This is a genomic window from Flavobacterium panacis (assembly GCF_024649945.1).
GTDB classification, from domain to species: domain Bacteria; phylum Bacteroidota; class Bacteroidia; order Flavobacteriales; family Flavobacteriaceae; genus Flavobacterium; species Flavobacterium panacis.
Genome location: NZ_JANKMS010000003.1, coordinates 1 through 57,671, shown reverse-complemented (window position 1 = coordinate 57,671; position 57,671 = coordinate 1). Strand labels below are relative to the sequence as shown.

The following is a 57,671-nucleotide window of genomic DNA, read 5'->3' as shown; positions in this document are numbered from 1 at the left end:
TTGTTTTGATTGAGGATTCAAAAGAATTCCGCAAAGTTGAACTAGTCGGTTATGGAACTTTAAAATCAAAAAAAGTAGTCTCTGAAAGGGAAATTGTACAAGAGGACAATACTGTCTATAATACAGCAGGAATTGACTCTGAGCTTTTATACAAAAACTCAAAAGAATTCAATATTAAAGCTTACATATCAAATAAAGGTGCAGAACCATTAATTGTTTTAGATGGAGAAATAATTAGCGAAGATACTTTTAAAAATTTGAATCCAGATGACATTCTCGAGATTTCTGTATTAAAAGACAAACAAGTAAAAAACACTTATGGAAGCAAAGGAGCAAATGGAGTTATTTTTGTTACTTCAAAAAAAGCTTTAGAACAATTAAATCAAGTAAAAGCTAGAAAAAATCTTTCTGAAACCGCTTTCTTTTTACCAGATTTAAAAACTGATAGCAAAGGAAAAGTAAGTTTCAATTTTACTTCTCCTGAAGCTTTGACCGCATGGAAACTTCGTCTATTAGCACATAATAAAGATGCGATTTCTGGTTATTTAGAAAAAAGCATCATTACTCAAAAGGAATTGATGATTTTACCGAATTTCCCAAGATTTTTTAGAGAAAAAGATACGATTGTAATTAGTGCTAAAATCTCAAATGTTACCACTGAAGCGAAAACAGGAATCGCAAGTTTACAGTTTTTTGATGCCGTAACTATGCAGCCCATTGATGCTAAAATGCGCAACACAAAAAACATTAAAAACTTTACAATTGCAGCGCACGGAAATACAACTGCAAATTGGACCATTACAATTCCAGAAGGATTACAAGGTGTTCAATATCGAATCGTAGCCAAATCAGGCAATTTTTCGGATGGAGAAGAAAACATTCTTCCTGTTTTGACCAATAACATGCTGGTTACAGAAAGTATTCCGATTTGGGTTCGTGAGAATTCGACAAAAGAATATACGTTTGAGAATTTAAAAAACAATAATTCGACTACATTAAAAAACCATCAATTTACGCTAGAATATACTTCTAATCCAAGTTGGCTTGCCATTCAATCTTTGCCTTATTTGATGGAGTACGAACATGAATGTGCTGAACAAACTTTTGCACGTTATTATGCCAATGCTTTGGCTTCAGAAATTATTTCAAGTAATCCGAAGATTGCAACTGTTTTTGAAAATTGGAGAAAAAGCGGAAAACCGAATTCTAAATTAGAAGAAAATGAAGAATTAAAATCTTTAATTCTAGCTGAAACTCCTTGGTTAAATGATGCTCAAACTGAAAATGAAAAGAAAAAAAATCTCGCTCTTTTGTTCGATTTAGAAAAAATGAAAACTTCGCAGGAAACAGTTTTCGAAAAACTAAAACAAAAACAAAAGCCATCTGGAGGTTTTGCTTGGTTTGATGGAGGTTATGAAAGCGAATATATTACAAGACATATCTTAGTGGGCTTAGGTCATTTAGAAAAATTGAGTAAAAACAATACTTCTAAAATTGATGAAATTGCTAAAACTGGAATTCCATTCTTAGACAATACGTTTTTAGAATATTATAAAACAAGAACAAAAAATTTAAAAGCAGGAGACAAACTTATCTGGATCAATCCATATTCTGATTTGCATTATTTGTATTCCAGAAGTTTCTATTTGGAGAAATATCCATTATCTGATACTTTGAAAAAAGCGAGTAAATTGTATTTGGAAACCACTAAAAAAGAATGGCTGAACTATTCTATTTATGAAAAAGGTTTAGCAGCTTTGACTTTAAATCGTTTTGGAGAAAAAGAAAGCGCTAAAAAAATTATTGAAAGCTTAAAAGAAACAGCATCTAACAATGAAGATTGGGGAATGTACTGGATTGCCAATAAATCGGGTTGGTATTGGTACCAAGCTCCGATAGAAACACAAGCCTTGTTGATCGAGGCTTTCGCCGAAGTGACAAACGACACCAAATCGGTAGATGCGATGAAAGTTTGGTTATTAAAAAACAAACAAACCAAAAACTGGCCCACAACAAAATCTACAACCGAAGCTATTTATGCTTTATTAATGCAAGGAACGGATTGGCTATCGGTAAAAGACAATACTGTAATAAAATTGGGAGATGAAAAAATCATCACTAAAAAATTAGCCGAAAACGAAAAAGAAGCCGAAACAGGTTACATCAAATTAAACTGGAAAGCCGAAGAAGTGAAAAAAGAAATGGCTTCAATAAAAATCCAAAACAAGTCTAAAGTTCCTGGTTTTGGTGGCGTGTATTGGCAATATTTTGAAGATTTAGATAAAATCAAAAACAACTCAGGATCATCATTATCTGTTGAAAAAGAATTGTATTTGAAGAAAAGTACTCTACAAGGGGAAACACTAGAAAAAATTACAGCCAAAAATCCTTTAAAAAAGGGTGATTTAGTTTCAGTTCGATTAATCATCAAAGCCAAAGAAGACAGCGAATATGTTCATTTAAAAGATATGCGAGCTTCTTGTTTTGAACCTGTAAATGTTCTTTCACAATATCAATATAAAGATCAATTAGGCTATTATATGAGTACAAAAGATGCAGCAACTCATTTTTTCTTTGATAAAATCAACAAAGGAACTTATGTTATTGAATATGATATTAGAGTTAATAATAGCGGTGAATTTTCAAACGGAATTACAACAATTCAAAGTATGTACGCACCAGAATTTGCAAGTCACACCAAAGGAATAAGAGTGAAAGTGAATTAATTTAAATTCGAAAAAAGAAAATTCGGAATTCCAAAAGGGAATAAAAAAACGCGACAGGTTTAAAACCTGTCGCGTTTGATGTTTATGATCAAAATTGAGGATTATTTAGCAATCGTCAATTCGTTAATAATGTTTTTCGCTCCAGCGTATTTGTCGATGATCCAAAGTACATAACGAATATCAACGTTAATTGTTCTTTGTAAGTTAGAATCAAAGATAACATCACCTGCCATTGCTTCGATGTTACCATCAAAAGCAATTCCGATTAATTCTCCTTTTCCGTTAAGAACTGGTGAACCAGAGTTTCCTCCTGTAATATCATTATCCGTTAAGAAGTTTACTGGCATATATCCTGCTTTGTCAGCATATTGTCCGTAATCTTTTTTCTTGTTCAACTCTAATAAACGAGCTGGCAAGTCAAATTCTTGGTCTCCTGCTTTGTATTTTTTAACCATACTTTCCATTGTAGTATAATTATTGATTTTAGCATCGTTACGAGGATCAGCAGGTAAAGCACGAACTTTCCCGTAAGTTAACCTCAACGTTGAGTTTGCATCTGGATATTTAATTGCGTTCAATTTAGACTCTCTCAAACCTTCTACCAATTTACGGTAAGCAGTTGCAAAACCATCATCAGCTTTTGCCTGATCGTCTGTCTTAGAACGGTATTTTGTCAATAAATCATTAGAAATAATATACAACGGATCATGTGTAATTGCTACTGGTTTCGGATCTGCTAAGAAACCTAAAACTTTTTCTTTAGAGGTAAAGTAACTTTGTTCTGTTGCTTTTGCTACATCAGCAGTGAAATCGCCATTGTTAGCTGTCTTCATTTTTGCAATTTCTGTTGCAAGTCCGTATTCTGCAGCTTTAGAAGCGTATAAATTCAATTGAGCTGTTAAGATATCTTTTTCTAAAGGAGCATAGAACTCACCGTAGATTGACTCAATCAACGCATTAATTTTAGGAAGCATTTCTGCTTTCTTAGCATCATTTTCTTTGTAATAAGCGATTAATGCATTTCCTAAATTAGCTGGTCCTGTTGCATAACTAGAAGTACGTAAAAGTTGCATCAAATAATTATCATGACGCGCTTTTTCGTTAGTTTCTCTGTAGTAGTCGTTGATTGTTGGAATTACATTCTCGTATTTTTCTTTGTTAGCAGGTTTACTTGCCCACTCGTAGAATTTATCTTCTTGTTCTGCTTTTGTATCTACTGTTCCAGCTTTTGTCAAAGCATCGATCATACCTTGACGGTTTTTCCAGTAGTTTGCTGTTGAAGCATATTTTGAAGCATATTGCAAACGAACAGTATCATCTTTATCCATATACTTTTTCATTACGTCCATTCCGGTTTTTGCACCTTCAACCCACGCAGGATAAGCATATTTAATGTTTTGTTCGATTCCGCCAGCTGGCATCCAACGATTTGTTCTTCCAGGATATCCTAAAATCATTGCAAAATCATTTTCTTTTACCCCTTTGATACTTACAGGTAAATAATGTTTTGGCTGTAATGGCACATTGTCTTTAGAATAAGCAGCTGGGTTTCCGTTTTTATCTGCGTAAACTCTAAACATAGAGAAATCTCCAGTTTGACGAGGCCACTCCCAATTGTCTGTATCTCCACCAAATTTACCAACACTTTCTGGAGGAGTTCCAACTAAACGAACGTCTGTGTAATCTTGGTAAACAAAATAGTAATATTCATTTCCTTGAAAGAAAGGACGAACAGAAACAGTATATTTTCCGTTTTCGCTGTTTTCTTTTTCAATCAAAGCGATTTCTTGCTGAATGATTTTGTTTCTTTCAGTTTCTGTCATCGTATCATTTACTTTAGACAAAATTCTTTTAGAAACATCATCCATACGCACGAAGAAACGAACGTATAAAGATTTTGGTTTTAATTCTTCTGAACGATTTTTTGCCCAAAAACCATTTTTCAAATGATTTTGTTCAGCAGTTGAAAGTTCTGCAATCGCGCTGTAACCACAGTGGTGATTCGTAAGAACCAAACCGCTGTTTGAAACGATTTCTGCAGTACATCCTCCATTGAATTGTACAATCGCATCTTTTAAGCTATGATTGTTGATACTGTAAATTTCTTCGGCTGTCAATTGCAAGCCCATTTTTTGCATATCCCTGTGATTTAATCTTTCGATAAACATCAGGAACCACATTCCTTCATCGGCTCTCATTGGGAAAGCCACTAGGCACATGGTAAAGAATAAAATTACTTTTTTCATGTTATTTTGTTTAAGTGATGCGAATATAAGCCATTTTAACAATTATTTCATCTTAAACAGTCCTAAAATTAAATTTGATAATAGCTTTTTAGCCGTTTATTACGAATTTAACATTATCATAACAAAAAAGGCGTTCTAAAATTAGAACACCTTTTTTTTAAGTTACTAAGCTGATAAGTTTCTAAGAGTCTAAGTTTTTTCTTTGAACTTAGTAGCTTAGTAACTTAGAGGCTTAGCATTTATTCATTAAGCATTTTCCAAAGCTTATCTTTTAAATCTGTCAAACCTTGTTGTGCAACAGATGAAATAAACATATAAGGAACATCTTTGAACGAAACATCCAATTCTGCTTTCAATTCTGCTTTCAATTCATCATCCAGCATATCGCATTTTGAAATAACAACAAGACGTTCTTTGTCTAACATCTCAGGATTGTATTTCGTTAATTCATTAACCAAAATATCATATTCAGCTTTAATATCTGGTGTATCAACAGGAACCAAAAACAACAAAGTTGAGTTACGTTCAATATGACGTAAGAAATAATGACCAAGACCTTTTCCTTCTGCAGCACCTTCAATAATTCCAGGAATATCGGCAATTACAAAAGATTGAAAATCTCTATATGCTACGATTCCTAAATTTGGTTTTAAAGTCGTAAAAGGGTAATCAGCGATTTTTGGTTTTGCTGAAGTCAATACAGACAATAAAGTAGATTTTCCAGCATTTGGAAAACCAACCAATCCAACATCTGCCAAAACTTTAAGTTCTAGAATCACATCCATTTCTATACCAAGCAAACCTGGCTGTGCATAACGAGGAGTTTGGTTTGTTGAACTTCTAAAATGCCAGTTTCCTAAACCTCCCTTTCCTCCTTTTGCAAGGATTCTTTTTTCTCCGTCTTCTGTAATTTCAAAAAGTGTTTCACCAGTTTCTTTGTCTTTTACAACAGTTCCTAGTGGCACTTCAATAATTTTATCTTCTCCGTCTGCTCCTGTACTTCTATCAGAACCTCCGTCTCCACCGTGCCCCGCTTTTACATGTCTTGCAAATTTTAAATGAAATAATGTCCAGAGTCCTTTATTCCCAACTAAATATACATGTCCTCCACGGCCACCGTCTCCACCGTCTGGACCTCCTTTTTCAATAAATTTCTCTCTATGTAAATGCGTAGATCCTTTTCCTCCTTTTCCGGAAGAAACATATATCTTAACGTAATCTACAAAATTTCCTTCTGTCATTTTTCTGAATTTCAGATTTTAGATTTTAGATTTTAGATTTCTCTAGCTTCCATTTCTAAATTCTATTTTATTTTATTTTTGATTCAATCTCAATCTATGTCGAGTGTAAACTGCGACTGAAAACTTTTACTCTTTAAGCGCTTTCACTAGCACTTTATCAATCTTAACGCCGTCCATGTCGATAACTTCTAGAACGAATTTTTGCCAAACTAACTTTTCACCTTCTTTTGGGATATGAGAAAGTTCGGTCATAATCATTCCGCTTACGGTGTTTACTTCGTAATCGTTGGTTAATTCGTCTAATTCGAAATACGTTAAGAAATCGTGTAACGAATAATGTCCGTCAACTAACCACGAACCGTCTTCTCTTTCTATAAGTTGGAATTCGTCTTTGTAAAATTCTGATGCATCACCCACTAAAGCTTCTAGAATGTCATTCAAAGTAATTAGTCCTTGAAAAACACCATATTCGTCTGAAACTAAAGCGTAATGAACTCCTGTTTTCTTGAAATTTTCTAAAGCTTTGTAAGCTGTAGTTTGTTCCATTAAATAAGGTGCATCTGAAACTATTGCTGACAAATCAAATTGTTCATTTTCAATGTTGGCAAAGATATTTTTAAGTGTTACGACACCCACAATATCATCGTAATTTTCATTATAAACAGGATAAACCGCATGAAGATCTTGAACTACTAATTCTTTGATTTTTGCTTTATCTTCTTTTAACGGCAACATGTCAACAGATTTTCTGTGCGTCATTAACGAACTTACTTTTCTATCTCCAATATGAAAAACACGCTCCACGATATCTTGTTCAATTTCCTGAACTTCTCCTACTTCTGTTCCCTCTTTAATGATGGCTTTGATTTCTTCCTCAGTAACTTTTCCGTCAGCAGTTGGTTTTATTTGAAGAACATTTAATAAAAAATCTGTCGAAGAAGTTAACAACCAAATAAATGGTGCCGTAATAATCGAAATCACTTTCATTGGCATCGCAACCATTTTTGCAATTGCTTCTGGATAATTTAATCCAATTCGTTTTGGAAGCAATTCTCCCAAAACCAATGAGAAAAAAGTTAGAACCACAACTACAATTCCAACCGCAATTGAATGTGCGTAAGGTTTTAATGCGGCAAAACCTGAAACGAAAAGTTCGACATCTGCCGTAATTTTGTCTCCAGAATAAATACCTGTCAAAATTCCGATTAAGGTAATTCCGATTTGTACTGTTGATAGAAACTTGTTTGGAGAGTTGGCTAAATCCAGTGCTGTTTTAGCACTTTTGTTGCCTTTTTTCGCTGCTGTTTCCAACCTGTTTTTACGGGCCGAAATCAAAGCGATTTCAGACATGGAGAAAACTCCGTTTAATAGAATTAGAAAAAATATAATTAGTATTTCCAATTGATAGGGGGATTCGTTATAAAATGGTCTTGTTAAAAAATAATTCGCAATCTTGATTTTTAGCCCAGATGGAAGTGAAAAGCCCGGAGCTAAAAAAACTAATTTTTCCTGCCAGAAAACAGCGACCAACGGAAGCTCGTTTTATGGTTTGGAAAAATAGTTTTTTTAGCGAGGACTTGTAACGTACAGCTGGAAAAAGCTTCTACAAATTATCTATAACTGACGTTAATCGTTCTGTAATTTGTTCGATAGTTCCGATACCGTCTACGGCGTGAAACTTACCTTGTTCTTTATAATATCCAATTAGAGGAGCTGTTTTCTCATTGTATTCTTGATATCTTACACGAATTTTTTCTTCGTCTTGATCGTCAGCTCTTCCGCTTGTTTTTCCTCTTTCTAATAAACGCGCTACCAAAATCTCATCATCTGCTTCTAAAGCGATTGTCGCTGTTACGCTAGATCCGATTGTTGGCAAAAATTTATCTAATGCTTCAGCTTGATTGATTGTTCTTGGGTAACCATCGAACAAAAACCCTGCTGTATCTGGGTGTTTTTTTACCTCATCAATTAACATTGCAGTTGTTACTTCGCAAGGAACCAATTCTCCGTTGTCCATAAAAACTCTTGCTTTTTTTCCTAGTTCAGTATCATTTTTTAAATTAAAACGAAAAATATCTCCAGTTGAAAGGTGTGTTAAATTGTATTTTTCTTTTAAAAATTCTGCCTGAGTTCCTTTTCCTGCACCAGGCTTTCCAAATAAAACGATGTTAATCATAATTGAAATGAGTGTTGTTACTTCTGTCTTTCAGAAGTCTTTAAATGAATATTTAGTTGTGTTTTGTTATTCTGCTAATTTGTAAACTTCCGTAAGGTTTCGACCTAAACCATCGTAGTCTAAACCGTAACCTACAATAAATTTGTTCGGGATTCTGATTCCGATGTAATCTATTTTAATGTCTTTTTTATACGCTTCTGGCTTAAAGAATAATGTCGCAATTTTAAAATGACTTACATTTTGTGCTTTAAACAAGTGCTTTAATTCTTCGATCGTATTTCCTGTATCGATAATATCTTCAATAATTACAACCGTTCTTCCCGAAAGATCTTGATTGATTCCGATTAATTCTTTTACCGTATTTGTCGATTCAGTTCCTTCGTACGAAGCCATTTTGATAAATGAAACCTCGCATGGTTTTTTATATTTTTTCAAAAAATCTGACACCACCATAAAAGAACCATTTAAAACTCCAATAAAAATTGGGGTATCATCTCCAAAATCGTCTTCGACCTGAGCCACCATTTTAGTTAAAGCAAAATCGATTTCTTTAGCCGAAATAAACGGAACAAATTGTTTATCGTGAATTTGTATCATTATTTTTCTTTTTAAAATAATGGACAAAGATAAAGAATTAGAACTTAACTGCTTCTATCAAAATGGACTGTATCGCGATATTTTTTCTGAATGTTAAATATCAGTTAATAATTACAAATTTGATTTTGATGCTGTTTTTAATTTGAGTAAATTGTTGTGATATAATTATTTAACTCCAAAAAACCAATGAAAAAATCCTTACCATTATTTGCCATACCGTTATTAGCGCTAATGACAGCCTGCAACGGACAAGTCAAGAAAGAAGAAAAGGAAGCTCTTGCCAAACAGCCAGGAAACGTAGTAAAAACTGCTGTTGGAGATGTAACGCTTCCTCCTCCGTATGCAACAGAATCTAAAACAGTTAATAGCAAAGTAATTGGCTGGCCAAAAGGAAAAACGCCAAAAGCACCAGAAGGATTTACCGTTACTAAATTCGCTGACGGATTTGAGAATCCACGTTGGACTTATATTGCACCGAATCAAGATATTTTTGTAGTTGAAAGTGGCACACGATCCAGTAAAAATCAAATTACCGTTTTAAGAGATAAAGACAAAGATGGAAAATATGAAAGTCGTCAAGTTTTTATAACTGCGCTCAACAAACCTTTTGGAATGCTGGTTTTAAAAGACTATTTCTATATTGCCAATACCGACGGATTATACCGTTATCCTTATAAAAACAATCCGTTAAAATTAGAAACTAAAGGAGAAAAAATTCTTGAACTTCCTGCAGGAGGTTACAACAATCACTGGACAAGAAATTTATTAGCAAGTCCAGACGGAAGCAAAATTTATGTTTCTGTAGGTTCTGGAAGCAATAATGCCGAACATGGCGTTGACAAAGAAGTGCGTCGCGCTGGAATTCTAGAAATTAATCCTGACGGAACTGGAGAAAAAATCTACGCTTCGGGATTGAGAAATCCTGTTGGAATGGATTGGAATCCTGTTAACAAAGAACTTTGGACAGCTGTAAATGAACGTGATGAATTAGGAGACGATTTAGTTCCAGATTATATTACAAGTGTAAAAAGAGATGGTTTCTACGGATGGCCATATTCTTATTTTGGAAGTATTCCTGATCCGAGAATGAAAGGTGAAAGAAAAGATTTGGTCGAAAAAGCAATTGTTCCAGATGTACCAGTTGGTGCGCACACAGCTTCTTTGGGATTGGCTTTTTATACAAAAGATGCTTTTCCAGCAAAATATAAAAACGGTGCTTTCGTTGGTCAGCATGGTTCTTGGAATCGTTCTAAAATTTCAGGTTATAAAGTGCTTTTCGTTCCTTTTAAAGACGGAAAACCTTCAGGAAAACCAGAAGATTTTTTAACTGGTTTTATTTCTGATGAAAATAAAGCAGAAGTTTACGGACGTCCAGTTGCCGTAACTGTTATGAATGACGGATCGCTTTTAGTAAACGACGACAGCAGTAATACCATTTGGAAAGTTACTGCGAATAAATAGGATAAGATTCCTTTTAACCACAAATTACGCAGATTCGCACAAATTAATTTTGCGAAAATTTGTGTAATTTGTGGTTATAAAGAATATTCAATTTTTCGAATCCATTGGATTTCGGAACAAACTAAAGATTTTAAACACATAGAGACATAGATTTTTTAGTATTAAAGTTGATTTTAAGAAAACTCGTTTTCACACATAGTTACTATGTGAATTTAAATTAGTGAAACGCCTTTTTTGCCTCAATCAATGCTATGTTTCTATGTGTTAAAATAAAATTCCAATATTTTTTCTTCCGAAATAAAATTCCAAACTCCAAAACCTCTAACTACATTTATGCTTTTCAAAAAATATTTTCTTCTTCTTTTTGCATTCATTGTTTTCCAAAATCTAATTGCACAAGAAAAAGAAGTCAAAAATATTGACTCGGTTAAAACGCAAAAACTAAATGAAGTTTTAATAAGTCCGCTTCACATTAATCGTGATTTGCAAAACAGTCCCGCTTCTATTGGCATTTTATCCGAAAAAGAATTACTTCAAAATAACACTACAGACATTAGCAATGTCATTAATACAATTCCTGGCGTTTTTATGCAATCGTCTAATATTACAACAACCCGAATTTCGATTCGAGGCATTGGCGCAAGAACTCCTTACGGGACTAATAAAATTCGCGCTTTTTATGGGAGTATTCCGCTGACTTCTGGAAATAGCGAAACTGTAATTGATGATATTGACCTTCAAAACATCAATCAAATTGAAATTATTAAAGGGCCACTTTCTAGTGTTTACGGCGCGGGATTGGGCGGTGCGATTTTGATTTCGCCTCAATCTTTAAAAAAAGGGAATTATCAAGCTGAAGTCAGTTCTGTTTTTGGCTCTTTCGGATTATTGAAAAATAGAATCAGTTTTGATTTGAATGAAAAAAGCTCCTCTTTAAACCTGAGTTATCATAATTTAAAAACAGATGGATGGCGAGAAAACAGCGCATATAATCGTGAAGGAATTACACTTGGAGGAGAATTATTCAGAAAGAAAAATAGCAAACTGACTTATTTTTCGAATTATACGTATCTGAAAGCCTACATTCCGAGTTCGATCAACAAAACGACTTTCGAAAATAATCCGCAAGCGGGCGCGCCTACTTGGGTTGCATCAAAAGGGTTTAAAGAATACAAATCGACTTTGGGCGGATTGGCTTATGATTTTAAAATCAACGATCATTTGAATAATTCGACTTCGGTTTTCATTAATTATAAAGACAGCAACGAACCGCGTCCTTTTGATATTTTGCGCCAATATACTTTTGCTTCTGGAGCAAGAACGCAGTTTTCGGGAGATTTTAAAATCGGAAAAATCAACAATCAATTTATTGGCGGAATTGAATATTTCGCAGACAATTATAGCGGAAATACTTTTGAAAATCTCTATCAGCAAAATAATGGAAACGGAAGTTTACAAGGAGATCAACTTTCGGCAACCAATCAAAAAAGGCATTTTTACAATATTTTTTCTCAAATCAGAACCTTGCTTTCTGAGCGATTTGAAATTCAAGCAGGTTTAAATTACAATAAAACCAAATTTGAACTTCAGAATGATTTTCCCGCTTCCGCGAATAACCCAACGGAACATTATAGTTATGATGGCATTTTTTCGCCACAACTTTCATTTTTGTTCAAGCCAAATGAAATCCAGACTTTCTACTTTTCTGCCAGCCGAGGATTTTCTCTTCCCGCAACCGAAGAAACTTTAACGAGCACAGGAAATATCAATCAAAATATAAAACCTGAAACGGGTTATAATTTTGAGCTGGGAAGTAAACTTCATCTTTTCAGCAAAAAATCATACGCTGAAATTGCGGTTTATAGAATGGAAATTAAAGATTTATTGGTTGCCAAAAGAATTGGCGACGATCAATATGAAGGCGTAAATGCTGGAAAAACATTTCATGAAGGAATTGAAATTGCCTTAAAACACAATTGGACAATCAATCGAACTTTCAATTTGAATTCTTATGCAGGCGCTTCTATCGGAAATTATGAATTCAAAGAATTTGTCGACAACGGAAATGATTATTCAGGAAACAAATTAACTGGAGTTCCAGCGAATACCGCAAACGCAGGTTTTAATTTCAATACCAATTCGGGATTTTATTTTGCAGCCGATTTTCAGTTCACAGATAAAATTCCGATGAACGATTCAAACGCGAATTTTTCAGATTCTTATTCGTTATTAAATCTAAAAACAGGTTATCAATTTGAAATTTTATCAGATTTAACAACCCATTTGGATGCTGGGATAAACAATGTCACCAACGAAAAATATGCTTCGATGATTTTGACCAATGCAACAGGAGTTGGAAATGCACAGCCTAGATTTTATTATCCAGGATTACCAATAAATTACTACGGAATTATCTCATTAAATTATGTATTTTAGCTAAGTATTTAAATACCGCTAGAACGATGCCGTCTGAATTACAAAAAAAACTAGATTACGTAAATGCTTATAGAGAAAACCGTCTAAAAGCTGCACAAGATGTTTTGGAAAATCCCTCGCTTTTTAGCGAATTAGTTTCAATTTGTTTTTCACCCGAAGACAAAAACAACCATAAAGCCTGCTGGATTTTAGAATTTGTTTCTTACGAAGAATTGCTTTGGCTACAACCGCATCTTGATTTTTTCTGTTCGAATTTAAAGGTTTTGAAAGACGAAAGTTCGCTTCGTCCCATTGCAAAAGTGACACAACTTTTAGTAAAATCGCATTATAAAAAAAGTGAAAACTGCATTAAACTCTCTGAAGAAAATCTTCAAGATTGTATAGAAGTGTCTTTTGATTGGTTAATAAATGATACTAAAGTTGCAACAAAAGCTTATTCGATAAGAACATTATACGTCTTAGGAAATCATTACGATTGGATTCATCCTGAATTAAAAGTAATTATTGATAAAGATTTCGGAGATCATTCGGCCGCATACAAAGCCGTCGCAAAAGAAGTTTTGAAGAAAATAAAATAGACTTTGTTAGCCACAGATTAAAAGGATTAGAATGATTTTTTAAGGTTGCCACTAATTACAACTAATTTTCACTAATTAGTTTGGCTTTAAAAATTTGTGCTAATTCGTGTAATTCGTGGCAAAAAAACAGAATCCTTTTAATCCTCTTAATCTGTGGCGAAAAAAACTAAATTTTGGCTAAAAAAAGATTAAAAAGTATCTTTGCAAAAACACAACTAAAAATGAATTATTTTTCTTCTGATTTTAAATTAGGAATATTAGGTGGTGGACAATTAGGCAAGATGCTTTTGTTTGACACCAGAAAATTTGATATACAAACTTACGTTCTAGATCCGAGCGACGAAGCGCCTAGCAAAATTGCCTGCAACAAATTCTTTCAAGGCGATTTAATGGATTACGATACCGTTTATAACTTCGGAAAACAAGTCGATGTTTTGACTTTCGAAATCGAATTGGTAAATCTTGAAGCTTTGACGCAATTAGAAAACGAAGGCGTAAAAGTATATCCATCTCCAAAAACCTTAAAAGGAATTCAGAATAAAGGAACTCAAAAAGACTTTTATACAGACAGTAATATTCCAACTGCATCATATTTACGTTTTGAAAATCCAGCGCAATTGCAAAAATCAGTTGGAAATAACGAAATCACGATTCCGTTTGTATGGAAATGTACCGAATTTGGTTACGACGGAAACGGCGTAAAAGTAATTCGTCAGATTTCAGATTTAGATAATCTTCCAAATGTAGAATGTATTGCCGAAACTATGGTTCCATTCAAAAACGAATTGGCGGTAATTGTAGTAAGAAATCCATCGGGAGAAATTAAAACCTATCCAGTTGTAGAAATGGAATTTCATCCAGAAGCCAACCAAGTAGAATACGTAATCTGCCCAGCAAGAATTGATGAAAAAGTTGCAGAAAAAGCAAGAGCAATTGCTTTAAACGTTTCAGAAAAATTCAATCACGTTGGACTTTTAGCTGTTGAAATGTTTCAAACCAACGAAGATGAAATTTTGGTTAATGAAGTTGCTCCTCGTCCGCACAATTCTGGTCATTATTCTATCGAAGCAAGTTATACTTCACAATTCGAAAATCATTTACGTGCAATTTTAGATCTTCCGTTAGGAAACACAGACAGCAAAGTTGCCGGAATTATGGTAAATTTAGTGGGTGCCGAAGGTTATTCTGGAAATGTAGTTTATGAAAACATCGAAACCATTTTAGGATGGGATGGTGTAACGCCACATATTTACGGAAAAAAACAAACGCGTCCTTTTAGAAAAATGGGGCACGTTACTATCGTAAATGAAAATATGCAAGAAGCGAGAAGAATTGCACAGGAAGTTAAAAATACTATTCGAGTAATTAGTCAATAGTAATTAGTGATTAGCATACAAAAAATATTGTTAGCCACAAATTACACAAATTCACACAAATTTTTCCTCAAATGAATTTTAAATATAATTCGTGTGAATTTGTGTAATTCGTGGCAAAAAACAAATAACTTTAGATTTCAGCTTATCAACTTGAAACCTGAAACTTGAAACTTGAAACAAATAAAAAAACATGAGCAAAGTAGCTATTATAATGGGAAGCATCTCAGACATGCCAGTTATGCAGGATGCAATCGACATATTAAAACAATTCAATGTTGAAGTTGAAGTAGATATCGTTTCGGCGCACAGAACGCCGGAGAAATTATTCGATTTTAGCAAAAACGCACACAATCGTGGGATTTCGGTAATTATTGCCGGCGCGGGCGGTGCGGCACATTTACCAGGAATGGTGGCTTCTATGTCTCCCCTTCCCGTAATTGGAGTTCCAGTAAAATCTAGTAATTCGATTGACGGCTGGGATTCTGTTTTATCTATTTTACAAATGCCAGGCGGAGTTCCTGTTGCGACCGTAGCTTTAAACGGAGCAAAAAATGCTGGAATTTTAGCTGCACAAATCATCGGAAGCCATGACAAAAAAGTTTTGGACACGATTATTACTTATAAAGAAGAATTGAAAGCTGCGGTTAATAAGGCGGCTGAAGGTCTTAATAAATAAAATTAATTCCACAAAGATTCGCAAAAGCAATCACAGAGCTTCGCAAAGAATAATTTAAAAAACTTTGCGAAGCTTTGTGTCTTCTTGGTGAAACTTTGCGTAACACAACAACACTATGAGCGTATTAACACAATATTTCAATACCAAACATAACACCGCACCTTTTTCGAAGATTAAAATCGAAGATTACGTTCCTGCTTTTCAGGAAGGAATTGCTTTGGCTAAAGCCGAAATTGATGCGATTACAAATAATCCAGATGCGCCAACTTTTGAAAACACAATTGTAGCGATGGATTTTTCAGGCGATGTTTTAGATCGTCTTTCAAGTGTTTTCTTCAATTTAAATTCGGCTGAAACGAATGACGAAATGCAGAAAATTGCTCAGGAAGTTTCGCCTTGGCTTTCAGAATTCGGAAATGACATTCGATTAAATGCTGAATTATTTGCACGCGTAAAAGCCGTTTACGATCAAAAAGAAAGTTTGAACCTCAACCCAGAGCAAACGACTTTATTGGATAAAAAATACAAAAGCTTCTCCAGAAACGGAGCAAATTTGCCAGAAGACAAGAAAAATCAATTAAGAGAAATCGACAAAGAATTATCGAAATTGAGTTTGCAATTTGGCGAAAATGTTTTGGCAGAAACCAACAACTTCGAATTGCATTTAACAGATGAAAAAGATCTTTCAGGTTTACCCGAAGGAACAATCGAAGCCGCTAGATTATTAGCAAAAAACCAAGAAAAAGAAGGTTGGATTTTTACTTTAGATCATCCAAGTTATGTTCCGTTTTTGACTTATGCTGACAATCGCGAATTGCGTAAAAAAATGGCCATTGCTTTTGGCGCAAAAGGTTTTCAAAACAACGAATTCGATAATCAGGAAAATGTTTTAAAGATTGCAAAATTGCGTCACGAAAGAGCCAATTTATTAGGTTATAAAACGCATGCCCATTTTGTTTTGGAAGAAAGAATGGCAGAAAGTCCAGAAAAAGTTTTTTCTTTCTTAAATGATTTATTGGCAAAAGCAAAACCTGCAGCTCAAAAAGAATTTGCTGAATTAACCGCTTTCGCAAAAGAATTGGACGGAATTGAGCAATTGGAAAAATGGGACGGCGCTTATTATTCTGAAAAATTAAAACAACAGCTTTTTAATTTAGATGATGAAAAACTAAAACCATATTTTCAATTAGAAAAAGTTTTGGACGGTGCTTTTACCGTTGCTAAAAAACTATACGGTTTAACATTTACTGAGGTTTTTGATATTGATAAATACCACGAAGAAGTAACAACTTATGAAGTTCGAGATGCTAAAAATGATTTAGTTTCGATTTTCTATGCTGATTTCTTCCCAAGAAAAGGAAAAAGAAATGGCGCTTGGATGACTTCATTCAAATCACAATATGTAAAAGAAGGCGTAAACGAAAGACCACATATTTCGAACGTTTGCAACTTTACAAAACCAACCGAAACAAAACCTTCATTATTGACTTTTAATGAAGTGACGACGTTATTCCACGAATTCGGTCACGGATTACACGGAATGTTAGCTGATACGGTTTATCCAAGTTTGTCCGGAACTTCTGTTTATTGGGATTTTGTAGAATTACCAAGTCAGATTATGGAGAATTGGTGTTACGAGCCAGAAGCTTTGGCTTTGTTTGCCAATCATTACGAAACAGGAGAAATTATTCCGATTGAGTATGTGCAGAAAATTAAAGAAAGTGCAAGTTTTCAAGAAGGTTTGGCAACGTTGCGTCAGTTAAGTTTCGGATTGTTGGATATGGCTTGGCACGGACAAGATCCAACGAATATTACTGATCTTAAAACTTTCGAAACAGAACAATTTGCCAACACACAATTGTATCCAGATGTAAAAGAAAATGCGATGAGCACAGCTTTTTCCCATATTTTCCAAGGCGGATATTCTTCTGGATATTACAGCTACAAATGGGCGGAAGTTTTAGATGCTGATGCTTTTGAGTTTTTCCAAGAAAAAGGAATCTTCAACGAAGAAGTAGCGAAGAAATTTAAAGACAATGTACTTTCTAAAGGAGGAACTGAACACCCAATGACTTTATACAAACGTTTCAGAGGTCAAGAGCCAAAACCTGAAGCTTTGTTGAAGAGAGCGGGATTGCTTTAATATTTAATATCTTTGTTATTATTTTAAATGTGTTGAAAGAAAAAAATCTATACATAATTGCAGGTTGTAATGGAGCTGGAAAAACAACAGCTTCATATACAATTTTGCCAGAAATTTTAGATTGTAAAGAATTTGTAAATGCAGATGAAATTGCCAAAGGTTTATCTCCTTTCCAGCCAGAAACAGTAAGTTTTGAAGCTGGAAGAATTATGCTCAATCGAATTGATGAATTATTACAAAAAGAAGTTGATTTTGCTTTCGAAACTACTCTGTCTGCCAAAAGTTATCTTTCAATTGTAAAAAAAGCTCAAGACAAAGGATATTTTGTAACATTAATTTTCTTTTGGCTTAATTCAATTGAATTAGCGAAGCAACGTGTCAAAATTAGAGTTAATGAAGGTGGACATAATATCCCGGAAGATGTTATTGAACGAAGATATATCAGAGGAATTAAAAATTTCTTTGAGATTTATCTTGATAAATGTGATAACGTAATGTTATTCAACAATTCAAATAAATCACCTGTCCTTATTCTTGAAAAAGAAATTAATGAAGATATTCAAATTATAAACAGAGGTTTGTTTAATGAAATAAATACTTTTTTAAAATGACAAAAGATAAAATTAAAGAACTCCAACATAAAATCATTGAAGGCTTAAAAGTTTCTTCAAAAAAAATGATTGAGAACAAAAAGAAATCTAATGGAAAAATCGTTGTTTATGCAGATGGAAAAATCCAAACGATAAACGCTGTTGATATTAAAGACTAAACTTTTATCAAAATTGAAAAAATATTTTAAAATAGTCCTTTATCTTGCCATTATTGGATTGGTCACAATTGTTTCTATCAATTATCATGTAACCTCTTCAACTAAAAAGTATATTCATTATTCTATTAAAAAGTTTCCAAAGAATGATGTAGGAATTATTTTTGGCGCCGGAATCAACGGAAATCAACCTAGCAAATATTTAAAGGACCGCCTTGATGCAGGAATTATGCTTTGGAAGGCCAAACGAATCAATAAAATTCTGCTTTCTGGAGATAACGGTCGTGATGAATATGACGAATTGACTGTAATGAAAAATTATTGCTATTCGCATGGAGTTGACACCACAAAGATTTTTATTGATTACGCCGGCTTCGATACGTATTCGACAATGTATCGTGCGAAACATATTTTCAAGATAAAGAAAGCAACTTTGATTTCGCAAGAATATCATTTGAACCGTGCGATTTACATCGGAAATAAATTGGGCGTAAAATCTGCTGGATATTCTGCAAATAAAGGCGAATATTTAGGTTATAATTATGTTCGTTTTAGAGAACTTCTTTCGAGATGTAAATCCTTTTTTGATGTTTTAAGAAATCGTGAACCTAAGTTTTTAGGTGGAGAAATTAATATTAACGGAGAATCTAATTATTCTAAGGACGATAAAAGATAAAAAACAAAACCCTGCAAAAGAACTTGCAGGGTTTTCAATTTAATAATCTAAGACAAAGAATAGAAATCTTTCTTCTTTGCTCTTTTCTCTATATTCTCTACTCCTTCTCTAAAACTCGTTTCGCCAATTTCCCAACAGTTAATCCTTGAACAACAATTGAGAATAAAACAACAATATAAGTTACCTCCAAAAGCAAGTTTTTATATTCTCCTTCAGGCATCGAAAGAACTAACGCAATAGAAACTCCACCGCGAATTCCTCCCCAAACCAAAACCATCAAAGAACCTTTGTTATAAGCCGATTTGATTCCGAAGAACTTAAAGATGTCGAAGAATTTCCACGGTAAAACGATAGAAGTCAATCTTGAAAACAGTACAATAAAAATAGCTACAAAACCTGTCAATAATTGCTTGTTCAAATCTGGAAGTAAAAGCAATTCAAATCCGATAAAAAGGAACAAAACAGCATTTAAGATTTCATCGATAAGTTCCCAAAACTTTCCTAAATAATCTTTAGTAACTTCGCTCATGGCCACTTTTTTACCATAATTTCCAATAATTAATCCAGCCACAACCATCGCTAGCGGGCTAGAAACGTGTAGCGCTTGTGCAACCAAAAATCCTCCTGTTACAATAGAAAGCGTGATTAAAACCGAAACTTTATAATCGTCGACTTTTTTCATGACTTTCGAAGCTGTAAATCCGAAAACGGCTCCTAATAAAAGTCCGCCAATACCTTCTTTTATAAATAACCAAGAGATAGAACTGAAAGTAACATCAAAAGTTGGATCAGTTGCCATTTTTAGAACGACAGCAAACATTACTACCGCTACTCCATCATTAAACAGCGATTCGCCAACAATTTTTGTTTCGATTCTTTTTGGAACTTTCGCTTCTTTTAAAACTCCCAATACCACGATTGGATCGGTTGGAGAAATTAAAGTTCCGAAAACAAGACAAAAGACATAAGGAATATGAATCCCTAAAAGCGGTGCGATATAATATAAAAGCATCGAAATAATCAAAGCAGATAAAACGACACTTACTGTAGAATAAATCATAATGGGCACTTTTTGCTCTTTCAAATCGGCCATATTTACGTGAAGTGCTCCAGCGAATAAAAGAAAATTCAACATCGCTCCCATTAAGATTTCGTTGAAATCAAATTGTTTGATTAAATCAAAAAAATGTTTGGTGGTTGAAGGAAAGTAAGAATCTCCCAAAAGACGAATTCCGACAGAAACCAACATGGCAATAATCATGATTCCGATGGTTCCTGGAAGTTTTAAAAATCTTAAATTTAAATAGGCGAAGAAAGATGCTAATACAATAAGCACCGAAAATGTGTAGTATAATTCCATAAAATGTGATTTTTACAAAAATAGCTGTATCATTATTTAATCAAAATTTCAAGGGTCGAATTAACATAACTTTATTATTCGTTAAATATGTTTCAATTATTTTTGAAAGTTTAAAAACTTTTACATACATTTGTGTCATGGAATTCAAAGAAGCAAAAAATAAATTCGTTCAAACTTGGGGAGCATTAGGTTCTCAATGGGGCATTAATAAAACGATGGCACAGATCCACGCTTTATTAATGGTTTCAAACGAACCTGTTTCTATGGAAGACATTATGGAAGAATTGCAAATCTCAAGAGGAAACGCCAGTATGAACTTGCGTGGTTTGATGGATTGGGGAATTGTTTATAAAGAATACAAAGCTGGAGAAAGAAAAGAATTCTTTACGGCTGAAAAAGACTTAGACGAATTGGCAGTTAAAATTTCAAGAGAAAGAAGCAAAAGAGAGATCAAACCTACTCTTAAAATTCTAAAAGAAGTTTCGACTATTGAAGCAAAAGATTCTGCTGAAGAAAAACACTTTGTTGATCAAACAACTAAATTGTACGATTTCGTTTTAAAAGCAGATAATATGTTAGATAAAATCACTGAATTTAATGATAATTGGCTTGGGAAATTAGTCATGAAAATGATGAAATAAAAAAATCTAACCAAAACTTTCATTTTTTTCTGAAAGTTTAAAACAATCAAAAATTATGAAAAACATTAATTATCTCAATTACTTTTTTGTTGGTGTACCGGCAATAATTTATCTCTTAGCACTTTTACAAATCATTGATTTTATTGTGTTTGCGTTACTATTCAGCATACTGACGGGGCTTTTCCAAGTGACTATTGGCGGATGTATGTTATTTGATGATCCTAAAAACAAATATCTTCAAACTTACATCATCGGAGTAATTTTTTATTTTGTCATGATTTGCATAAATCCGATTTCATCTCATGATCTTAAAAGCTATTTTCTAATGGGAACACCTGCAATACTAGCTTTTTATCTTTCAATAATAATCTACAAAAAAGCACACAAATGAATTTCTTAAAAGCAGAATGGAAAAATTTAGCCTTATTCAATTATGAAGTTGACCGTGAGGTTTTAGAAAAATATGTTCCCGTTGGAACTGAGATTGATATTTGGAATGACAAATGTTATGTCAGCTTGGTTGGCTTTATGTTTAAAAACACTAAAGTTTTAGGATTGAAAATTCCATTTCACATCAATTTTGAAGAAGTCAATTTGAGATTTTATGTGAAACGTTTTGAAAATGGTGAATGGAAACGTGGTGTCGTTTTTATTAAAGAAATTGTTCCCAAAAAAGCCATTACTTTCATTGCAAATACTTTGTATCAGGAACATTATGAGACTCAAAAAATGAAACATGAGATTGTAGAAAATGAAGAAACAAACACTTTCATCTATCAATGGAAAAACAATAAAGAATGGAATACAATTGAAATTGAAACCAAAAAAGATGTGAGCCAAATCAAAATTGATTCTGAAGCAGAATTCATAACCGAGCACTATTTCGGATATACAAAAATCGACGAAGAAACTACTTTTGAATATGAAGTGACACATCCTAGATGGGAACAATTTGAAGTTTTAAATCATCGAATTGATATTGATTTTAAAGAAACTTATGGAAGCGATTTTGAATTTCTTCAAACTAAAAAACCAACCTCTGTATTCTTAGCAAAAGGATCTGAAATTACAGTTAAGAATAAAAGAAAGATTCAGTTGTTTTCAGCTGAAAAAGAATTATACGCTTAACGCATAAAAAACTCAACACATAGAAAAATAGATTGTTATCTCAAAAAAGAGAATAAAAGAAACTAGTTTCTACACATAGATAAACTATGTGAATTAAAATTAGTGAAACGCCTTTTTTAATCTTCTAAAAGCTATGTTTCTATGTGTTAAAAACATCAATCTTAAAACCTAAAATTATGAAAACGCTCGAAAACCAAACTTTGCTTTATGATGAAGATTGTCCGCTTTGCAGTTTATATACTACCGGATTTGTAAAAAGTGGTATGTTAGATCAAAACGGAAGAAAATCTTATTGCCAGTTATCTGAAGAAGAGCAAAATTTTGTGGATTTAAAACGTGCTCCAAACGAAATTGCTTTGGTCGACAATAAAACCAAAACGGTAACGTACGGAATTGATAGTTTGATAAAAGTGATTGGTTTTTCTTTTCCGTTAATTGAAAAAGTCGCAACCATAAAACCAATTCACTTCATTCTGAAAAAGCTTTATTCTTTTGTTTCTTACAATAGAAAAGTAATTATTCCTGGAAGTGTAAAAGAAGAAAACAAATTGCAATGCATTCCCGATTTCAATTACAAATACCGATTTCTATTCATTGGATTTGCTTTGACTATAACAACTTTCGTTCTATTTAGATATTCTAATTTGATTTTGAATTTCCCAAAAAGTACGATTACGAGAGAATTAATTTTAGCTTTTGGACAAATTGTTTTTCAAAGTTTATTTCTTTTCAAATTGGACAAACAAAAGATACTCACTTATGCTGGAAATTTAATGACCGTTTCTTTAATGGGAAGTTTAATTCTAACACCAGTTTTAATTTTAAGTCAGTTTGTTCTGCTTCCGCAAATGATCATTTTGGGTTGGTTTGGAATAACCGTTTTGATTATGTTTTTGGAACATTTTAGAAGAGTGAAACTTTTAAAACTTCCTTTTTATTTATCTTTCACTTGGATTTTGTATAGAATTATTGCTCTGTTTTTAATTTTAAATTAATTAAATTTTGCCACAAATTGCACTAATTTTCACGAATTGATTTTTCACTTTTAGAAAATAAAAATTAGTGCAATTTGTGGCAAAAAAATCGCACAACATGACTAAACTTATTATAGCAGCAGGAACTGGATTTTTAGGACAAGTTTTAGTAAATCATTTCAAAAATAAATTTGATGAAATTGTAATTCTAACCCGTGGAAATTCAAAAACGGAAGACGGAATTAAATACGTGAACTGGAATGCCAAGACATTTTCTGGCTGGGAAAAAGAATTAGAAAACGCAACAATTCTAATTAATCTTGCCGGGAAATCGGTTGATTGTCGTTATACCAAAGAGAACAAAAAGAGGATTCTGTGGTCTAGAATTGACAGCACAAAAGTTCTCAACAAAGCAATTTTAAATTGCCAGAATCCACCAAAACACTGGCTGAATTCATCAACGGCAACTATTTATCGTTTTTCTTTGGACAAACAGATGGATGAAGTTGATGGTGAAATTGGAAACGACTTTTCTATAAATGTGGCTTTGTCTTGGGAAAAAGCATTTTTTAAAACCGAAACTCCACGAACTTTAAAAACGGCTTTACGAACTTCTATTGTTTTAGGAAAAAATGGAGGGGCTTTGATTCCGTTAAAGGCTTTGGCAAAAATTGGTTTTGGAGGAAAACAAGGAAAAGGAAATCAATTTGTAAGCTGGATCCATGAAGAAGATTTTGCAAATGCAGTTGATTTTATCATTGATAAAGAAATGACTGGCGTTATTAATGTCGTTTCACCTGAACCCATTCGGAATGTTGATTTCATGCAAAAACTTAGAAAAGCGGTTGGTTTTCCTTTCGGAATTCCGTTGAATAAATTCTTTCTGGAAATTGGATCTTTTTTGATTCGAACTGAAACGGAATTGGTTTTGAAAAGTAGAAATGTGATTCCGAAACGACTTTTGGAAAATGGGTTTCAGTTTAAGTTTGGGAATATCGATGAGGCTTTTGAAGATTTACTTCATTAAAAAACTTTTGCAAAAATTAGAAACCTTTTTTGTGCTCCAGCGGAGCCAAATATTTATAGAATCCAATAACATTCGTTTCTAAAGCTCCAGCGGAGCGAAATATTTTTTAAAAAATTAGATATATCACCCTGCTGGGGCTCTAACGACGCATAATTCTATTACTATAAATATGTCGTCCCTCTGGGACTTAAATAATCTAAAATCTTGACCACGATAAACCTAACTACAAAAATAAAAGCCTCAAAACAAACCGTTTTTGATGCCTCAAGAAACATCGACATTCATCAAAAATCTGCAAGTGCTTCAAAAGAAAAAGCAATTGCGGGAATAACTTCAGGTTTAATAAATTTAAACGAAACGGTAACTTGGCGTGGCAAACATTTCGGATTTTATCTAACTCACAAAAGCCGAATTACGGCAATGAATCTTTACGATTATTTTGTGGATGAAATGGAAGAAGGCAAATTCAAATTTTTCAAACATGAACATTTTTTTGAAGAAGAAAATGGAATTACAATCATGAAAGATAAATTACAATATGAAACTCCGTTTGGAATTTTTGGAAGTTTATTTGATGTTTTGCTTTTGAAAAAGCATTTGAAAAAGTTTCTTTTGGAAAGAAATAAAGTTTTAAAAGAGGTTTCAGAAATACAATATTGATTTTTGAATTGCCTCCAGCTTTAGCTGGAGGAGAAATTTAATCGAATGTCTAGGGCTTTAGCCAAACTAATAATTAGGCTAAAGCCAGATTGGAAGCATCTCTTTAACCTCCAGCTAAAGCTGGAGGCAATTCAAAAAAAAATCAATTTTTAAACAATCAATTTCAAACATAGCCCACGGTTTCAACCGTGGGAAACGTTTTCAAAATCCATGCGAAATACGAAGCGAAACATTGTGTCCCAATGGTTGAAACCATTGGTTATGTTCTTCAAATATTCTGTTTAATTTCTTTTGAAAATGATATTTTCTCATTTTACGTTTTGCGTGAGGGATAGAAGCTGGCTACCGAAGTGGTACGTCCAGATTAATTTTAAAGAAAAACCACCATCAGCCACCAAAAAATTGGAACGGCTTCTACCCAAAACGAAGTATAATATTTGGAACGATTGGTATTGGCAAAAGCAATAAATAACATCAGCATTATAACCATTATCAAGTTTATAATGGCATCATGAATATTAAATGTGGAAACAAAAATCTCTAAAAACCAAAACGGAATCAACAATAAGAATCCTAAAAGTTTGGTTTTCTTCACTCCTATCGTCTGTGGAACGGTTTGCAAATGGGGATCGTCATTGGCTAAATCTAAAATTTCGAAAACCAGAATTAGCACAAAAACCAAAATAAATCGTTGAATACATTTAATAAAGAAATCCATAGTCGATGGAAGTTCAGCATTTATTAAAGGCAAGACCAAAGTGGCGCCAACCCAGCAAAGTGCGACAATATAAATTTTTACGCCTGCCCAGTTTCTGGCATTTCTTCTGTTCGGAAAAAACGGTAAAGTGTAAAGTGCGGTTATCGCAAAAATTCCGACAGAAACTATTTGCGTAATTCTTTTTAAATGGAAGAAATAATAACCCACTAAAATCACTGAAATAAAACTCAAAACAGCAATAATTTTTAATTGTGTTCCAATCGGATTTTTCTTGACGCGAACTAATGCATCATATTTTACGAAATTATATCCTACAATTGTTCCGAAGAAAACAAAAAGTGCCATCGGTTCATCGTACTGAATATGAAATACATGAAAAGTTATTCGCACCAAAGCATAACAGGACAAAGCCACGTGAATACTGCTGTTTAAATAAAAATCGAATATTTGTTTTAGTAGTTTCATAGCTCAAATCTAATCAATTGGTAACAAATCAACTCTTTAGTTATAAATTTGATAAAAATTGAAGTTAAAAATACCTATTAAATTATTAATAATACTTAATTTTGCGCCACAAAAAAACAACACATTTACTTTTAAATGTTATTCGCCCCGTAAAGTGCCGAGTCACATTCATTTAAAAACATTAGATAGCTACATGAAAACAGATGCTTTTGCTTTAAGACACATTGGTCCAAGAGAAACTGATCTTCAGCACATGCTGAAAACTATTGGAGTTGATTCGATTGAACAACTTGTTTATGAAACACTTCCAGATGATATTCGTCTAAAAGCGCCGTTGAATTTAGATCCTGCGATGACAGAATTCGAATATGCAAATCATATTCGTGACTTAGGAAAGAAAAATAGAACATTTAAATCATACATTGGTTTGGGTTATCACCCAACTATCGTTCCGGCTCCAATTCAAAGAAATATCTTTGAAAACCCAGGATGGTATACAGCTTACACGCCTTACCAAGCAGAAATTGCACAAGGTCGTTTAGAAGCTATTTTGAATTTCCAAACTACTGTTATTGAATTAACAGGAATGGAAATCGCTAATGCTTCTTTATTGGATGAAGGTACTGCAGCGGCTGAAGCTATGGCGTTATTATTTGACGTTCGTACTCGTGATCAAAAGAAAAACAATACACATAAATTCTTCGTTTCTGAAGAAATTTTACCACAAACTTTATCTGTACTTCAAACGCGTTCAACTCCAATCGGAATTGAATTAGTTGTTGGAAACCACGAAACATTTGATTTTTCAAATGAATTCTTCGGAGCTATTTTACAATACCCAGGAAAATACGGTCAGGTAAACGATTACAGCGTTTTTGTTGCTAAAGCAAAAGAAAACGAAATTAAAGTAGCTTTCGCCGCTGACATTTTATCATTGGCAACTTTAACTTCTCCGGGAGAAATGGGAGCTGCAGTTGTTGTTGGAACTACACAACGTTTTGGTGTACCAATGGGTTATGGTGGTCCTCACGCTGCTTATTTTGCAACTAAAGATGAGTACAAACGTTCTATGCCAGGTCGTATCATCGGAGTTTCTGTTGATGCAAACGGAAACCGTGCTTTACGTATGGCTTTAGGAACTCGTGAACAACACATCAAACGCGAAAAAGCGACTTCAAATATTTGTACGGCTCAGGTTTTATTAGCTGTTATGGCCGGAATGTACGCAGTTTACCACGGACCAGAAGGTTTGAAATATATTGCAAAGAAAGTGCACGCATCAGCGGTAACTACTGCTGAAACTTTAAATAAAATTGGAGTTTCTCAAGTTAACTCAGCTTACTTTGATACTATTTTGGTAAAAGCAGATGCTCAAAAAGTAAAAGCGGTTGCAGAAAAAAACAAAGTAAACTTCTTCTATCCTGATGCTGAATCAGTTTCTATTTCGTTAAACGAAACAACTTCGGTTGCAGACATCAACCAAATCGTTGCGATTTTTGCTGAAGCTTTAGGAAAAGAAACTGTTTTTGTTTCTGAATTAACTGAGACTAGTCAATTACCAGCTTCATTAGAAAGAACATCTTCTTTCTTAACGCATGATGTTTTCAACAATCATCATTCAGAAAGCCAGTTGATGCGTTACATCAAAAAATTAGAGCGTAAAGATTTATCATTGAATCACTCAATGATTTCGTTAGGTTCTTGTACAATGAAATTAAACGCAGCTTCTGAAATGTTGCCTTTATCAATGCCAAACTGGAACAGCATTCACCCGTTTGCACCAGTTGACCAAGTTGAAGGTTACCTTACAATGTTGAAAAAATTAGAGCAGCAATTAAATGTGATTACTGGTTTTGCTGGAACAACTTTACAGCCAAACTCTGGAGCGCAAGGAGAATATGCTGGTTTAATGGCGATTCGTGCTTACCACATGTCAAGAAACGAAGGGCACCGTAATGTATGTTTGATTCCTTCTTCAGCTCACGGAACAAACCCTGCTTCTGCAGCGATGGCTGGAATGAAAATTATTGTTACGAAAACGACTCCAGAAGGAAATATTGACGTAGAAGATTTAAGAGAAAAAGCAATTGAGCATAAAGATGATTTGTCTTGTTTAATGGTAACGTATCCTTCTACTCACGGAGTTTTCGAATCTTCAATTATCGAAATCACAAAATTAATCCACGATAACGGCGGATTAGTATATATGGATGGTGCAAACATGAATGCGCAAGTTGGATTAACAAATCCTGCTACAATTGGCGCTGACGTTTGTCACTTAAACTTACACAAAACTTTCGCTATTCCTCACGGTGGTGGTGGACCTGGAGTTGGACCAATTTGTGTGAACGAAAAATTAGTTCCGTTTTTACCAACAAATCCAATCTTAAAAGTTGGAGGTGAGCAAGCAATTACAGCGATTTCATCTGCACCTTACGGATCTGCTTTAGTTTGTTTAATCTCTTACGGTTACATCACAATGATGGGAGCTGAAGGATTAAAAAGCGCTACAGAGCACGCGATCTTGAACGCAAATTACATGAAAGCTCGTTTCGAAGGTCACTACCCAATTCTTTACACAGGAGAATGCGGAAGAGCAGCTCACGAAATGATTTTAGATTGCCGTTCATTCAAAGAAAACGGAATCGAAGTTGGTGATATCGCAAAACGTTTAATGGATTACGGTTTCCACGCTCCAACGGTTTCTTTCCCAGTTGCAGGAACTTTAATGATCGAGCCTACAGAATCTGAAGATTTAGCAGAATTAGATCGTTTTTGTGATGCGCTTATCTCAATCAGAAAAGAAATTGAAGAAGCAAAAGCTGACGATAAAAACAACGTATTGAAAAATGCACCTCACACATTAGCAATGTTAACTAATGATGCTTGGGATTTACCTTATACAAGAGAAAAAGCAGCGTATCCATTAGATTACATCGCTGACAATAAATTCTGGCCATCTGTTCGTCGTGTTGATGATGCTTACGGTGACAGAAATTTAGTTTGTAGCTGTGCTCCTATTGAAGCTTACATGGAAAACTAAGAATTAGTTTTTCTATTAATATTAAGAACCCGACAGATTTTAAAAACCTGTCGGGTTTCTTTTTGGTTTCAGATTTCAGGTTTCAAGTTCCTAGCATAACGTGAAACCTGAAACTTGAAACAAAATAAAAATAATCTGGGCGTGCCACCATCCCGAAAAAAGGGCTAATTCACTTTGCATTTATTCGCCCTTTTATCGGGATGCTGTCGGGCTATCCGCTCCGCCGCGGCGGATTGCTCCTATCCCTCACGCGATCAAAACAATAAGGAAGATTCCGATATATTAAAACATAACTTTTTGTTAGATTTTTGTGAAATTATTTCTAGAAAACAATAAAATTCCCAAAAAATCTAGATTAAAAAATTCTCTTCAATCGTTTGAAATCTAGGAAATATTAAAAAATCATTAGAAGAAACACAATATATCTTCCAAAAAACTGTTATTTCACAATTATATGCATGCATACTATTTTTTATGATAGTTATCATAATATTATTTATACATTAGCGCTAAATTTATCGGATAATTAAAGGGAAAAATGAAAATAAAAATAATTGGTATTGGAAGTTACATTCCTAACCTAGAAGTTAAGAATACAGATTTTGATAAACATATTTTTTTAAATGAAGATGGAACTCCATTTGGTTACCCGAACGAAGTCGTAATTAAAAAATTTAAAGGTATAACCGGAATTGAAAACCGTCGTTACGCCGAACCACAATATACAGCCTCAGATTTAGCTTTTTTTGCTGCTCAAAAAGCTATCGCAAATGCAGGAATCGATGCAGAAACTTTAGACTACATTATTTTTGCCCACAACTTTGGCGATGTAAAAGTAGGAACACATCAAACCGATATCTTACCAAGTTTAGCAACTCGTGTTAAAAACAAATTAGGAATCAAAAATCCTAAATGTGTGGCATATGATATTCTTTTTGGATGCCCAGGATGGATCGAAGGTGTTTTACAAGCAAATGCTTTCATCAAATCTGGAATGGCAAAAAGAGTAATGGTAATTGGTGCCGAAACTTTATCTAGAGTTGTAGACGATCACGATCGTGATTCGATGATTTATTCTGATGGAGCTGGAGTTTCTATCTTAGAAGCATCAACAGACGACTCTGGATTATTATCTTACGAAAGTGCCACTTTTGCCAATGATGAAGCGAATTATCTTTTCTTCGGAAAATCATACAATCCAGACTTAGATCCAGACATTAAATACATCAAAATGTATGGACGTAAAATTTACGAATTTGCTTTAAGCAATGTTCCGTGCGCAATGAAAAGCTGTTTAGATGAAAGTGGAATTGACATTAGTGAGATTAAAAAGATCTTGATTCATCAAGCTAATGAAAAAATGGACGAAGCCATTATAGAACGTTTCTACAAACTTTACGGTCAAACTCCGCCAAAAGATATCATGCCAATGAGCATTCACGATTTAGGAAACAGCAGTGTGGCTACAGTTCCTACTTTATACGATTTAATTTTACAAGGAAAAATTGAAAACCACGAAATCAACAAAGGTGATGTTGTCATTTTTGCTTCGGTTGGAGCGGGGATGAATATTAATGCTTTTGTTTACCGTTACTAGTCACAGTATTCAGTCACAGTCGCAGTTCATCAGATTGTAAACTGAGACTGAATACTGCGACTGAAAACTAAAAAAGTCCGTACCTAAAGGTGCGGACTTTTTTAGTATATTTGCGACCTAATTAAAATCAAGAACGAGAGATTGATTCGTTCGCCAAAACTATGTACGAAAAAACGTTTCCTAATAAAAGATTCAAACTTACTTTAGAGTTTTTACAAAAGCACGTTAGCACATCAGAAACCATTTTTGATTTTGGAGTTCCAAATCCGTTTTCTAAAATAATGGAAGAAAATGGTTATACCGTAAAAAACACTAAAGGCGAAGATTTAGATAACGATCATACGGCATTACAAACAGAAGATTATACTGTTTTTACAGCGTTTGAAATTTTCGAACATTTACTAAACCCATATACCATTTTACAAAACGTAAAATGTGATAAATTGCTAATTTCAATTCCGTTACGTTTATGGTTTTCGCCAGCATATCGTTCTAAAACAGATATGTGGGACAGACATTATCACGAATTTGAAGACTGGCAATTGGATTGGCTTTTAGAAAAAACAGGCTGGAAAATTACAGACCGTTTGCAATTTACACATCCAGTAAAAAAGTTTGGACTAAGACCTTTATTAAGATATTTCACTCCAAGATATTATATTGTCGTGGCTGAAAAGATAAAAGCCTAACGGCAAATTCCAATAAATCCCGATAACTTACGGGAATAAATTCCAACTTTGGAAAGCTCAAAAAATAAAATTTCAAATTCCAATTGAACCCAGTTTGATTGGAATTTCGAATTTAAAAATTGGAATTTAAAATTGAAAATTTATGAAATACTATATCGTCATTCCCGCACACAACGAGCAAGATCTTATTGGTCTGACTTTACAATCTTTGGTAACTCAAACTGTTTTACCTTCAAAAATTGTGGTTGTAAATGACAATTCCACCGATAAAACAGAAGAAGTCGTATTGAGGTTCGCAAAAGAAAACCCATATATTTCTGTTGTCAATAAAACTTCAGATGCGATTCATATGCCGGGAAGCAAAGTAATTCAGGCTTTTCAAAAAGGTTTTGAAACTTTAGATTCAAATTACGATATCATTGTAAAAATTGATGGTGATTTGATTTTTCCTCCCAATTATTTCGAAACCATTATCAAACATTTCGAATCTGATCCAAAAGTCGGAATGGTCGGCGGATTCTGTTATATCGATAAAAATGGCGAATGGGTTTTAGAAAACTTAACCGATAAAGATCATATTCGCGGTGCCTTAAAAGCATATAGAAAAGAAACCTATCAGCAAATTGGCGGTTTACGTCCAGCAATGGGCTGGGATACAGTTGACGAATTACTTTGTAAATATTACGATTGGAAAATTGTTACCGACGAATCTTTACACGTAAAACATCTAAAACCAACCGGAGCAAATTACAACAAAACAGCTCGTTACAAACAAGGCGAAGCTTTTTATACTTTAGGATATGGTTTTTGGATCACTGCAATTGCTTCGGCAAAACTGGCAATGATGAAGAAAAAACCATTTCTATTTTTAGACTACATCAAAGGTTTCTTGAAAGCTAAAAATGCTAAAACTCCTTTATTAGTCACACCAGAACAAGCTAAGTTTATTAGGAATTATCGTTTACAAAAAATGAAAGAAAAGTTAATTTGATTGGGAAATAGGCCGAAAACTCTTCACTCATAACCCAAAACTCATAACTTCTTTTTACCTTAGCCAATATTTAAAAATTATGATGCTAATTCGTTATTTGTCCCAAATCGGGAAATATTTTTTAATGCTGAAAGAAATTTTCAATAAACAGACCAAATGGCCCGTTATGAAAAGTCTAATTCTAAAAGAAATTGATGATCTTATTATTGACTCTCTTGGAATTGTTTGCTTTATCTCTTTTTTCATCGGAGGAGTTGTGGCGATTCAAACAGCTTTAAACTTAACAAATCCTTTAATCCCAAAATATTTAATTGGTTTTGCCACACGTCAATCTGTAATTTTGGAGTTTGCTCCTACTTTTATTTCGGTAATTATGGCCGGAAAAATGGGATCTTATATTACTTCAAGTATAGGAACGATGCGTGTTACAGAGCAAATTGATGCTTTAGAAGTTATGGGAGTTAACTCTTTAAACTATCTTGTTTTTCCAAAAATCATAGCTCTATTAATGTATCCTTTCGTGATTTGCATTAGTATGTTTTTAGGAATTTTTGGAGGTTGGCTTGCTTCTGCTTATGGCGGATTTTCAACTAGCGAAGATTTTATAGCAGGAGCTCAAATGGAGTTTATTCCTTTTCATATTACATACGCTTTTATCAAAACATTAATTTTTGCGATGTTATTGGCAACAATTCCTTCTTTTCATGGATATTATATGAAAGGTGGAGCGCTAGAAGTTGGTAAAGCAAGTACAGTTTCGTTTGTATGGACATCAGTTTGTATCATTCTTTTTAATTATATATTAACTCAATTATTATTAGGATAATGATAGAAGTAAAAAACATAGAAAAATCATTTGGTGACAGTAAAGTTTTAAAAGGCGTTTCGACGGTTTTTGAGACTGGAAAGACCAATTTAATTATAGGACAAAGTGGATCTGGAAAAACAGTTTTATTAAAAACGCTTTTAGGAATTCACACCCCAGACTCAGGAACAATCGAATTTGACGGAAGAGTTTATTCTGATTTAGACAAGGATGAAAAACGTGAACTAAGAACTGAAATCGGAATGGTATTTCAGGGAAGTGCATTGTTTGATTCTATGACTGTGGAAGAAAATGTTGCTTTTCCTCTAAAAATGTTTACCAATAATACCAAAGCACAAATCAAAGAACGTGTTGATTTTGTTTTAGAAAGAGTAAACTTGGTCGAAGCGCATAAAAAATTACCTTCAGAAATTTCAGGAGGTATGCAGAAACGTGTGGCTATTGCCCGTGCAATTGTAAACAATCCGAAGTATTTGTTTTGTGACGAACCAAACTCTGGTCTTGATCCGAACACTTCTACTTTGATTGATAATTTGATTCAGGAAATTACACGAGAATATAACATTACGACTGTAATTAATACGCACGATATGAACTCGGTTATGGAAATTGGTGAAAATATTGTTTTCTTAAAGAAAGGAGTAAAAGCTTGGCAGGGAAATAAAGAAGAAATTTTCAGAACGGAAAACAAAGACATTGTGAAGTTTGTTTACTCTTCTAACTTGTTTAAAAAAGTAAGAGAAGCTTATTTGAAAGGTTAAAAATCCTTTTGAAATTCCAATATAAAAATCCCAAATTCCAAATTTTACATTGGAATTTGGGATTTTTTTGTTGTGAAATGTTATTTCACATCTTTAAAATCAGCTTCTTCAACTGTTATTGTTTGATATGTAATTCCTTCTGTATTACTTGCAGGAAATTTATAAACGGCTTGCTGTGAAATTCCATTTTTACGCCTTAAAACAGTAAGGGTCTGATCATTATATTTATTTATATATATAGTATGTATAGAAGTTCCGTTAGTTTCTATATTCTTCAAATTAAAAAAATAAGTCAAACTATGAGAAAGTGTCATAGGAAATGTTTCAAGATTATTGACTTTTAAAGTCACTTGGCAAGGATACAACTCAACCAAATTAATGGTATTAAACTCAAATTCTTTACCAATATATTTCATATCATGTGCACCGTTTGTAATATCAACATAAAACGGATCCCATATAATTTGTGGCTCATTTTCTTTTGTTCTTTCACCAAAAAAAAGTCTATAAAAATTTCCATTACCAGTTGTTTTGAAAACAAAATCATAACGACCATCGGTATTCGTATAAGTCGAATCGATCCAATCTACAAATTCAAGATTTTCAACAGACATAAAAAGGCCACCACTATTTGTAGCCTTAAATTCTGCTACTTTAATTTTTAAATTAGAAATTGGTTTGTCGTGAAAATCCGTAAGTTTTCCAAAAACTCTCGTTTCAATTCCGGATTTAATCATTACAGGATCTTTTCTACAGCTTACCAATATAATAAGTAAAAAAAATGAACGTAGTATTTTTTTCATAAAAACCATTTTTCCAAAGATAAATTAACTCATTGAATGTAAGCTAATTTAAACATTAAACTTCTAAAAAAAAATCCAAATTCCAATTGTATCAACTTTGGAATTTGGATTTTATTTATTGAACATTAATCAATTCTACTTCAGCATTTGGATTAAAAAGATAGGTCTTTCCTGAACTTATTTCAATACATTCAAATCGTTTGGTTCGAACAGCCAGTTTCTTGAAAACTTTTCCGTTGTTGATTCTGAATACACTTCCGTAAGGGATTTCAAAAACGTAACTTTTATCATTATCATTATCATATTGCTTTAAAGCCAAAGACAATGTCGTATCAGTATCACTACTTGCGGACGGATTCTTAAAATGCCTTGCCAATAAAGGTAAAATCTGTCCCGGAAATATTTCCGGCCGTATAAAAGGCACCATTAAACGTTGAAAAGTAAATTTCCATTCGTTTCCATGAGGTTTTATATTTCTTCCAAATTTTTCGAAAGCAACCAAATGTGCAATTTCATGAATAAGCGTTATCAAAAAACGATACTTATTCAAACTAGCATTAACCGTAATTTCATGTTTTCCACTTGGTCCGCGTCTATAATCACCGTGACGCGTCTGACGTTCGTTTACAATTTTCAAGTGCACCTGATTGGCCACTATCAAATCGAAAACGGGTTTTACCGCATGTTCAGGAATATATTTTGCTAAAGTTTCGCTCAAAATAGTTATGAGTTATGAATTATGAGTTATAAGTTTTTAATCAATTGGAATTTGGAATTTTAAATATTTGGAATTTAACTACGGATTAGTCGACGAAACTTCTAAAACCTTTCCGTTAAAATATTTATTTCCGTTAAGCGTAAAATCATAAATGTAAGTTGCCATTCCTTCAGCAGAAATAGGAGCTTGATAACCTGGGAAAGCTTCATTCAGCATTTCAGTTTGAACAGAACCCAAAGCTAAAACATTAAAGGAAATTCCTTTTTCTTTATATTCTTCTGCCAATAATTCGGTTAAAGTAATTACAGCACCTTTACTTGAACTGTAAGCGGCTAATCCTGCAAATTTCAAACTTCCTCGAACACCGCCAATTGAACTGATTGTAACGACATGACTTCCTTTTTCTAAATATGGAATACAAATACGAGTTAAATTCGCAACAGCAAAAACATTCACTTTATAAATACTTTCAAAATCTGCTTGAGTAGTTTCTACAAAAGGTTTTAAAAGTAAAGCACCAGCATTATGAACCACTGCATCTACTTTTTTCCAAGTTGAAGAAAGAAATTGATCTACTTCCTGCAAAGCATTTTCATCTGACAAATCAATTGAAAGACAAGTTACATTTTGATGTTGTAATAATGTTTGTGGAATTTTTCTGGAAATTGCCAAAACCTGATGGCCGGCTTCAGCAAATTGTAAAGCTAGTTCAAAACCTATTCCTCTGCTTGTTCCTGTAACGATAATATTTTTCATGTAACAAAAATAATCAAATGCTGTAAAATGACCTCTTATTTATTCATGGTTATTTCCTGCGTTGGCGAAACTGCTATCTTGGTAACCGCCGGCAGTAATTCTTGAGTAAAAGCAGTAATATGAGGAATATCCATTAATTTGAATTCATCTGAAACATGATGATAAAAATCGAAATTTTCAAAGTCGAAAGTACTTAACGATTGGCACGGCTTTTTGAAAACATCGTAAAACGAATAATTATCAGATCTGTAAAACAATTGATATTCTGCTTCTTTAGGCAAAAATCCAATGGTATTTTTTCCTGTATATTCATTTATTTTAGATGCCATATTCGATTTATCAAAACCTGTAATATAAGCTAGATAATCTCTTTTCATTGGTACTCCGATCATTTCGATGTTAAGCTGCGTATAAAGATTGAAATTCTGATCTTTTAATTTCTGAACTAAACTTTTTGAACCCAATAATCCTTTTTCTTCTCCAGCAAAAAACACAATTAAGATACTGCGTTTGTTGGCTTTAGTTTCACTAAAATATTTTCCCATTGCAGCAACAGAAGTTACTCCTGATGCGTCATCATTTGCACCATTATTAATTTTATCTGGTTGATCTTTTTTCTCGATTCCGATATGATCGTAATGTGCGCTTAAAACCACAAACTCTTTTTTCAATTCAGGATCTGTTCCTTCTATCACTCCAACAATATTAAAAGCTGGAGATTTGAAATTTGTCAATGTATCACGATAGGTTTTAAAATAAGGTTTGATGTGATTTTTCTTCAGGAAATCTTCTAAAAACACAGCCGCTTTTTCTATTCCTTTTGTTCCCGTTTCACGTCCTTCCATTTCATCTGATGAAAGCGTTTTTAAGAGATCTGAAATCTCAGTCTCATTGACTTTATAAGTAACTTCAATTGGTTTTGAACCTGAATCTTTTGATGGTACGCTAGAAGTACTCGATTTACAGGCAAAGAAAAGAACGGGAAGTAAAAAGTACAGTTTTTTCATAATGAATTGATTTTAGTAATGAATGCAAGAAGGAAAATCTCCTTAAAAGTATAAACTTATGAAAAGTAATAGAATATTCATAAAAAAACCCTTCCAAACTAAAAGTCGAAAGGGTTTCAAATCTATTGATAACCTAATTTTATCCAGCGATAACAGCTCTTGAAATTACGATTTTCTGAATTTCAGAAGTTCCTTCGTAAATCTGAGTGATTTTTGCATCGCGCATTAAACGCTCTACATGATATTCTTTCACATATCCGTTTCCTCCGTGAATCTGAACAGCTTCAACAGCAGTGTCCATTGCAACCTGCGAAGCAAAAAGTTTTGCCATTGCACCACTCACATCGTAATTTTTATGCTGATCTTTATCCCAAGCCGCTTTCATACATAAATGACGTGCTGCTTCGATATTAACCGCCATATCTGCCAATTTAAAAGCAATCGCTTGATGGTTACAGATTTCAGTTCCAAAAGCTTTACGCTCTTTAGAATATTTCAAAGCCAATTCATAAGCTCCTGATGCAATTCCCAAAGCTTGAGAAGCAATTCCGATTCTACCTCCGGCAAGTGTTTTCATAGCAAATTTAAATCCGAAACCATCTTCCCCTATTCTATTTTCTTTTGGAACTTTCACATCAGAAAACATTAATGAATGTGTATCAGAACCACGAATTCCCATTTTTTGTTCTTTCGGACCAACTGAGAAACCTGGCATATCTTTCGTCATAATCAAAGCATTGATTCCTTTATGCTTTAATTCTGGATGCGTTTGTGCAATTACTAAATATACAGATGCTGTATTTCCGTTTGTGATCCAGTTTTTTGTACCATTAACTAAGTAATGATCACCCATATCAATTGCAGTCGTTTTTTGAGAAGTTGCATCACTTCCTGCCTCAGGTTCGCTCAAGCAAAAAGCACCATGAATTTCTCCAGACGCTAAACCTGGTAAATATTTTTGTTTTTGTTCTTCAGTTCCATATTCCTGCAATCCCCAACAAACCAAAGAATTGTTTACAGACATTACTACAGAAGCAGAAGCATCTACTTTAGAAATTTCCTCCATTGCAATAACATAAGAAATAGCATCTAGGCCGCTTCCTCCGTATTTAGGATCAACCATCATTCCCATAAAACCAAGCTCACCCATTTTTTTGACTTGCTCAGTTGGAAAAATTTGTTTTTCATCGCGTTCAATAACTCCCGGCAACAATTCATTTTGAGCAAAATCTCTTGCTGCCTGCTGAATCATTAAATGTTCTTCGGTAAGATTAAAATCCATAGTAGTATACTTTTAATGTTTTTTCAACCAAATTTCAAAACAGAATTTCAGCTGATGGTTTTTTTATGTTTTTGTGTTTTTTCAGTTCCTTACTTTTCAGTTCAAAGGCTTTCAAAGATACTTTTTAAAAGTGTAATTTACAATGCGCGCATATAAAATTAATAGATCAGCAAAGATTACGATAACGTTTTCGTGATTATTTAGGTTTTTGTTGAAATGAACATTAATCCTTCAACAAATTCTCTAAAACTTAAAAGATATTTTTTCCTTTTTAAAGCTTCAAAAATTACGTTTTTGAGATTTTTTTGCGAATCAGATCTTTAAACAATTCTTAAAGCAGGTAAATCTACGTAAAACAAGTCTTACTAATTTGATTATTAACACAATACAAAAATAAAACATTACTTTTTGAAGAAAAAAACAGTTCCTGAATCAATTAAATATTGATAAATTAACATTATTTTTGCCCAAAAAATAAAAAATTGATAGAACATGAAAAAGATTTTACTAGTACTAACACTCCTCTTAAGTTTACAATTTTCTACTGTTTCTGCACAAACTCAAATCGATGTTAATGGTGTAACAGTTCCTAGAAAAATAGAATTTCAAGGCAAAACTTTACAACTTAACGGCGCGGGTGGAAGATCAAAAATGTGGTTGGAAGTTTACGTTCAGGCATTATACTTATCTCAGTTAACCCAGGATCCGCAATTCATTATTGACAGTGATACTGAAATGGCCATTCGAATTGAAATTACCTCTTCTATGGTTTCTTCAAACAAATTGACAAAAGCCATGAATACAGGTTTTGAAAAATCTGCTGGAGCAAATCTTCAAGAGTTACGTCCAAGAATTGAGCAGTTAAAAAGTTTTTTAAGTGATGTCATTACAGAAAAAGATGTGTTTATATTAGCTTATAATCCTTTGGATCAAAATGTATATGTTTCTAAAAATGAAGTCTTGAAAGGAAAAATTGCCGGATTTGATTTCAAAAAAGCATTATTCGGAATCTGGCTTTCTGACAAACCAGTTGACGAAACTTTGAAAAAACATTTATTAGGACAATAATTCTTAATTTTTTGAATATATAGAAAGCCGAAAACCAAATAGTTTTCGGCTTTTCTTTTTTGTTTTATAAATTTGATGCGAAATACATTATTCGCATTATTCTATTTTATACATTTACGCAAAATAAACATATCACAACAAAATGAAAGATTTATTACAACAATTTGAAAACAAAGCACCTGAAATTGTTTTCAATTGGAAAGATTCAGAAACAGAAGCCGAAGGGTGGACTGTAATTAATTCACTTCGCGGAGGAGCTGCGGGTGGAGGAACAAGAATGAGAAAAGGTCTAGACATGAACGAAGTTTTGTCTTTGGCAAAAACCATGGAAGTTAAATTCTCTGTTTCAGGCCCAGCCATTGGCGGGGCTAAATCTGGAATAAATTTTGACCCAAATGATCCACGTAAAAAAGGAGTTTTACAACGTTGGTACAAAGCAGTTTCTCCTTTATTGAAAAGTTACTACGGAACTGGAGGAGATTTAAATGTTGATGAGATTCACGAAGTTATCCCGATGACAGAAGAATGTGGTGTTTGGCATCCACAGGAAGGTGTTTTCAACGGACATTTCAAACCGACAGAAGCAGATAAAATTAATAGAATTGGACAATTGCGTCAAGGTGTAATTAAGGTTATTGAAAACCCAAAATTCTCACCAGATGTAACCAGAAAATATACTGTTGCCGATATGATCACTGGTTTTGGTGTAGCTGAAGCAGTTCGTCATTTCTACGCAACTTATGGTGGAGACATCAAAGGCAAAAAAGCAATCGTTCAAGGTTTTGGAAATGTTGGTTCTGCAGCAGCTTTTTATTTGGCTGAAATGGGAGCAAAAGTGATCGGAATTATTGATCGCGATGGTGGTTTAATTAAAGAAGATGGTTTTTCTTTTGAAGAAATCAGAACGTTGTTTTTAAACAAAGATGGAAACAAATTAGTTGCTGATAATATGATTCCGTTTGAGGAAATCAATTCAAAAATCTGGACAATCGGTGCTGAAATTTTCACTCCTTGCGCCGCTTCTAGATTGGTAACTCAAGCGCAAATTGACAACTTAATCTCAAACGGATTAGAAGTGATTTCATGTGGTGCGAATGTTCCTTTTGCTGACAAAGAAATTTTCTTTGGTTCTATTATGGAACAAGTAGATCAAAAAGTGAGTTTGATTCCTGACTTTATTTCAAACTGCGGAATGGCGAGAGTTTTTGCTTATTTCATGGAGAAAAAAGTGCAAATGACAGATGAGGCTATTTTTAATGATACTTCAGAAACGATTAAAAATGCGATTGTAAAAGCTCATGCTTTAAGCGCATCAAAAACGAATATCAGCGCAACTGCTTTTGAAATTGCTTTGAAACAGTTGGTATAAAAATATATACTTTATTTTATTTCAAAAGGATCAAATTTTATTTGGTCCTTTTTTGTTTCTCGCAGATTTAGCAGATTCCGCAGATTTATATAAATCTACTACATAAAAACAAATCTGCAAGATCTGCTAAATCTGCGAGCGAAAAAACATTATGCTCAAAGTAATTCAATCACTTCTATTCTAAACAATTTTTACTACTTTTAAACGTTTTTAAAATAATACATTTCAAAATTCAGAATTCAATGAGTTTCACTATTTCTTCAGATAAAAAGAAATCTTTATTAATCACTACTGCAATATATGCGGTGATCATTGCATTGCTGTTTTTTATCCGTTTTTGGCCTCCTTATAATCCTGAAAATAATGTCGCTCTTGCCGATGGTGGCGGAGGTGGCGGAGGTGTAACAGTAAACTTTGGAGATAGCGATTTAGGAAGAGGAGCCAATTACAAAAGTGAAGTTCTGGAAGTAAAAAATAACACAAAAGCAGCACCCGCAAAAGCTGCTCCAGAAGATGCGGTTATTACACAGGAAAATACAACAGCAGAAAATGACGTGGTTATTCCAACAAAAGAAAAACCTAAGAAACCAACTCCAGTAAAACCAGAAACAAAACCTGTTCCTGAAAAACCGAAAGTTTCGAACTCTACAAACGATGCTTTAGCCAGTATTATGAAAGGATCTAACAAAGGCGGGGACGGAGATGATAAAGTTGCAGGAAATAAAGGAAAAGCAGGCGGAAGTTTAAATTCAAATGGTTATTATGGATCTGGAGGTTCTGGCGGAGGAACTGGTGGCGGTAACGGAACTGGAAATGGTATTGGCACAGGAAGTGGTTACGGAGCCGGAAGCGGTGGTGGTTCTGGCGGTGGATCTGGATATTCTTTAAACGGAAGAAAAGCATTATCCAAACCTGCCCCAAAATATACTTGTAATGAAGAAGGAAAAGTGGTTGTAGAAGTTACAGTGGATCAAAACGGAAAAACAATAAGCGCAACTGCAGGAGTTAAAGGAACAACAAATACAGCAAGCTGTTTACTAGAACAAGCCAAAATTGCAGCTTTAAATACAAAATGGTCTGCAGATTCAAATGCTGCCGCGAAGCAAGTTGGGAAAATTATTTATAATTTCAGTTTGGATTAAAACACGAATTTCACGGATTTACACTAAAATCTGTTTATATAAAAAAGGCTTTCAGAAATCTGAAAGCCTTTTTTATTATTTTATTTTCTAAAAAACTGCAATTGTTTTAACCTTATTTTTGCTCCATCTAAATCATATTGATTTCTGGAAAGTTGTTCTGCTAATTCGTATTCACCAAATCTTAATTGTTTGATATTTGAACCTATATCAATTAAATTAAACTCCCTACAGGATTTACATCTAACAATAAAAAAATCAGAATCTGGAATTCCCTCTTCTTTTTGTAAAATAAAGGTTTCTAAACTTGCATGGCATTTGGTACATTCCTGAGATAAAATCTCAACGACTTTTTCTTTACCTTTTATAAAACTTGATAGTTTAATAAAAGAATTCAATAATGAACCATAAAGCCACTTATTCAATTCATTTTTAAAATCTGTTTCAACGATTTTAGCTATTTCATAAAAATAATCACAGATAAATTCTCTTTCTTCAGTATCAAAAATAAATTTATCAAAACTCTTTAAAGATCTTTTTAATTCTAATTTCAGTTTACTTTGAGAAGCATTATTTTCTAGCAACAAAATCAGAGAATGTAAACATTCATTAAATTTAGACTCCATTAATTCGCACAATTCATCATCTGAAGGATTTAAACCTCTCTTTTCCCATTCTGAATCAGCAAATTTCTTTTTCTCTAATAAGTAATTTAGTCTTTCTTTATTAATCATTAAATCTATTTCGGACTTGTGGCAATTACAAATTTCAAGTTGTTCTTCACTCCTATTTGCAAAACATCTACTAGATCTTGTACTTGCAGATTAAACGGAATTCGAACTACAACGGTTTGTTCTTTATCTGTTCCTATTTTTGACATTAAACTCGTTTCCAGGTTTTCAAAATCGACTTCTTGTTTGTCAATGTAGAACTTTTTATCTTCTGTAACCGATAAACTGATTAACTGTTTATTGGTTTTTTCATTCGCTTTAGCTTTTGGCAACGTCATCTTAATCACATTCGGATTTGCCAGTGTTGAGATAATTAAGAAAAACAACAACAGGAAAAACATAATGTCACTCAAAGATGAAGTCGCAACTTCGGCGTGAAATCTTCTTTTTCTTTTAATAGACATGGCTTATGCTCTTTGAATTATATTGACAAATTCTAAAATCTGTTTCTGAATTTTTAAAGCAAAATTATCAATCTTTCCGTTTAATAAGTGATAAGCGCTATAAGCAATAATACCCACAATTAATCCAGATCCAGAACTAATCATTTTCTCGTATAAACCTCCAGAAATATTTCCGATACTGATATTTTCTGTAACCGAAATGCTGTAGAAAATTTTAATAACCCCAGAAATTGTTCCGATGAAACCTAAAGTTGGCGCAATACCGGCAATAAGTCCGAGGTGACCTAAATGCCTTTCCATTTCACCAATTTCAATATCGGCAGCACGGTCCATGTTGGCTTCGATTTCAGAAATTGGTCTTCCGATTACTAGAACACCTTCTTTTAAAATATTTCCAGCTGCAGTATTATTTCTTTCTACAATTGTTCTTGCCAATTCGATATTTCCAGAATGTAATTTTTCGCTAATATCTTGCATTAATCTGTTGTCAATTTTAGACGCTCGGTTAATGTACATATAACGCTCAAAAATCAGGTAAATAGTGTAAAACAATAAAATCGCGATCGGAATTAAGAAAACTCCTCCTTTCATGATGAAACCAAACATTGAAATTTCATTTTGCGGTGCTGCAATCTTTTCGACCACTACATTTGAAGCATTTGCGATTGTATCTGTTTGTAACTGAATAAAACTAAACATATATTAATTCTGGTTTTTAATAATTAATTCTAAAAAATATTTGAAATTTGCAATAAAGATAATTTTCGCTGTAATATTAAACTACAAAAATCGAAATTTATTTCAATCAACAACCATTTTATCTAAAATAAATGAACTATCAAGAGACTACCAATTGGATGTTTAATCAGCTTCCAATGTACCAATTGCAAGGTGCTTCTGCGTACAAAGAAGATTTAACGAATATTAGAATATTGGCTGCTCATCTTGACAATCCGCAAAATGAGCTGAAATGTATTCATGTTGCGGGAACAAACGGAAAAGGTTCTACTTCGCATATGCTTTCTTCGGTTCTTCAAGAAGCGGGTTACAAAGTGGGATTGTATACTTCTCCACATTTGAAAGATTTTAGAGAAAGAATTAAAATCGATGGAAAAGAAATCTCAGAAGAATTTGTAATTGAATTTATAGCAAAACACAAATCGTTTTTTGAAGCTAATGATATGAGTTTCTTCGAAATGTCGGTTGGTTTGGCTTTTGATTATTTTGCTTCTGAAAAAGTAGATATTGCGATTATCGAAGTTGGTCTTGGCGGAAGATTGGACGCAACAAATATTATTACGCCATTGGTTTCGGTGATTACGAATATTGGTTTAGATCATACGCAGTTTTTAGGAAATACTTTGGAAGCCATTGCAGGCGAAAAAGCGGGAATTATTAAACCAAATGTTCCAGTTGTTATTGGTGAATATACTGAAGAAACGAAGCCTGTATTTTTAGCTAAAGCTGAAGCAAACAACGCTCCTATTTATTTTGCATCTGATTTGATTGATCAAATTTATTTGTCTGATTTGATTGGAGATTATCAGTTTCATAATAAAAAGACGGTTCAACAGACGATTTCAATCCTGAATAATGAAACTGATTTTAAAGTTTCTGTCGAACAATTGAAAGAAGGTTTATTGCATGTTGTAAAAAATACGGGCTTACAAGGAAGATGGCAGCAATTGGGAGAAAACCCAAAAATTATCTGCGACACAGCACACAACAAACACGGATTAACGGTTGTAATGAATCAGTTGAAAAATGAAAAATTCGAAAACCTTCACATTGTTTTGGGTGTTGTAAATGATAAAGATTTGGATTCTATTTTGCCTTTGTTTCCAAAAGAGGCTAAATATTATTTCTGCAGGCCGGATTCTTCTCGAGGATTAAGCATCGAAATTTTACAAGCCGAAGCCAAAAATCACGATTTAATTGGAGAAAAATACGATTCTGTAGAAATTGCTTTCGCGGAAGCAAAGAAAAATGCTTCAGAAAATGATTTTATTTACGCTGGAGGAAGCACTTTTGTTGTTGCCGAATTGCCTTTGAACTAAAATATACTTTTGATTTAGAAAAAACTTCAAAAAATCATTTTAATAACAAATTCATAAACAAACAGATATAAGTTATTTTAAAAAAAGTTTTATTTTTTATTGGTTTTTGTTTGCAGAACTCAAAAACAGGCGTATATTTGCACTCGCAATCACAAACGATAGCAACCTAGTAAAATAGGGCGATTAGCTCAGCTGGTTCAGAGCACCTCGTTTACACCGAGGGGGTCGGGGGTTCGAACCCCTCATCGCCCACAAAAGACTCCTTAAGAAATTAAGGAGTTTTCTTTTAAATTAAGAAGACTAAAAAGAATATTTAAAAATTAAAATTCTTTGCAGAAATCAAAAACAAACGTATATTTGCGTTCGCAATCAGAAATGATAGCAACCTAGTAAAATAGGGCGATTAGCTCAGCTGGTTCAGAGCACCTCGTTTACACCGAGGGGGTCGGGGGTTCGAACCCCTCATCGCCCACAAAAAACTCCTTAAGAAATTAAGGAGTTTTTTTATGGTTTTATTTTTCATTCTATTTTTCACAAAATCGGATCGTATTCAATTTGTTTCAAGATAAAATTTTCAATTTTTAACCTAAAACCATAATCATTTTGAAGATAATCTTGCAAAGTAATTTCAGTATTAAAATTATCATTTTCATCAATGCTAATACAAAAATCAAAAACATTTAAGCCATCAAACCAATCTGTTGAAACATATGGAAGCCTATCTCTAAAATCATTCCCATTATAAAACCTAAGCAACTCTTCTTTCATTTGTCCCAGCCATATTATATACTCACTTAATAACAATAAAGTATAGAGATCAGGCTTTTTATCTGAAAAAATAAAACATGCTTCGTCTCCCCATACAGGTTCATTCGGTACGTTCTTATTTAAAATAACTATGTTTTTAATTTTATCAGAAATTTCAATATCATAACTCCCTCTATTAGTTTGAGAAATAACGAAATCTTCAGTCAGCAATTTTGTAGGATCTTTTTTTATTTTAGAATCACGCAGATCTCTATAAATTTTAGTATTCCAAACATCTCGACTTTCTATTTTTGACTGCAATTCTTTTATTTTTGCTGTTTGCATTGTGCTCTTATTGCTTTTTTTTAAACTTTTATCTATAATTATAGAAGCAAAGATGTTACTCCCTACCATATTATAAATCTTGGCTAGAATAAATTCTTCTTCAAAAGTGGGCTCCTTCAAGTCCTTTAAAAAATAGATTATGTCGTATAGCTTTTCAACACTTTTCTCAGAACCATTTGAATTTAAAAATTCTGATTCAGCATCAATAAACTCCTTTATTACATCCTTCATTATCTTAATTAAAATTGGATTTCTCGCAAACGAATATAGGAATATTTTAAGTTTCTTTTATATATTTCAAAATATCCAATTGTCATTTCGAGGAACGAGAAATCACAATTGAAAATCGGCAAAGATTGACAAAATACTTTACGGAATTTCTAGTGTGATTTCTCGTTCCTCGAAATGACAAACTATATCCATACAAAATCTAAACCCATCAATATCTTACAAGAAAAATTGTATTTTTGTTTACCGCTCCCAAAGAACAACTGTATTTCACATTTTAAAATCTGTTTTTTACAGCCCCAATTTATTCACTTAATTATTATCTTTGAATTATGAGCACACTAACAAGACCAAATCATATAGGGCGAAAAATAAGCCGTATTCGTGAACTTCGTGATATGAAGCAGGAAGCATTGGCACAAGCTTTAGGAACTAATCAGCAAGCGATTTCTGCAATGGAAAATAGCGAAACAATAGATGATGCAAAACTTGTTGAAGTCGCAAAAGCACTTGGCGTAACTGCAGATGCAATCAAGAATTTTTCTGAAGAAAACATGATTAATTTTTTCAATACTTTTAACGACACAGTAAGTAATAGTCACTTCGCAAGCACTAATCACAACTGCACTTTTAATCCTATTGATAAAGTTGTAGAACTTTACGAAGAAAAGGAAAAACTTTACGAACGTTTAATCCAAGCAGAAAAAGACAAGGTTGAATATTTAGAAAACATAATAAAAGGAAAATAACCTTTTGAAAATCATAAAAAAAACTCCATTATTTCTAATGGAGTTTTTTTTATGATTTCGCTTTATTTACTCAACTCTTTTTCAATTTCTTTAATAAGATCAATTGCAAGCGGTTTAGTATTTTCGTTATAAACTCTTATATTATTCTTACCTATTGTAACAAGATATTCGAGTGTCTTTTTATATTTTGGATCTGAATATAATTTTTCTTCTGGCTTATCTGCGTTTTCTATTGTTTTGTCAAAACACTTAAACAGAAAATCATTGTATACTTTATCAACTTCATTAACAGCTGGAACAAATATTTGGTAATAATTTAAAATTTTCTGTTTTAATTTTTCATCTTCAATGTAACCAATTTTACCACTCGATTTAAAACCTTCATAATTACCCACATTCAATGTTTGCCCATGCGAATGAATTGGAAAACTCACCTTATTTTTAGACTTATAAATACTATCAAGCTGGAAAGCCGTTAACGCCAAAATTTTTTCATAACTTTTGTTTGTCTTTTGGTATTCTTTTACTTCTCTGTCGATACTTTCTACATCATCCTTTAAATTATTCTTTAAATTAGCAAGAAATGCAGCTACTTCTTCTTGTTGGTGTCTATGCTCACTCCAACCGTGTAGCGATATTGAAAGCGTCACAGCAAAAACGATTATGCATATTTCTATAATGATTTCTTTTATTTTCTCACCCAATGTGTGTTCCGGTTTTTTCACAGCTTTATAAATTTTGTTTGAATGCTTGGTTATTTCTTCTTGCATAATTTAGTCTTGTAATTTTAACTTTGGTTATTATTATAATTTGTTTAGGATATTAATTCTTTGAATTTAAAATCGTTATATTTTAAAACAGTCTTTTACACCGGAATAACTGTCTTTTTTCTTTTTCCTTCGATTTATATTCAAAAACGAATATAAGATTATTTATACAAAGCTCTGTTAATTTTTCTTAAATCCTATATAAATGAATTAATATTTCTTAATTTAATATTTATTCAAATACCGCATGAAATCACCATTTTGAAGCCATAAAACTTACTATCCAAAAAACATCAAACCTATACAATTGTCAAATCAATTTCTCATCAATAATCAGACATCACGATGGATTTATTTCGAAAAACCAAGTTTTCATCTTTGATTGAAGCTTCTAAAAACCCTAAAAATTGCAAGAAACTGACTCTTCTATTTTATGATCAGAACTTAAAAAATCAAGGCGAAGTATTTTCAAAATTTGTAAATCTCGAAGTTTTAGAAATGCAAGCCGATCCATCGATTTATCATTTAGATGGTTTTGAATTTCCGGCTGAAATTGGAAATCTAAAAAAACTCAAGAAGTTTTCAGTTCTAAATTTCCCTTTAAAGACTATTCCCGAGTGGATTTCTGAATTAAAATCTTTGCAATACCTCATGATTAGAGGAACTGACATCGAAACCATTCCAGATTCAATATCTCAGTTGGAAAAATTAAAAACGCTCCGAATTGAAAATTGCCCTTTGTCTAAAATCCCAAAAACGCTTAATCAAATGAAGAGTCTGCAAATTCTAGGATTTTCAGATACAAAACTCACAGATTTAAATCCTAATTTATTTCCAAAGCACGTGAAAGAAATCAGTTTTACTGGTACTGGAAAATACAATAGGGAAGATTTAGAATATTTAAAAACGAAGATGACACAGACTAAAATATATCCCTAAATTTGAGCAACGCACAATCAATTTGAAATAGCTAAAACGAGTATTCTTTTAGTAAAATTCACAAAAAAAGCTCCATTAAACAACGGAGCTTTTTTTATACTTAAGATTCAAACAATCAAGATTTCACTCTTAATCATTACTTTGCAATTTCTCACATACTTTTTCAAGCAGTTTTTTAGTTTGCTTGAAATATTTCATTTTATCATCAATCTCTTTTATTTTGGCTTGAAAAAGCTCAAGTGCTTCCGGTTTCGAATCTGTACCTTCAAACCAAGTCGTCAATATTTTTTTTATTTCCGCTAAGGTAAAACCGACTTCTCTTGCCTCTATTATAATTTCTAAACGCTCAATAGCATTACTATCGTAATATTTATAATTATTAGATTTTACCTCTTCATTAGTCGATCCTTTAATCATTCCTAAATTTTCATAATATCTAATAGTATGAATCGATAACCCCGTTTTCTTTGATAATTCGTTTACAAGCATAGCTTTATTTTTTTTAATAGAAAAACACAAAAGTATAGAGCATAGTATATACTTAATAATTGCAAATATACTAATTATTTTCACTTTTGAAGTTTAAGAATTATATGAATTCAAATAAAAAAACTGACTATTACTTTCTCTATTTCATAGATTTAATCAATGTTTCTAAATCAGATTTTTTCTGATTTACAATAATCAATTGACTTTTATCATCTAAGAGGATTTTCTCTGCAAATTCTTTATCAGGATTTGCTTTCCAATCTTTTAATTCTTTAAATCTGTTTTTTAAAAGCTTCATTTTTTCCTTACTATTTTCTGAAATAATAACCATCTTGGTAAGCGGCGTATTTTGCATTTTTTCAATACTGTTTTCTGTAACTTGATCTTCGTATTGTGTTCTGGAACGGTAACGAAACATTTTATTTATTGTATTGAAATCTTTTCCGTTTTCGCTAATTACATAACGATAGGTCATAATATTATCCAGTTCATTGATCCAATCTGGAAAATTGGTTTCGTAAAGCTGAATGTATTGATCAATAAAATTTTTATCAATTGGTTTCTTCTGATCGATATATTCTTTGGCTAACGGATAAATCTTTTTTGCCATCAAATTGATGTATTTATTATTATACCATTCTCCTTCATCCAGTTTACCGTCCAATTTTTCATAAACATATCCATTTCCTAAAACAGTTGCCAACACTTCATTCATCAATTGATAAGCATAATTACTGCATTTCGATTTGTTTTCTTTAAAATAAGTATCGATTGCTGTTTTAACTTCAAGTGATTGTTCGTCGTAAATGATATGATAGGTTTCGTGCATCATGACACTAAACAAATCTTTGTGCGATTTTAAATCGGTTTGAATCGCACTGACGAAATTATTGCAAAATGCCGAAGCAGTAAATCCTTTAGAATTCGGCAACGGATAAAATGCCGCTTCAAACGGAATTGAATTATCCCAACTGGAATTGTAAAAAACTAATCCAGTTTTAAAATAATTCTCGATCTGATTTTCGATAGAATATTTTTTAATCTCTTCCAGTTGATTTTCAAATTTTTCCTTGTTTGGAGTATAAATCAATTCATTATAAATTGGAGCAAATTCTGAAATACATTCTCCTAAATCACTCAACGTTTTATTGGGAATCATACCAGCAGAACGAAGTTTGAAATCATTTAAATTATCTGTTTCTATTAAATTCTTCTTCAAAAAATCAATTGTCTGCATTGTTTTCTTTGAACCATAAGGAAAATCTTCAAATCGAAAACTATAAGAAATAGACAATTGATCAAATTTTGAGATCATACTTTTATACTTCTCGACATTGTATTTTGATTTTTCGAATTCTGTTTTAAAAACATTTTCCGGATAATAATTCGATAAATTCTCCAAGAAAACAAAAACTGCCAGCTGTTCTGAGTATTTGATTTTGAAAGAAGGGTTTTGTCCGAATGAATAAAAGGATAAAAAGAGAAACAAGTACTTAATTACGTTATTAATTTTCAAGTTCTTTTGTTTTGGGTTAGTAAATTTTTGTAAGATTTAGAGCTAATATAATACGTTTTTGCGACAGGAAGAACTCCATTAACTTAGAGAAAATAAAAAAACCTCCAAAATAAATCTTGGAGGTTTTGAATGAAATTTTATATCACTATTTCAATTTTGTTAGCGCTTTAGAATTTCTCAACAAAAATACATACTGAAAATAATCAGCTGCAGAAGAATTTTCTAGAGGAACAATATTTTCTCCAAAAGCTCTTGATTTTACTGTGATCAGATTCTGAGACTTTAAATAAGGCGAATTATTCGAGTTGAGTTTAAAAAGCGTAATCGCATTCGGTTTACTTATTTCTTTCAAATCATTAATTCCTTTCACTAACATTAATGGCCCATCTGCGTTTAACCAATCTACTTTTTCATCTTCTGGAGTTGGAAATTGAGGATTTTTAGGCAAATACATTTCGCTATCAATTGTATAACTCACCAAACTTGTGGTTTTAATTCCAGCTTCTTTTAATCCTGCGGCAAAAGTTTCTCTGCCAGATTCTGTTTTCTTTTGAAGGGTATGAAAATATCCAAAAAGCCCGTAGAACTTCTCGTTTTCAATTTTCATATTTTTAAAAGCATTTTTAAAATTATCAAGCATAGCCACATCTCTGGCAATTTTTGAATCGTCATCAAAATTTTTATCAATTCCGATCACAGTAATTTTTAAAGAATCGGCTAAGTTTTGATTGTAATCATAAATCGAACTCCATTTTTCAAATAACTCCTGGCTAGATTGCTGCGGAATTCTTTGTTTGATATTTTCAACAACTTCTTTTAAAACTACTTTGTTTTTCTGTTTTTCCAACAAAAATGAGTTTAATTTTTTAGCCGTCAAACTATCCATTTCTGCGATATAATACTTAATTCCTATTTTTTTATTTAAGAAAAAAAGCATTTCACGGTCTATAACTTGATTATCAGCATAACCATGAATTTCTCCTAAAAGGAAAACTTGCGATTTATAAAAATCGGTATCAAATAATTTTTCATTAATCGAATTTGAGATCTGAACATTATTTTTCGATAAATAGCTGATATTATTATCATTTTTGGATTCTAAAAACAGTTTATTACTGATATACAAATAGACAATAGAAAGCAAAATAATACTCAAAAGTGTAATAAACGTAATTTTGATAATTTTTAAAATTCTCTTCATAGTGGTTATAGTTATTTCTGATTTTGCTGTAAAAGTATTCTTATTTCTTAAAAAACTAAATTTTCATTAACCGAATTGTCATTTAAAGAAGATGAATTGTTTTTTGCCTTCAAAAAATTATTTTGACAAATTCCATTTTTGTTTCATTAAATAATTTAAAATCAATTTCTTACAAAAAAAGTATAGAAAACACACCAAAATAAATTGTATCATTTCTATTTTTATAAGACATTTACGCCTCTAAACATTCATTTATCTAACATTTTAAACAAATCGTTGTTTTTTATTCAACAAAAAAGAACATGTAAACGATTAATAACGATTTACAAAAACATTAATTAAAATGAATGCACCCAAAAACAAATACCATTTTATGAAAACAAAATTTCTATCTGCCTTAGCGTTATTAGTATCATTTACAATCTCAGCTCAGAAAGTAAATTTCACAGAAGAATTCAAAAAAGAAAACCAAGGAAAATCGACCGTTCAAGTTAATGAAGTAAAAGAACTCCTAATCATCATGCTGGCAATCACCGATTTTGGATTGGAAAATGATGATATGTTTGAACAAAAAGGAGATTACTACCAACGAGTTCTTAAACAATTTAAACCTTACAAAGACGAACCTATCATTAAAACAATGGACTCTCTTTTAATGAAAAATCCGCTGGAATACATTTTCTTTACAGGAAATGCTCAAACTTATACCTTAAAGAATGACATTCTTATTCCTAGCAAAATTTACCTTTTGCCTGCTGATAAAGTTGCAAACGTAAAAATTGAGATCAATCCAATCACAACTTATAAAGCAGAAATCGAAGCTTTTGTCAAAAAATCACATTTTACGGATTTCTATAAATCTGAAAAACCTTTTTACAATAAAATTATTTCTGATTACGAACAGTTTTCAAATCTTCGTAAACAATGGGATTGGTTAGAAAAGAATTTCGAACAAAAAATAAACAGTTATACTGTATACACTTCTGCTTTAATCAATGGATTAAATTATACTGGAGGTTACGAGAACAACAATTTTCATTTGATTGAAATGGTTTTGCCAACGATACAAAAAGAAGAAGGCCGTTCAGAGAAAAATAATGAAGCGTTCAATACGCGAAGCATGTTCACAGAAATTGATCATAATTATGTCGAAAAGCCAAGTGTAAAATATAAATCAGAACTAAATTCTGCTTTAAAAGACAGAGAAAAATGGGTTAACACTAAAACATACGGAACAGAATATTATCCGGATGGTTTTAAAGTATTTAACGAATACATGACATATGGCGTATTTATATTATATGCCGAAGAAATCTACAAAGGAGACGCAAAACTCCTTCAAGAAATTAATAACGAAGTAAATGCTGTAATGATTGAAAGAGGATTTATAAAAATGAAAGAATTCAACGAAGAGTTGAAAAATCTGAGAAACAAAAACAAGAAAAAGAAAATTGATCAGTTATATCCTGAATTAATCAAATGGTGCAGTTTACAATAAGCATCAATATGTTTTAAAAAAGCAAAACCTCCATTATTCTTTTTAATGGAGGTTTTGCTTTTTAAGCTTTTTCAAGTTTCTCTTTTCTTTTTTTATTCAGAAAGTTTCTTAGCGGAATATCATAAATTACCATAACCAAGTAGGCAAATCCAACGAGTAAAACAACCGAAGCCGTTACAATTAAAACCAATTGTGATGTTTGTGGTTTATAATTGGTATAATAATTACCAAACATCCATAAAAAGGCATAATGCGTCATGTACAACGGATAAGATATTTTCCCAGAAAAAATACAAATCTTTTCTAAACCAGGTTTCAAAACAGCACCAGCTCCCAAAGAAATCAATAACGGAAAGTAAAACAAAACAACTAAAGGCTCAGCTATCCAATTTAATTTAGAAAAAGGCATTATAAAAGCCAAAAGCAACAATACAGTCAATCCGGCAAATCCCAATTTATTTTTAATAATACAATTGGATCGATAGATAAGTAATCCTGCCAAAAATGAGTATGATATTCTAGCACAGCCATCCCAGAAAGTCGGGCCACTCCATCCGCCTAATAAATTTCCAGAATTGTATCCGACATAACAAATTGCAACTGCAGAAATTAAAGTAAGTACAACTAAGAAGTTTTTTCGAATTTTACAAAGTACAAGTGCATAGACGATATTAGCAATATATTCCCAGAAAAGTGACCAAGCTGGGGCATTAAAACTAAACAGATTAAATCCGCGATCTTCTATAACCGGAAACGGAATAAGAAACAGAGAACAAATAAAAGTCAAAATAATTTTTCCAGTACTATACAATTCCAAATGCCCTCCAAACGGATCAAACAAAAACGCAAGTAATCCTAATATTGATCCAGCGATCACCAAAGGATGTAGTCGAATAATTCTCGCAATGAAAAAATTTCGAAGGCCCATTTTTGCGATACGATCATCATAGGCATATCCAATAACAAAACCTGAAAGACAAAAGAAAAAATCAACAGCCAAAAAGCCATGTCCAATAAAATTTTGACTTGGATCCGTAAAAATCCATTCCATAAAATGAAATACTACGACTGCAAAAGCTGCTATACCTCGTAATCCGTCTAAAATTTCAAAATGTTGTTTGGTCTGCAGAATGGTTTCGTTAGTTTGACTTTTGCTCATTTTAGATTATGCTATTTAGATAATTCGGTCTTGACGCAAGTTCTATAAATTAATAGTTAAATCAAAATTTGATTTTTTTTAATTATAAGAATCATTTCTTAATTTGTCCTAACATTCAAATTAGACATAAAATTGAAAGATACATTTGAAGAATTCTAAAAACAAAAAAACTCCTTTGTTTAAAGGAGTTTCTATTATTTTCTTAATTAAATCTTCTTAATCATTCAATCCTTTTCCATCTAAAATCCTCGGAATATTTTTTTCAACTCTAGATTCTCTAGTTTTAGATTGTTTAGGTTGAGAAAAATGGAGTAAATAAGCGCGTTGTCTTCCGGGAGTTAAAGCATAAAAAGCTTTTTTAAATTCAGGATCAGTATCAAATTTATGCTGAAGTTCTTCTGCAATTTCAAATTCAGAAACCTTTTTTAGTACCACTTTTTGTCCAGACTTTTCGATTTCAGCTGCTTCAAAAATATATTTCTTAAGAATTTCTTTTTTAGCCAAAATATCCTTTACATCTGTAAATCGAACCTGACGTGCCGCCTGCACATTATCTGACTGCTGAATTAGTATTTTATCGGAATCTTTCATTAAAGCTCCTTTAAAAAACAAAAAAGCGCAATATTCTTTAAAAGCATGTATCAAAACTATATTGGCGTTGTCAAAAGTATAACAAGGACAACCCCATTTTAACTCTTCTACAAGATGACAATCTAAAGCAACAGCTCGCAATTGTTCCAGTTCATCTTTCCATTTTTCAGCTTTTTCAAAATAAAAATCAACTTTAGAATTTCCGCTATATTTTGTCATAAATATTATACTATAATGAATCTATTAAATTTAATAAAATAACTGCTTTGATTTCTATTTCCAACTAAAAATCATTTTTAAAGCCTTTTATAATCCCTCTTGTTGACTGATTTACAAAATCTAAAATTTTATTTCGCTCTATGGTAGGTTTAAACTCTTTTTCAATTAATTCTAAAGCAAGTTTTGTGTTTTTTCTTTCCTGAAACAAAATCCTATAAATAGCTTTTAGCTCTTCCAATTTACTAGAATCAAATCCACGTCTTTTTAAACCAACTAAGTTCAATCCTAAATATTGCAAAGGATCATGTGCAGCCAAAATATAGGGCGGAACATCTTTTACAACACGGCTTAAACCACTAATCATCGTATGTTCTCCAATGACAGAAAACTGATGCACAGCAGATAGTCCGCTTATACTGGCCCAATTTCCAACTTGTACCTCACCAGCCATTCCAACACTAAAACCAATAACACAATTATCACCTATGATACAATCATGCCCGATGTGAGCATTAGACATAATTAAATTAGAATCTCCAATAGAAGTTTTATTTTTGGAGGCAGTTCCTTTATTAATGGTAACAAATTCTCTAATTATATTATCGCTGCCAATTTCCAGAATAGTATATTCATTTTTATATTTTAAATCCTGAGGAATTCCTCCCAAAATAGCATTAGAATGTATCTGACAATTTTCCCCTATTCTGGTACCACTTAAAATAGTCACATTGTTTCCAATTTGAGTATTATTGCCAATTACAACATCATCTTCAATAGTAGTAAAATTTCCGAGAACAATATTATTTCCAAGAATCGCATTTTTATGCACAAAAGTATTTTTCAATTTATAAACTTTTAAAATAGCTTACAAAAATCAAGAAAAAGAAAATGACATTTTTTGAGGTAAAATCAAGAAATCGAAGATCGAATTCTACTTAATGTTTCCTGGCTCACACCAATCAAAGAAGCAATATCTTTCAATTTGGCCTTGAGAATAATCTGAGGAAAGGAATTTAAAAGAAAGAAATACTTTTGCTGTGCACTCATGGTTCTAAATAAATGATGAAATTCATTAATTTTAGAAAGATACGATCGTAATTGAGTAATATGAAACTTAGCAAAAAGAGGATATTCCAATAAAATTTGCTCATCTGAATAAGACAACGAATAAACTAGAGTCTCTTCGCAAGTCTGGAAACTTTCAAACGAAGGTTTCTGTTCAAAAAAACTACTCATGGATGTCACAAATTGTTTATCTGTATAAATCCATTTTGTTATTTCCATTTCATCTTCTATACAAAACCTCCGCACAGCACCCGATTTTATAAAATATACTTTATCGCAAATTTTACCTTCTCGAACTAGGAACTCTCCTTTCTTAAAATTTTCCTGGACAAAATACTTTCTTATTGCAAACTCCGTCTCCGAATCCAACTGCTGAAACCCATTTATAATTTGAATTAATTCATCCATTCTTTGTGCGACTATAAATTATAAGTTCAAATTTAAAATTTTAATTAGAAAGCAAAGCAAAAACAAAACTGTTTAAAACATCATATTTAAACGTTTTTAAGGCAACTTGACAAAACAATGAATAAGAACATTACATCACAAAAATCATTCATTTAACACCAAATAATAAAGAATGTAATATATCAAAATTATTTATGGCGTTCCCCTCCGGGTCGTGCTGTGTGCTATATCTTTTGCGGGATAAGGTTTCAGGGATAAAAAAAGGTTTTGTACGCCCGCAAAAGGATGCCGCTCCCATCACTAACGCAGTCTTAGGTATATTTGAATGTTCTGTTTTCAGAAGCAGGATTACAAAACAGTGCAAAAACAAAAAACCCTGTTTCGTTGGAAACAGGGTTTTTCAAAAGAAAGGCGACGACATACTCTCCCACATAATTG

Annotated in this window: 53 protein-coding genes and 2 tRNA genes (1 of these 55 running past the window's edge); 31 read left to right on the top strand and 24 right to left on the bottom strand. The window is 32.6% G+C overall.

What is annotated here, in order from left to right; genetic code table 11:
* On the top strand, positions 1–2,726 hold the 3' portion of the coding sequence (locus NQQ59_RS08250; protein WP_144217559.1) for an alpha-2-macroglobulin family protein. The gene continues 3,754 nt to the left of window position 1, outside the view; 2,726 of the gene's 6,480 nt are visible here — the last part of the coding sequence; the start codon falls outside the window, past its left edge; the stop codon is at positions 2,724–2,726.
* Positions 2,727–2,827: 101 nt separating this feature from the next.
* Here the strand turns inward: NQQ59_RS08250 and NQQ59_RS08245 are convergent, their stop codons facing one another.
* From NQQ59_RS08245 to NQQ59_RS08225, 5 genes are all read right to left on the bottom strand, one after another.
* On the bottom strand, positions 2,828–4,972 hold the full coding sequence (locus NQQ59_RS08245; protein WP_144217557.1) for a S46 family peptidase: 2,145 nt from the start codon (positions 4,970–4,972) through the stop codon (positions 2,828–2,830).
* A gap of 239 nt (positions 4,973–5,211) precedes the next feature.
* Entirely contained in the window at positions 5,212–6,213 is a 1,002-nt protein-coding gene (gene obgE / locus NQQ59_RS08240) for a GTPase ObgE (protein ID WP_144217554.1), read from the bottom strand.
* 126 nt (positions 6,214–6,339) lie between these two features.
* Entirely contained in the window at positions 6,340–7,614 is a 1,275-nt protein-coding gene (locus NQQ59_RS08235; protein WP_144217552.1) for a hemolysin family protein, read from the bottom strand.
* Positions 7,615–7,816: 202 nt separating this feature from the next.
* Entirely contained in the window at positions 7,817–8,389 is a 573-nt protein-coding gene (locus tag NQQ59_RS08230; RefSeq protein WP_144217549.1) for an adenylate kinase, read from the bottom strand.
* Positions 8,390–8,455: 66 nt separating this feature from the next.
* Positions 8,456–8,986, bottom strand: coding sequence for a phosphoribosyltransferase (locus tag NQQ59_RS08225; RefSeq protein WP_144217546.1), 531 nt, complete (start codon positions 8,984–8,986; stop codon positions 8,456–8,458).
* A 186-nt stretch (positions 8,987–9,172) separates the two neighbouring features.
* On the opposite strand from NQQ59_RS08225, the gene NQQ59_RS08220 reads away from it, so the two are divergent.
* From NQQ59_RS08220 to NQQ59_RS08180, 9 genes are all read left to right on the top strand, one after another.
* Positions 9,173–10,447, top strand: coding sequence for a PQQ-dependent sugar dehydrogenase (locus NQQ59_RS08220; protein WP_144217543.1), 1,275 nt, complete (start codon positions 9,173–9,175; stop codon positions 10,445–10,447).
* Between the two features lie 333 nt (positions 10,448–10,780).
* Positions 10,781–12,883 carry a TonB-dependent receptor gene (locus NQQ59_RS08215; protein WP_144217541.1) on the top strand — a complete coding sequence of 701 codons (2,103 nt, stop codon included), beginning with the start codon at positions 10,781–10,783 and terminating at the stop codon, positions 12,881–12,883.
* Positions 12,884–12,909: 26 nt separating this feature from the next.
* Positions 12,910–13,461 carry a hypothetical protein gene (locus NQQ59_RS08210; RefSeq protein ID WP_144217538.1) on the top strand — a complete coding sequence of 184 codons (552 nt, stop codon included), beginning with the start codon at positions 12,910–12,912 and terminating at the stop codon, positions 13,459–13,461.
* 221 nt (positions 13,462–13,682) lie between these two features.
* Positions 13,683–14,837, top strand: a complete 1,155-nt coding sequence (locus NQQ59_RS08205) for a 5-(carboxyamino)imidazole ribonucleotide synthase (RefSeq protein ID WP_144217536.1) — start codon at positions 13,683–13,685, stop codon at positions 14,835–14,837.
* Between the two features lie 190 nt (positions 14,838–15,027).
* Positions 15,028–15,513, top strand: coding sequence for a 5-(carboxyamino)imidazole ribonucleotide mutase (gene purE / locus NQQ59_RS08200; protein WP_144217533.1), 486 nt, complete (start codon positions 15,028–15,030; stop codon positions 15,511–15,513).
* Positions 15,514–15,628: 115 nt separating this feature from the next.
* Positions 15,629–17,656 (top strand): M3 family metallopeptidase, encoded by a 2,028-nt coding sequence (locus tag NQQ59_RS08195; protein ID WP_144217531.1) that lies wholly within the window; start codon positions 15,629–15,631, stop codon positions 17,654–17,656.
* A gap of 32 nt (positions 17,657–17,688) precedes the next feature.
* Positions 17,689–18,267: a zeta toxin family protein gene (locus NQQ59_RS08190; RefSeq protein WP_144217529.1), complete on the top strand. Its 579-nt coding sequence runs from the start codon at positions 17,689–17,691 to the stop codon at positions 18,265–18,267.
* Entirely contained in the window at positions 18,264–18,425 is a 162-nt protein-coding gene (locus tag NQQ59_RS08185; RefSeq protein WP_186296617.1) for a hypothetical protein, read from the top strand. The genes NQQ59_RS08190 and NQQ59_RS08185 overlap by 4 nt, the downstream gene beginning before the upstream one ends.
* A gap of 13 nt (positions 18,426–18,438) precedes the next feature.
* Positions 18,439–19,098: a SanA/YdcF family protein gene (locus tag NQQ59_RS08180; protein ID WP_144217527.1), complete on the top strand. Its 660-nt coding sequence runs from the start codon at positions 18,439–18,441 to the stop codon at positions 19,096–19,098.
* A gap of 97 nt (positions 19,099–19,195) precedes the next feature.
* On the opposite strand, the gene NQQ59_RS08175 is transcribed toward NQQ59_RS08180, so the two are convergent.
* Positions 19,196–20,458 (bottom strand): cation:proton antiporter, encoded by a 1,263-nt coding sequence (locus NQQ59_RS08175; RefSeq protein WP_144217525.1) that lies wholly within the window; start codon positions 20,456–20,458, stop codon positions 19,196–19,198.
* A 137-nt stretch (positions 20,459–20,595) separates the two neighbouring features.
* On the opposite strand from NQQ59_RS08175, the gene NQQ59_RS08170 reads away from it, so the two are divergent.
* The 6 genes from NQQ59_RS08170 (at position 20,596) to NQQ59_RS08145 (ending at position 24,888) form a co-directional block, all read left to right on the top strand.
* Entirely contained in the window at positions 20,596–21,099 is a 504-nt protein-coding gene (locus NQQ59_RS08170) for a GbsR/MarR family transcriptional regulator (RefSeq protein ID WP_144217523.1), read from the top strand.
* 55 nt (positions 21,100–21,154) lie between these two features.
* Complete coding sequence (locus NQQ59_RS08165) at positions 21,155–21,490, top strand: hypothetical protein (RefSeq protein ID WP_144217521.1); 336 nt, start codon at positions 21,155–21,157, stop codon at positions 21,488–21,490.
* Positions 21,487–22,227: a YqjF family protein gene (locus tag NQQ59_RS08160; protein ID WP_144217519.1), complete on the top strand. Its 741-nt coding sequence runs from the start codon at positions 21,487–21,489 to the stop codon at positions 22,225–22,227. Before NQQ59_RS08165 ends, NQQ59_RS08160 begins: the two co-directional genes overlap by 4 nt.
* Before the next feature lie 176 nt (positions 22,228–22,403).
* The gene (locus tag NQQ59_RS08155) at positions 22,404–23,222 is read left to right on the top strand and encodes a thiol-disulfide oxidoreductase DCC family protein (RefSeq protein ID WP_144217516.1); all 819 of its coding nucleotides are present in this window, start codon (positions 22,404–22,406) and stop codon (positions 23,220–23,222) included.
* 97 nt (positions 23,223–23,319) lie between these two features.
* Complete coding sequence (locus tag NQQ59_RS08150) at positions 23,320–24,228, top strand: TIGR01777 family oxidoreductase (RefSeq protein ID WP_144217514.1); 909 nt, start codon at positions 23,320–23,322, stop codon at positions 24,226–24,228.
* 204 nt (positions 24,229–24,432) lie between these two features.
* A complete protein-coding gene (locus tag NQQ59_RS08145) occupies positions 24,433–24,888 on the top strand; it encodes an SRPBCC family protein (protein WP_144217511.1) in 456 nt (151 codons plus the stop codon).
* A 370-nt stretch (positions 24,889–25,258) separates the two neighbouring features.
* Here the strand turns inward: NQQ59_RS08145 and NQQ59_RS08140 are convergent, their stop codons facing one another.
* The gene (locus NQQ59_RS08140; RefSeq protein ID WP_144217507.1) at positions 25,259–26,071 is read right to left on the bottom strand and encodes a UbiA prenyltransferase family protein; all 813 of its coding nucleotides are present in this window, start codon (positions 26,069–26,071) and stop codon (positions 25,259–25,261) included.
* 193 nt (positions 26,072–26,264) lie between these two features.
* Here NQQ59_RS08140 and gcvP point away from each other — a divergent pair, with 193 nt between their 5' ends.
* From gcvP to NQQ59_RS08110, 6 genes are all read left to right on the top strand, one after another.
* Positions 26,265–29,114 carry an aminomethyl-transferring glycine dehydrogenase gene (gene gcvP / locus NQQ59_RS08135; RefSeq protein ID WP_144217503.1) on the top strand — a complete coding sequence of 950 codons (2,850 nt, stop codon included), beginning with the start codon at positions 26,265–26,267 and terminating at the stop codon, positions 29,112–29,114.
* A gap of 538 nt (positions 29,115–29,652) precedes the next feature.
* Entirely contained in the window at positions 29,653–30,711 is a 1,059-nt protein-coding gene (locus tag NQQ59_RS08130) for a 3-oxoacyl-ACP synthase III family protein (protein WP_144217501.1), read from the top strand.
* 161 nt (positions 30,712–30,872) lie between these two features.
* Positions 30,873–31,400, top strand: coding sequence for a methyltransferase (locus NQQ59_RS08125; protein ID WP_144217498.1), 528 nt, complete (start codon positions 30,873–30,875; stop codon positions 31,398–31,400).
* A 142-nt stretch (positions 31,401–31,542) separates the two neighbouring features.
* Positions 31,543–32,391 (top strand): glycosyltransferase, encoded by an 849-nt coding sequence (locus tag NQQ59_RS08120; RefSeq protein ID WP_144217495.1) that lies wholly within the window; start codon positions 31,543–31,545, stop codon positions 32,389–32,391.
* Between the two features lie 79 nt (positions 32,392–32,470).
* Entirely contained in the window at positions 32,471–33,217 is a 747-nt protein-coding gene (locus tag NQQ59_RS08115) for an MlaE family ABC transporter permease (protein WP_144217492.1), read from the top strand.
* Positions 33,217–33,978, top strand: coding sequence for an ABC transporter ATP-binding protein (locus NQQ59_RS08110; RefSeq protein WP_144217490.1), 762 nt, complete (start codon positions 33,217–33,219; stop codon positions 33,976–33,978). The genes NQQ59_RS08115 and NQQ59_RS08110 overlap by 1 nt, the downstream gene beginning before the upstream one ends.
* A gap of 80 nt (positions 33,979–34,058) precedes the next feature.
* Here NQQ59_RS08110 and NQQ59_RS08105 read toward each other — a convergent pair whose 3' ends face one another.
* The 5 genes from NQQ59_RS08105 to NQQ59_RS08085 form a co-directional block, all read right to left on the bottom strand.
* Positions 34,059–34,781: a hypothetical protein gene (locus NQQ59_RS08105; protein WP_144217487.1), complete on the bottom strand. Its 723-nt coding sequence runs from the start codon at positions 34,779–34,781 to the stop codon at positions 34,059–34,061.
* Between the two features lie 115 nt (positions 34,782–34,896).
* Complete coding sequence (locus NQQ59_RS08100) at positions 34,897–35,499, bottom strand: SprT-like domain-containing protein (protein WP_144217485.1); 603 nt, start codon at positions 35,497–35,499, stop codon at positions 34,897–34,899.
* Between the two features lie 78 nt (positions 35,500–35,577).
* Complete coding sequence (locus NQQ59_RS08095; RefSeq protein ID WP_144217483.1) at positions 35,578–36,255, bottom strand: SDR family NAD(P)-dependent oxidoreductase; 678 nt, start codon at positions 36,253–36,255, stop codon at positions 35,578–35,580.
* A gap of 35 nt (positions 36,256–36,290) precedes the next feature.
* Positions 36,291–37,262 (bottom strand): M28 family peptidase, encoded by a 972-nt coding sequence (locus NQQ59_RS08090; RefSeq protein ID WP_144217481.1) that lies wholly within the window; start codon positions 37,260–37,262, stop codon positions 36,291–36,293.
* 139 nt (positions 37,263–37,401) lie between these two features.
* Positions 37,402–38,544 carry an acyl-CoA dehydrogenase gene (locus NQQ59_RS08085; RefSeq protein WP_144217479.1) on the bottom strand — a complete coding sequence of 381 codons (1,143 nt, stop codon included), beginning with the start codon at positions 38,542–38,544 and terminating at the stop codon, positions 37,402–37,404.
* A gap of 492 nt (positions 38,545–39,036) precedes the next feature.
* On the opposite strand from NQQ59_RS08085, the gene NQQ59_RS08080 reads away from it, so the two are divergent.
* The 3 genes from NQQ59_RS08080 (at position 39,037) to NQQ59_RS08070 (ending at position 42,123) form a co-directional block, all read left to right on the top strand.
* Positions 39,037–39,612, top strand: a complete 576-nt coding sequence (locus NQQ59_RS08080) for a chalcone isomerase family protein (RefSeq protein ID WP_144217476.1) — start codon at positions 39,037–39,039, stop codon at positions 39,610–39,612.
* A gap of 142 nt (positions 39,613–39,754) precedes the next feature.
* Complete coding sequence (locus NQQ59_RS08075) at positions 39,755–40,981, top strand: Glu/Leu/Phe/Val dehydrogenase dimerization domain-containing protein (RefSeq protein ID WP_144217474.1); 1,227 nt, start codon at positions 39,755–39,757, stop codon at positions 40,979–40,981.
* A gap of 242 nt (positions 40,982–41,223) precedes the next feature.
* Positions 41,224–42,123 carry an energy transducer TonB gene (locus tag NQQ59_RS08070; RefSeq protein WP_144217471.1) on the top strand — a complete coding sequence of 300 codons (900 nt, stop codon included), beginning with the start codon at positions 41,224–41,226 and terminating at the stop codon, positions 42,121–42,123.
* A gap of 80 nt (positions 42,124–42,203) precedes the next feature.
* Here NQQ59_RS08070 and NQQ59_RS08065 read toward each other — a convergent pair whose 3' ends face one another.
* From NQQ59_RS08065 to NQQ59_RS08055, 3 genes are read right to left on the bottom strand one after another with little or no spacing between them, the layout of a single operon-like run.
* Positions 42,204–42,854 (bottom strand): DUF4844 domain-containing protein, encoded by a 651-nt coding sequence (locus NQQ59_RS08065; RefSeq protein ID WP_144217469.1) that lies wholly within the window; start codon positions 42,852–42,854, stop codon positions 42,204–42,206.
* A 5-nt stretch (positions 42,855–42,859) separates the two neighbouring features.
* On the bottom strand, positions 42,860–43,255 hold the full coding sequence (locus NQQ59_RS08060) for an ExbD/TolR family protein (protein WP_008464192.1): 396 nt from the start codon (positions 43,253–43,255) through the stop codon (positions 42,860–42,862).
* Between the two features lie 3 nt (positions 43,256–43,258).
* Positions 43,259–43,954, bottom strand: coding sequence for a MotA/TolQ/ExbB proton channel family protein (locus tag NQQ59_RS08055; protein WP_144217467.1), 696 nt, complete (start codon positions 43,952–43,954; stop codon positions 43,259–43,261).
* Positions 43,955–44,085: 131 nt separating this feature from the next.
* On the opposite strand from NQQ59_RS08055, the gene NQQ59_RS08050 reads away from it, so the two are divergent.
* From NQQ59_RS08050 to NQQ59_RS08040, 3 genes are all read left to right on the top strand, one after another.
* Positions 44,086–45,312 carry a bifunctional folylpolyglutamate synthase/dihydrofolate synthase gene (locus tag NQQ59_RS08050; protein ID WP_144217465.1) on the top strand — a complete coding sequence of 409 codons (1,227 nt, stop codon included), beginning with the start codon at positions 44,086–44,088 and terminating at the stop codon, positions 45,310–45,312.
* Positions 45,313–45,489: 177 nt separating this feature from the next.
* Positions 45,490–45,564 (top strand) — tRNA-Val (locus NQQ59_RS08045).
* A gap of 145 nt (positions 45,565–45,709) precedes the next feature.
* A tRNA-Val gene (locus NQQ59_RS08040) sits at positions 45,710–45,784 on the top strand.
* Positions 45,785–45,843: 59 nt separating this feature from the next.
* Here NQQ59_RS08040 and NQQ59_RS08035 read toward each other — a convergent pair.
* Entirely contained in the window at positions 45,844–46,635 is a 792-nt protein-coding gene (locus tag NQQ59_RS08035; RefSeq protein ID WP_144217463.1) for a hypothetical protein, read from the bottom strand.
* Between the two features lie 329 nt (positions 46,636–46,964).
* Here NQQ59_RS08035 and NQQ59_RS08030 point away from each other — a divergent pair, with 329 nt between their 5' ends.
* Positions 46,965–47,381, top strand: coding sequence for a helix-turn-helix domain-containing protein (locus NQQ59_RS08030; protein WP_144217461.1), 417 nt, complete (start codon positions 46,965–46,967; stop codon positions 47,379–47,381).
* Positions 47,382–47,443: 62 nt separating this feature from the next.
* Here the strand turns inward: NQQ59_RS08030 and NQQ59_RS08025 are convergent, their stop codons facing one another.
* Complete coding sequence (locus NQQ59_RS08025) at positions 47,444–48,151, bottom strand: DUF6090 family protein (protein WP_144217458.1); 708 nt, start codon at positions 48,149–48,151, stop codon at positions 47,444–47,446.
* Between the two features lie 342 nt (positions 48,152–48,493).
* Here NQQ59_RS08025 and NQQ59_RS08020 point away from each other — a divergent pair, with 342 nt between their 5' ends.
* Positions 48,494–49,087: a leucine-rich repeat domain-containing protein gene (locus NQQ59_RS08020; RefSeq protein ID WP_144217456.1), complete on the top strand. Its 594-nt coding sequence runs from the start codon at positions 48,494–48,496 to the stop codon at positions 49,085–49,087.
* A 129-nt stretch (positions 49,088–49,216) separates the two neighbouring features.
* On the opposite strand, the gene NQQ59_RS08015 is transcribed toward NQQ59_RS08020, so the two are convergent.
* From NQQ59_RS08015 to NQQ59_RS08005, 3 genes are all read right to left on the bottom strand, one after another.
* Positions 49,217–49,576 carry a MerR family transcriptional regulator gene (locus NQQ59_RS08015; RefSeq protein WP_144217453.1) on the bottom strand — a complete coding sequence of 120 codons (360 nt, stop codon included), beginning with the start codon at positions 49,574–49,576 and terminating at the stop codon, positions 49,217–49,219.
* A 139-nt stretch (positions 49,577–49,715) separates the two neighbouring features.
* Positions 49,716–51,092 carry a hypothetical protein gene (locus NQQ59_RS08010; RefSeq protein WP_144217451.1) on the bottom strand — a complete coding sequence of 459 codons (1,377 nt, stop codon included), beginning with the start codon at positions 51,090–51,092 and terminating at the stop codon, positions 49,716–49,718.
* 145 nt (positions 51,093–51,237) lie between these two features.
* On the bottom strand, positions 51,238–52,293 hold the full coding sequence (locus NQQ59_RS08005; RefSeq protein WP_144217449.1) for a hypothetical protein: 1,056 nt from the start codon (positions 52,291–52,293) through the stop codon (positions 51,238–51,240).
* A gap of 373 nt (positions 52,294–52,666) precedes the next feature.
* Here NQQ59_RS08005 and NQQ59_RS08000 point away from each other — a divergent pair, with 373 nt between their 5' ends.
* Positions 52,667–53,791, top strand: coding sequence for a DUF4932 domain-containing protein (locus tag NQQ59_RS08000; RefSeq protein WP_186296616.1), 1,125 nt, complete (start codon positions 52,667–52,669; stop codon positions 53,789–53,791).
* A gap of 61 nt (positions 53,792–53,852) precedes the next feature.
* Here the strand turns inward: NQQ59_RS08000 and NQQ59_RS07995 are convergent, their stop codons facing one another.
* The 4 genes from NQQ59_RS07995 to NQQ59_RS07980 form a co-directional block, all read right to left on the bottom strand.
* Positions 53,853–54,950 carry an acyltransferase family protein gene (locus tag NQQ59_RS07995; protein WP_144217444.1) on the bottom strand — a complete coding sequence of 366 codons (1,098 nt, stop codon included), beginning with the start codon at positions 54,948–54,950 and terminating at the stop codon, positions 53,853–53,855.
* Between the two features lie 216 nt (positions 54,951–55,166).
* Positions 55,167–55,760 carry a YdeI/OmpD-associated family protein gene (locus tag NQQ59_RS07990; RefSeq protein ID WP_144217441.1) on the bottom strand — a complete coding sequence of 198 codons (594 nt, stop codon included), beginning with the start codon at positions 55,758–55,760 and terminating at the stop codon, positions 55,167–55,169.
* 64 nt (positions 55,761–55,824) lie between these two features.
* Complete coding sequence (lpxA, locus tag NQQ59_RS07985; RefSeq protein ID WP_144217439.1) at positions 55,825–56,604, bottom strand: acyl-ACP--UDP-N-acetylglucosamine O-acyltransferase; 780 nt, start codon at positions 56,602–56,604, stop codon at positions 55,825–55,827.
* 65 nt (positions 56,605–56,669) lie between these two features.
* Positions 56,670–57,233, bottom strand: a complete 564-nt coding sequence (locus NQQ59_RS07980; RefSeq protein ID WP_144217436.1) for a Crp/Fnr family transcriptional regulator — start codon at positions 57,231–57,233, stop codon at positions 56,670–56,672.
* Positions 57,234–57,671: the final 438 nt, after the last annotated feature.

Excerpts from the sequence above, each read along its gene's own strand:
- NQQ59_RS08070 (WP_144217471.1), top strand. The coding sequence starts at position 41,224 with ATGAGTTTCACTATTTCTTCAGATAAAAAGAAATCTTTATTAATCACT.
- NQQ59_RS07990 (WP_144217441.1), bottom strand. The coding sequence starts at position 55,760 with ATGACAAAATATAGCGGAAATTCTAAAGTTGATTTTTATTTTGAAAAA.
- NQQ59_RS08035 (WP_144217463.1), bottom strand. The coding sequence starts at position 46,635 with ATGAAGGATGTAATAAAGGAGTTTATTGATGCTGAATCAGAATTTTTA.
- NQQ59_RS08225 (WP_144217546.1), bottom strand. The coding sequence starts at position 8,986 with ATGATACAAATTCACGATAAACAATTTGTTCCGTTTATTTCGGCTAAA.
- NQQ59_RS08160 (WP_144217519.1), top strand. The coding sequence starts at position 21,487 with ATGAATTTCTTAAAAGCAGAATGGAAAAATTTAGCCTTATTCAATTAT.
- NQQ59_RS08055 (WP_144217467.1), bottom strand. The coding sequence starts at position 43,954 with ATGTTTAGTTTTATTCAGTTACAAACAGATACAATCGCAAATGCTTCA.
- NQQ59_RS08205 (WP_144217536.1), top strand. The coding sequence starts at position 13,683 with ATGAATTATTTTTCTTCTGATTTTAAATTAGGAATATTAGGTGGTGGA.
- NQQ59_RS08065 (WP_144217469.1), bottom strand. The coding sequence starts at position 42,854 with ATGATTAATAAAGAAAGACTAAATTACTTATTAGAGAAAAAGAAATTT.
- NQQ59_RS07980 (WP_144217436.1), bottom strand. The coding sequence starts at position 57,233 with ATGGATGAATTAATTCAAATTATAAATGGGTTTCAGCAGTTGGATTCG.
- NQQ59_RS07995 (WP_144217444.1), bottom strand. The coding sequence starts at position 54,950 with ATGAGCAAAAGTCAAACTAACGAAACCATTCTGCAGACCAAACAACAT.
- NQQ59_RS08245 (WP_144217557.1), bottom strand. The coding sequence starts at position 4,972 with ATGAAAAAAGTAATTTTATTCTTTACCATGTGCCTAGTGGCTTTCCCA.
- NQQ59_RS08170 (WP_144217523.1), top strand. The coding sequence starts at position 20,596 with ATGGAATTCAAAGAAGCAAAAAATAAATTCGTTCAAACTTGGGGAGCA.
- purE (WP_144217533.1), top strand. The coding sequence starts at position 15,028 with ATGAGCAAAGTAGCTATTATAATGGGAAGCATCTCAGACATGCCAGTT.
- NQQ59_RS08125 (WP_144217498.1), top strand. The coding sequence starts at position 30,873 with ATGTACGAAAAAACGTTTCCTAATAAAAGATTCAAACTTACTTTAGAG.
- gcvP (WP_144217503.1), top strand. The coding sequence starts at position 26,265 with ATGAAAACAGATGCTTTTGCTTTAAGACACATTGGTCCAAGAGAAACT.
- NQQ59_RS08175 (WP_144217525.1), bottom strand. The coding sequence starts at position 20,458 with ATGGAATTATACTACACATTTTCGGTGCTTATTGTATTAGCATCTTTC.
- obgE (WP_144217554.1), bottom strand. The coding sequence starts at position 6,213 with ATGACAGAAGGAAATTTTGTAGATTACGTTAAGATATATGTTTCTTCC.
- NQQ59_RS08085 (WP_144217479.1), bottom strand. The coding sequence starts at position 38,544 with ATGGATTTTAATCTTACCGAAGAACATTTAATGATTCAGCAGGCAGCA.
- NQQ59_RS08120 (WP_144217495.1), top strand. The coding sequence starts at position 31,543 with ATGAAATACTATATCGTCATTCCCGCACACAACGAGCAAGATCTTATT.
- NQQ59_RS08000 (WP_186296616.1), top strand. The coding sequence starts at position 52,667 with ATGAAAACAAAATTTCTATCTGCCTTAGCGTTATTAGTATCATTTACA.
- NQQ59_RS08090 (WP_144217481.1), bottom strand. The coding sequence starts at position 37,262 with ATGAAAAAACTGTACTTTTTACTTCCCGTTCTTTTCTTTGCCTGTAAA.
- NQQ59_RS08220 (WP_144217543.1), top strand. The coding sequence starts at position 9,173 with ATGAAAAAATCCTTACCATTATTTGCCATACCGTTATTAGCGCTAATG.
- NQQ59_RS08185 (WP_186296617.1), top strand. The coding sequence starts at position 18,264 with ATGACAAAAGATAAAATTAAAGAACTCCAACATAAAATCATTGAAGGC.
- NQQ59_RS08110 (WP_144217490.1), top strand. The coding sequence starts at position 33,217 with ATGATAGAAGTAAAAAACATAGAAAAATCATTTGGTGACAGTAAAGTT.
- NQQ59_RS08030 (WP_144217461.1), top strand. The coding sequence starts at position 46,965 with ATGAGCACACTAACAAGACCAAATCATATAGGGCGAAAAATAAGCCGT.
- NQQ59_RS08050 (WP_144217465.1), top strand. The coding sequence starts at position 44,086 with ATGAACTATCAAGAGACTACCAATTGGATGTTTAATCAGCTTCCAATG.
- NQQ59_RS08115 (WP_144217492.1), top strand. The coding sequence starts at position 32,471 with ATGATGCTAATTCGTTATTTGTCCCAAATCGGGAAATATTTTTTAATG.
- NQQ59_RS08155 (WP_144217516.1), top strand. The coding sequence starts at position 22,404 with ATGAAAACGCTCGAAAACCAAACTTTGCTTTATGATGAAGATTGTCCG.
- NQQ59_RS08080 (WP_144217476.1), top strand. The coding sequence starts at position 39,037 with ATGAAAAAGATTTTACTAGTACTAACACTCCTCTTAAGTTTACAATTT.
- NQQ59_RS08195 (WP_144217531.1), top strand. The coding sequence starts at position 15,629 with ATGAGCGTATTAACACAATATTTCAATACCAAACATAACACCGCACCT.
- NQQ59_RS08140 (WP_144217507.1), bottom strand. The coding sequence starts at position 26,071 with ATGAAACTACTAAAACAAATATTCGATTTTTATTTAAACAGCAGTATT.
- NQQ59_RS08095 (WP_144217483.1), bottom strand. The coding sequence starts at position 36,255 with ATGAAAAATATTATCGTTACAGGAACAAGCAGAGGAATAGGTTTTGAA.
- NQQ59_RS08015 (WP_144217453.1), bottom strand. The coding sequence starts at position 49,576 with ATGCTTGTAAACGAATTATCAAAGAAAACGGGGTTATCGATTCATACT.
- NQQ59_RS08210 (WP_144217538.1), top strand. The coding sequence starts at position 12,910 with ATGCCGTCTGAATTACAAAAAAAACTAGATTACGTAAATGCTTATAGA.
- NQQ59_RS08025 (WP_144217458.1), bottom strand. The coding sequence starts at position 48,151 with ATGCAAGAAGAAATAACCAAGCATTCAAACAAAATTTATAAAGCTGTG.
- NQQ59_RS08005 (WP_144217449.1), bottom strand. The coding sequence starts at position 52,293 with ATGAAGAGAATTTTAAAAATTATCAAAATTACGTTTATTACACTTTTG.
- NQQ59_RS08105 (WP_144217487.1), bottom strand. The coding sequence starts at position 34,781 with ATGAAAAAAATACTACGTTCATTTTTTTTACTTATTATATTGGTAAGC.
- NQQ59_RS08130 (WP_144217501.1), top strand. The coding sequence starts at position 29,653 with ATGAAAATAAAAATAATTGGTATTGGAAGTTACATTCCTAACCTAGAA.
- NQQ59_RS08215 (WP_144217541.1), top strand. The coding sequence starts at position 10,781 with ATGCTTTTCAAAAAATATTTTCTTCTTCTTTTTGCATTCATTGTTTTC.
- NQQ59_RS08150 (WP_144217514.1), top strand. The coding sequence starts at position 23,320 with ATGACTAAACTTATTATAGCAGCAGGAACTGGATTTTTAGGACAAGTT.
- NQQ59_RS08165 (WP_144217521.1), top strand. The coding sequence starts at position 21,155 with ATGAAAAACATTAATTATCTCAATTACTTTTTTGTTGGTGTACCGGCA.
- NQQ59_RS08060 (WP_008464192.1), bottom strand. The coding sequence starts at position 43,255 with ATGTCTATTAAAAGAAAAAGAAGATTTCACGCCGAAGTTGCGACTTCA.
- NQQ59_RS08020 (WP_144217456.1), top strand. The coding sequence starts at position 48,494 with ATGGATTTATTTCGAAAAACCAAGTTTTCATCTTTGATTGAAGCTTCT.
- NQQ59_RS08230 (WP_144217549.1), bottom strand. The coding sequence starts at position 8,389 with ATGATTAACATCGTTTTATTTGGAAAGCCTGGTGCAGGAAAAGGAACT.
- NQQ59_RS08075 (WP_144217474.1), top strand. The coding sequence starts at position 39,755 with ATGAAAGATTTATTACAACAATTTGAAAACAAAGCACCTGAAATTGTT.